A 54,950-nucleotide genomic window follows, 5' to 3' on the forward strand; every position below is an offset into this window, starting at 1 on the left:
GTGGCTGCGGAGACCGGCATCAGCCCGGCCGCCGCACGTCGCGCCGGTGCCGACGGGGTGCACGCCCTGCGCGCCACCCTGACCCTTCCCTTCCCAACTGACACGGACGGAGAATCCGCATGACCGCCTTTGACACCGCTCCCGAGGAATCCGCCGTGCTCACCCGGCTGCGCGGTAATCTCCTCACTCACGCACGCACCACCGGCACTCGCGAGGTGGCCTACTCCATCATCGACTCACCGCTGGGCCGCCTTCTGCTGGCCGCCACCCCCGAAGGGCTCGTGCGGGTGGCCTTCGAACGTGAGGACTTCGACACCGTCCTGGGCACCCTCGCCGAGAAGATCGGACCGCGCATCCTGCGCGATGCCGACCCGGTGGACCGCGCCGCTCACGAACTGGATGAGTACTTCGCCGGTGAACGTCGCAGTTTTGACCTCACCCTGGATCGCCGACTGACCACCCCGTTCCGCGGCGAGGTCCAGCGGTTCTTGCCGTCCATCGAGTTTGGGCACACGCTCAGCTATCGCGATGTGGCCGAGGCGCTGGGTCGGCCCCGGGCGATGCGAGCGGTGGGAACCGCCTGTGCTACCAACCCGCTGCCAATCGTGGTGCCCTGTCACCGGGTCCTGCGCACCGACGGGCAGCTGGGCGGCTACATCGGTGGGCTCGATGCCAAGCGCGCGCTGCTTGAGGCCGAGCGGACCAGCGCATGACCCAGGAAACAAACGCCAACGCCACCGCCCACGCCACCGACGCGATCAGCATCGACCTCATCATCGGCGAAGACGGACTCGCCCGCCCACCCTGGGCCGCCGGCGACCCGCTGCTGCGCGCGTACTACGACACCGAGTGGGGAATGCCGGTGCGGGATGAAGCCGGGATGTTTGAACGGATCAGCCTCGAGGCGTTCCAGTCCGGTCTGTCCTGGGCGACGATCCTGCGCAAGCGTCCGGCCTTCCGGGCTGCCTTTGCCGGATTTGATCCCGAGCGTGTGGCGTCGTTTGCCGATGCCGACATCGCACGCCTCCTGGGTGATGCGGGCATCGTCCGCAACCGACGCAAGATCGAGGCGACCATCCAGAACGCCCGGGCGACCCTGGCCCTACGCGACGGCGGCTCGGACCTGGCGGAGCTGGTGTGGTCCTTCCGGCCGGCCCAGACTCCGCGGCCGCTGCGAATCGCCGAAATTCCCGTGAAATCGGCCGAGTCCGAGGCCCTGGCAAAACGGCTGCGCGCGGAGGGCTTCACGTTTGTGGGGCCCACCACGATGTTTGCGCTGATGGAGGCGTGCGCGATCGTGGACACCCATCTGGTGGGCAGCCACCGCCGCGCGACCTCGGGGGTCTGGACCGCGTAGTTGGTGTCGCATTCCGACCCTAGATCCGCGGCGTGGAGAGGTGAATCCCCAGCCAAAAAACGGCATACTGAGTCCAGCGGTGGCATCCTCGGCCCTCCCCTGGCACTTTCGTGCGGGGCCGGCCCCGCGGAAGGACTGCGGATGATGACGACGCCGGTACCCCCGGATACACGCACGCGTATGACGCGTCTGGGTGCCGAGCTCCTGGGGTGGGGATCGGCGCTGCTGCTCACCGTGATCGCGCTGGCTCACCTGGTCAACACCGACCGTGCGTGGCTACTGTTCCACGACGGCGACTCGGTGTTCCCCCTGCTGGTGCACGCCTCGATCGCCTCGGGTGAGCCGCAGCACTGGGCGCTGTCCAGCGTGCTGTTCATCCCCGAACTCGGGCTCTATTTTGTGCTGGCCACCGTGTTCGGGTCGGGACCGGCGGCCCAGCTCGCGTTTGCCGTCTGTGCAATGCTCCTGATTTATGGGGCGCTGCGCTTCACCGCGGGTGCTATCCGGCGCGACCTGGCCCGTCCCGGCCAGCCCAATCGGGCGATCATCGCGGCCCTGGCCGGGTTTGCCGTGCTGGTGTTCCTCACCCTCACCGAGTCGAGTATCAATCGCGGGAGCTTTGAGCTCACCACCCTGGTGATGACCACCACCTACTATGCGGCCACCACCATCGCCCTGCTGTTTGGGGTGGCACTCTGCGCATGGGTCCTCGGTGCCGCCGGAGCGGGCACCCCCACCGCCTCACGTCCCCGCGTTATCGTCGCGGTCGTGATGCTGGGTGCCCTGGTGACCGTCTCCACCCTAAGCAATCCCCTGATCGCCGGCTGGCTGTGCGTCCCGGCGATCCTGGCCCTCGGGTTTGGCTGGCTGCTGCGACTCCCCCGATCCCCGCGCGTCCCGATTCTGCTCGCGCTCACCCTGACGCTGGGTACGGTCCTCGGGTATACCGCACGCGGTGCACTGGGCGATCTGATTGCCAAGTCCGCGGACACCTATATCCGCCCCGATGGTCTCTCGATCTCGCTGTCCGCCTACGGAAAGGCAGCGGCCGAGTATCTCTCGACCCCGGGCGGCATCATCGGTGCCCTGATTGTGTTGGTATGCGTGGGAACCGGCGTGTTTGTCATCGGGCGTTCGGTGCGCGAGCACCGCCCGGTCACCCTGTTTGTGGCCCTGATGGCGGTCGGTTCTCCGCTCGTGGTGGTGGGCGGCGGACTGCTGCTGGGGACGGATGCCCCACGCTATCTGACCCCGATCTTTTTTGCGCCGCTGCTCGCGGTGACCGCACTGTTTGCCGACCAGCGCGTGTGGCCAGCCTGGCTGGAACGCACGGCCGAACTCACCGCACATCGCTACTCGGTCGCGCAACGAGGTGCCTCGGTGGTGCTGATCGCCGCGGCGATGATCGTGATCACCGTGGCGGTCATGCCCGACCGCACCCGAGCGAATCAGTATGAGGCGGATATCGTTTGCACGGCGAACTGGCTGGCGAGCCATGACGGGATTGCCGTGGGATCCTTCTGGGATGCTCGCCCGGTCAACGGCCAGCTTGCTCAGCCGGGCAAGCTACTCCAGGTGGACTATGCGTTCAACCGCTACATCTGGCTGGACAACCGGGCTACCCCGACGCCGGAGAAAGCCGCGGTGGTGGTTCAGGGCCCCTGGGGTGCGGTGAACGTGCCCGAGCTGCCCGCGGGCACCCGCGCACCCGAGGTGATCCACTGTGGCCAGTACACGATCACAAACTTTGGTAGCCCGGTGATCCCGATCGGCCCGCCGCACGCCTAGCGTGTCGGTGCGGGGTGAGAGAATACCGGTATGCCCGATCCGTCGCCCTCGCCCTCGAACTGGCGCGACCGACTCATCCCGCTCGCGGCCACACCGCCTCGGGAGGAACCCAAGCTTGCACTGCGAGCCGAGCTGCGAGAGACGATCCCGCGTACGGCCGCACGCTGGAACGGTCCTACCTCCAAGGCGGCGACCACCGCAACCATCCTGAACCCTGCCCGGCACTCGCTGCTGCGCTTAGCCGTGCGTCCGGTGCTGCGCGGGGCACGCGGCTGGGTCACCACCGGAGTCGGCTGGACCACGATCGCCCATCAGCGTCACCGACTGGGGTTGGGGGCCGCCGAACAGCACTGGTTTGCGCAGTTCACGGCGCTGTATCGCTCGAGCGTTCCGGCCGAAACGGGCCAGGATCCCCAGTGGTACACCCTGGACAACTTCGACAATCCCCTGCTCTGGCCGCTGCTGTCACAGGCGGCGTCGCTCAACATTCCGCTGGTGGGATCGCGCACCACCCCCGAGGTGCGGATGGCCGCCTCCGCCCAGGTATCTCTTGACCTTGCACGGACCGATGACGGCGTTGTGGTGAGCCCCCGGGTCCTCATTGACGAGGCGTCCGTTTCCCCCACGCATACTCGGGCGCTGGGCACCCACGGGCTCTACTCACTCTCCGAAGCAGCCCCGCACACCCTCACCCTGGCCCCGCTGAGCGCCCCACTTCCCGCCGAGTATGCCGATCTCCTCAGCGGACCTGCGCTTCGCATTCCCCGGTCCGAGCGTGCCGAGTTTGAGCGCGACTTCCTGCCGGCCCTGGTTGAGCGACTGGCCGTCCACAGCGCCGATGCGAGCGTCCGGATTCCCGAGCCTCGCCCCACGACCCTGGTCCTGCACGTGCAGCACGAGCCGCGGCACGTCATGGCGCTCCGCTGGGAGTGGGAGCACGTGCGTGCGGGTATCGTTCCGGATCTCGCCGCGGTGCTTCCCGAGGGCACCCTGCCCGCCGACTGGAGCATCGACCCTGCCCCCGGTGGAATTTCCGGTACCGGCGGCGGCAGCCTTCCCGCCCCGCGTAAGCTGCGCGACTTCGATGCGGCAGAATTCTCCACCGAGCTGCTACCCACCCTGAGAAATCTGCCCGGGGTACGGGTCGAACAGCACGGGATGTCCCCCGAGTATCGCCACCTCACCGGCACCCCGATCATCAGTGTGCGCGCCGAACCGGGAACCCGTACCGATTGGTTCGACCTCGGGGTCACGGTCACCGTGGACGGCATTCAGATTCCGTTTGAACCGCTCTTCCGTGCCCTCGCTCGCAACGCGCGCCGACTCAAGCTGGTGGACGGCACCTACTTCTCCCTCAAGCATCCGGCGTTTGCCCCACTCGCCGAGCTGATCCACGCGGGCACCGACGCCCCCGAGTGGGAGACCGGGATCGGCGTGGGGCCCGCTCAGGCGGGTCTCTGGCGGGAACTGGCCGACCAGGCGGACCACGTCGAGACGGATCCGGCGTGGCAGTTGCTGGTGGATGCGCTGACCGCCGATACCCCCGCCGACGCCCCCGAACCCGAGGGGCTGGCGGCAACCCTGCGTCCCTATCAGCGCACCGGACTGGGCTGGCTGCGCTTCGGCTATGAGCACGGCCTGGGCGGCATCCTTGCCGACGACATGGGGCTCGGTAAGACCCTCCAGTGCCTCGCGCTCATCCGGCACGCGCGCACCCAGGCCCCCGAGACCGGACCGTTTGTGGTGGTGGCCCCCACCTCGGTGGTGGCCAACTGGGCGGCGGAGGCGGCCCGCTTCACCCCGGGCCTCGTGGTGCGCACCGTGCGCGGTACCCGCGCCTCGGGCGAGGACTCGATCGCGACCCTGGCCGAGGGCGCCGACATCCTGATCACCAGCTACACACTGCTGCGCCTGGATGCCGCCGAGTACAACAACCCCGCGCGCCCGTGGGCCGGGCTGATTCTGGACGAGGCTCAGGCGGTCAAAAACGCCACCTCACAAACCCACGCCCGCGTACGCGAGTTCCCGGCCGAGTGGAAGCTCGCCCTCACCGGGACGCCGCTGGAGAACTCACTCGCCGACCTCCACGCACTCTTCGCGATTGTGACCCGGGGATTGCTCCCCCCGGCCGCGCGCTTCACCCTCGAATACATTCGCCCGATCGAGTCCGAACCCGCAGGCATCTCCCGCGGTATCGGGGCCGGTCGGGGCCCGGCCGATCGCGCCGCACACCGGCAGGCCCTGTTTGCCCGGTTGCGCGAGCGCATTCGTCCGTTTGTGCTGCGACGCACCAAGGAGTCCGTGGCGCCCGAGCTGCCGGAGCGTCAGGAGCAGATCATCGAGGTGGACCTCGCTCCCGCGCATCGCGATCTCTACGATGTCTACCTGCAGCGCGAACGTCAGAAGGTACTGGACCTCCTGGACGACCTGGACCGGCAGCGCTTTATCGTGTTCCGCTCGCTCTCGCTGCTGCGCATGCTCGCCCTGGATCCGGCCCTGATCGACGCCGAGGAGCACGCGGATATCCCCGCCCGCAAGATCGACCTCCTGATCGAACACCTGCGTGAGGCCCACGCCGAGGGCCACCGGGCGCTGGTGTTCAGCCAGTACCCCTCGTTCCTGCGCCGCATCGGCGACCGGCTGGCCCAGGCGGGTCTAGCCTGGGAAATGCTGGATGGATCCACCACCAACCGGCAGGACGTCATCGACCGCTTCCAGAACGGCGACGCCCCGGTCTTCCTGCTGAGTCTGCGCGCGGGCGGGGTGGGCCTCAACCTCACCGCCGCCGACTACGTGTTCCTGCTTGATCCCTGGTGGAATCCAGCGGCCGAAAACCAGGCCATCGACCGGGCCCACCGGATCGGCCAGACCCGGCACGTGTTTGTCTATCGGATGATCGCCCGCGACACCATCGAGGAAAAGGTGCTTGCCCTGCAGCGCAAAAAGGCCGCCCTGTTTGACGCAATGTTTGCCGGGGACGACGCGGTAGGCGCCGCCCTCACCGCCGAGGATATCCGCGCACTCCTGAGCTAACGCGCGGCCCTCTCCGCGCCTAGGCCCAGCGCTTATTGGCCCAGCGGGCAAAGAGCCCGATCAGGGCATCGCTGAGCTTGCCGATGAAGGCCAGGAGCAGGATCGCCAGGAAGATCCGGTCGGTGCGTCCGTTGTTCTGCGAGTCGGAGAGCAGCCATCCCAACCCCATCGAGGCCGCCAGAAGCTCGGCCGCCACCAGGAACAGCCAGGCCTGAGCGAGGGCGAGGCGCAGGCCGGAAATGACCGAGGGCAGCACGGCGGGCAATTGCACGGTGCGGAACAGCGCGAAACCATTCAGCCCAAAGGCCCGTGCGGCCTCCACCAGGTTCTTGTCCACGTGTCGCAGCGCCGCGGAGACGGTGGTGTAGACCGGGAAGAATGCGCCGATGGCGATCAGGGTGACCTTGGACACCTCCCCGTACTTCAGCCAGATGATCAGCAGCGGAACCCAGGCCAGCGAGGGCACCGTGCGCAGCGCGCCGAGGGTGGGGGCAAGCAGGATGTCACCAAATCGGGAGAGCCCCACGATGGCCCCCAGGAAGAGGCCGGCCGCCGCACCAAACGCGAAGCCGAGGAACACCCGCTGCACCGAGATCCCAATATTGGGCAGCAGCAGCCCGCGCTGAGCGAGGTCCACGCCGGCATTCCACACCATCGCCGGGGAGGGCAGCTGCGAGGTCGGCATGATGCCCAGGGACGCGATGGTCTGCCAGGCGGCCAGCAGGATCAGCGGGAGGACCGCCCCGCCGAGCACCACGACGAGGGTGCGAGATCTGGGCGAGCCGGGACGGCGCGTGCGCCGGGCGGTGAGGGTGGGTGTTGAAGCGTTGGTCATGACTCTTCCAAGGGATCATGGGCCGACCGCGCAGCGCGGTCGACCCATGCGGTTAGGAGCGGTTGGTGGTTTTCGCGGCCTGGGCGAAGCTCGGCTCGAACAGGGTCTTCAGCGCGTCGTCCACCTGCGACTGACCCGCGACATCGCCGGTCTCCACAAAGACCGGGCCGATGACCTTCAGGACCTTCGCCTGGGCGTCGCCGGGCACCGGGTCCACGTCGAAGTTGGTCCGGTCGGTGATCACGCTGGTGGCCACCGCATCGTCCAGGCTCGCGGTCTTCGCCAGGATGGTTGCGGTTTCCTCGGGGTTCTTCAGCGCCCACGCGCGTGCATCCGCATACGCGTTCACCACGGTCTGGGCAATGTCCGGACGCTTCTGGATGAACGACTCGGTCGCGGCCACCACGTCATAGGAGCTGAAGTCCACGTTGCGGTAGAGGAACTTCGCCCCGTTTTCCAGCGCGCCACCCATAATCGGATCGAGACCCGCCCAGGCATCCACCGAGCCACCCTGAAGCGCCGACCAACCGTCGGCGTGCTGCAGGTTCTCGATGGTCACATCCTCGGGGCTGAGGCCTGCTTCGGCGAGGGACTGCAGCAGGAAGAAGTAGGGGTCGGTGCCCTTGGTGGCAGCGATCTTTTTACCCTTGAGCTCGGCCACGCTGGTGATGGTGGAGTCCTTGCCCACGATCAGGGCCGCCCACTCGGGCTTATTGGCAATCGTGATCGCCTTGATCTGCGAGCCGTTGGCGCGGTTGAGCAGTGCGGCCGCACCGGCAGTCGATCCCACATCCAGCGCACCCGCGCGCAGACCCTCGTTGGCCTTATTCGAGCCGGCCGACTGGATCCAGTTGACGCTGACACCCTGGGACTTCAGGTCCTCCTCGAGCCAGCCCTTGTCCTTGATGATCAACGAGAGCGGATTGTAGGTGGCAAAGTCGATGTTGAGGGTGCCACCCTTGGATCCGCCTTCGGCCGGGGCCGCGTCCTCCCCCGCGCAGGCCGACAGGCCCAGGGTTGTGATCGCGGCGAGCGCGATGGCGGCAAACAGGGTACGTGAACGGGTTTTCATGGGTTCCTCTGTGACGTGTGACGGAAATGGGGTGTCAGCCTGGGGAGGGCTAGTAGGGGAAGATGGGGATTCCGGCCTCGGTTTCGATGCCGCGGGCGCTGCCGTGACGATCAATGCCCAGCCCCGAGAGCAGCCGGCCACGCAGCTCGGCAAGCTCCGCCGAGCCACGGTCGCGGGGGCGCGTCCCGGGCACGGTGAGCTCCTCGATGATGGTGGCTCCGGGCACTCCGGCCTCATGACCCAGCAGGATCACGCGGTCGGCCAGTTGGAGCGCCTCATCCACATCGTGAGTCACCAGCAGGATGGTGGCGGGTTCCACCGCGTGGATCTGGAGCAGCAGGTCCTGCATCCGCATCCGGGTGAGGGCGTCCAGGGCTCCGAAGGGCTCATCCAGCAGTAACACACCGGGGGTACGGGCCAGGGCGCGGGCCAGCGAGGTGCGCTGGGCCATGCCGCCGGAGATTTCCCGGGGGCGGTGATCGGCGAACTCGCTCAGCCCGACCAGCTCGATCAGGCGGTCGACCCGGTCACGTCCGGCGGCGGCCGGGGTGCCGGCGGGCAGGCCGAGGGCGACGTTCTGGGTCACCGTCCGCCAGGGCAGCAGCCGAGGTTCCTGGAAGCCGATCGCGGTGCGCTCATCGATGCCGAGGATCGGATCGCCGTCGAGTGAGACCACCCCGGCGCTTGCGGAATCCAGGCCACCCACGATGCGCAGCAGGGTGGACTTTCCACATCCCGAGGTGCCCAGAATGGCGAGTACCTCACCGGGGGTCACATCCAAGCCGATATCGCGCAGCACACGCCGTTCGGCCTCGCCGCGAGTCGCCCCAGGAAAGGACTTCTCGACGCGATCAAAGCGAACACGGGCGGCAGCACTGGCGGACACAAAAACTCATCTCGATGCGGGAGGGCGGGGTTCTGCATTTAGCGGATTAGAGACCACGCTATCCACTCGGCCGGAGCGGTTTGTCATCGGGCGTCATGAATCGTCATCTTTTCCCATAACACCTGCACCGGTTATCCTCACGGGTGCGCCACTTTCGTCATTCCCCGCGGGCGGCGACTCCCCGGCCCTCGGAGATCAGCGCGAGCAGCACCCGGGCACGGGCCGATGGCTGGGTGCCCCGGGGCCACACCACGCTCAGGGGGCGGGTGATCCACAGTCCGCGCACCCGGACGGCCATCAGGGTGCCCGACGTCAGAGCCTCGGCCACGGCGAGCACGCTCAAGACAGCAGGTGCCTCCCCCGCCAGAGCGGTCGCTCGGACCATAGTTGTTGTGGGAAGGACCGCGTAGGGCAACGCCGGCGTCTCGACAACCCCGTGCGCGACCAGGGCGGTCTCGTATGCCCGACGCGTTCCGGAACCGACCTCCCGCATGATCAGCGGCGTGCGCGCCAACTCGGCCGCGGTGATGCCCGAGCGCCGACGTGCCCATGCGTGTCCGGGCGCCACCACAACCACCAGCTCGTCGGTGGCGATGCGCGTGGCTTCCAGTTCGGCGGGGATCTCGGGGGTTTCCACAAACCCCAGCTCCACGGCCCCCGCGGAAACAAGGTCCATCACGCCCGCACTGTTGAGTGCCCGCAGTTCGGCGCGCTTTTCACCCGTGGCACGCAGTTCGCGCAGCCATCCGGGAACCAGGTACTCGGCAATCGTCAGGCTTGCGGCAATGCGCAGCGGGGTGGCCGATACCGCAGTCAGGCTCGTCACCGACTCGGCAAAACGATCGGCTTCGGCGAGCACCTCGGCGGCCCAGCCCGCGATCACCGTGCCCTCCGCGGTCATCGCGGACCCGCGGGGTGAACGTCGCACCAGCGCGGTGCCGATCCGCGCCTCAAGACTACGCATGCGCGCGGAGACTGCCTGCTGGGTGATCCCCAGCCGTGCCGCGGCCGCCGAGAAGCTCCCGGTTTCGGCCACCGCGGCCAACACCCGGAGGGCGGCAATTTCAATGTCCGACATCGGCCCCGTCACAATCATCGCTTGTATCTTCCCAACCATATCCGACTACCCGGATCTCCGCCCGGAGAGAAGGATGAAAACATGAGCACCCGCACACCACGCAGCCTGACCGTGTCACTCCTCACCCCCAACTGGTTTGCCACGGTCATGGGCACCGGCATCGTCGCAACCGCCGCCGCGACCCTCCCCCAGGGCGCTCCCTGGCTACGCGATGCGGCGCGAGGTGTGTGGGTGCTCGCGGCCGCGCTCCTGGTGCTCCTCCTGGCCGGCTTCCTCCGTCACCACCGGCGCTATCCCCAGACCGCCCGCGGCCATCACCGCCATCCTGTCTTCGCCCACTTCTACGGGGCACTCCCGATGGCGATCCTCACCGTGGGGTCCGGGGCCCTGCTCCTCGGCACCCCGATCCTGGGGGCTGCGACCGTCCCGATCGCGTGGACCTGCTGGGTCCTCGGCACCATCCTGGGTCTTGTCTGCGCGGTTGCCATTCCGATGCTGAGCTTCACGACTCTCGGGCTGCGGGGCCGCGACGCATTCGGCGGCTGGCTGATGCCCGTGGTTCCCCCGATGGTCTCGACAACCGGGGGCGCGCTGCTGATCCCCACCCTCGGGACGCCGGAGCAGCGCACCACACTCATGGTCGTGTGTGGCGCCCTGTTCGGGATGAGTCTCATCGCCTCGCTGATGATCATCGGGTTTATCTGGATGCGCCTGGTTCGCCACGGCGTGGGCACCGCGGCGGCGGTCCCCACCTACTGGATTGTCCTGGGACCGCTGGGTCAGTCCGTGACGGCCGCGTGCGCCCTGGCAACGGCGACACACGGAACCCTCTCCCCCGCCCACGCAGAGATCGCCGGACTGCTTGCGATCGCCTACGGAGTGCCGGTCCTGGGGTTTGCCCTGCTGTGGGCCCTCATCGCCACCATCATCACCATCCGTACCCTGCGCACGGGCATGCCGTTTTCACTCACCTGGTGGTCCTTCACCTTCCCGGTGGGCACCTGTGTCACCGGCCTCAGCGGCCTCACCGCCCACACCGGGCTTGCACTGCTATCGGCTCTCGCCGTGGGAGGCTATCTGATCCTGACGGCCCTGTGGATCCTAGTGGCCGCCCGCACACTCTGGGGCACCCTGATCCTGAAAAACCTGCTGGTGTCCGATACCACGCGATAACAAAAATACCCCGTCCGAAGACGGGGTATTTTCGTGCCTAGTGCACATGGGTGGATCTGAGGGGACTCGAACCCCTGACCCCCTGCATGCCATGCAGGTGCGCTACCAGCTGCGCCACAGACCCAGATTGTTATTCACTCGGCCGTGGCCTCGTGTTCAACATGTTTAGATTACAACACGAGGACACGGCGAGGAAAATCGGACACGCCGCGCGGGCGAGTCGCCCGCGCGAATGCGGCCTACTGCGTGATGGAGACGGGCTCCGGCAGGGTGATCTCGATCTGCGGGCAGTCCTTCCACAGACGCTCGAGGTCGTAGTAGGAACGCTCCTCATCGTGGAAGACGTGAACCACTACCGAACCGAAGTCCAGCAGCACCCAGCGTCCGCCGGCACGACCCTCGCGACGCTTGGTCTTCACGCCGGCCTCGTTGAGCTTGTCCTCAACCTCGCCGGCGATGGCGATCACGTTACGTTCGTTTCGGCCGGTGACGATCAGGAATGCGTCAACAAAGGGCAGCGGCTGGGAAACGTCCAGCGCGATCAGCTCGGATCCGCCCTTTGCGTCCGCCGCCTGTGCGGCGATCTGGATCGCCTCGGTGACGGAGAGTTCGGAAGTCATAAATACCTTTCGGTGGTGTGTGGGGTGGGTCAAATGGACCCGGAAACGATGGCGATAATCACGACGGCCACCAGGGCCACCGCGAGGACTCCGGCCGTCACCGACAGGGTCATCAGCAGTCGATTGTTCTTGACGGGGGCGGGCGGCGCAATCACGTCGCGGGTCGCGGTGTGCGAGCTCACGGCGCGGCTGGCCGAGACGGGGTTGCCCGCGGTTACCGGCTGCGGGTCCTCATCGTGGTCAAACATGGTGTCCAGATCGCCCTTTTCCAGGCGGTTCTGGTTGGTATTGGAGAGGCTGCCGGGCAGGTCGATGGTGCCGGTCACAATGACCTCACCCGAACCGAGCACGGGACCGCTCAGCGGCCCGCTACCGGGAACCGAGGGCAGGATCAGCGCGTTGGTGGTGGTGGAGCTGCCGCCGGTGGTGTCCACACCGCGAGCGATGATGTCATCGAACCCGGTGGACTTCCCACGACCGGCGCCGTTCAACCCGAAGGCGTCGCCCAGGTGCGGCATCGCCTGGGTTTCGTCGATGTTCCCGGGCAGCACCCCGAAGGACGCCCCGGGAAGCTGCACATCGGGGGTCGCGGCGGGGGCGGCCTGGGCACGCGCCGCGCGCTCACGCTCGGCCTCGGCCCGCTCGGCAGCAGCCCGCTCATCGGCGACACGCTTCTCATCGGCAACACGGCGAGCCTCGGCTTCGGCGGCAGCCTCGGCCGCGGCCTTCTCGGCCTCATCCTTGCGCGAGGCCTTCTTCAGCGCGCGCTTGCTGCGTGCACTGAGCTGCTCGTTGTTGGCCCGCTCGGCCTCGGCCTTTTCGGCCGCCGTCCGCTCGGCGGCAGCACGTTCAGCAGCCTCACGCTCGGTACGCTCACGCTCGGCCTTTTCGGCGGCAACCCGCTCAACCTCGGCCCGCACGGCGGCGGCACTGGCCTCGGCTTCCGCGGCACGATCACGCGCCGGAGCCAGGAAGGCGTCGGACAGGGTCGGGGTCTGCGGCGCGCTCGCGGGGGCGGGACGCTCGGTGGTGACACCACGGGCGGCGTCGGCGGCGGTTCCGGTGCCGCGTGCACGCTCCAGATCCCGCATCTGCCGGCGGGTCAGCGTCGCGCCGCTGCGCTCGGCCTCGATCAACGCACGAATTGCACCGGCATCCAGCGGTGCGGTGGTGTGTGTGTCCGGTGCGTCGGTGCCGCTCGCCGGGTTTGCCGGAGCTGCCGGAGCTGCCGGACGCGCCTCTGCGGGCGGAGTCTGCGGCGCAACGACGGGGACCTGCGCCGTCTGGCCCGCCTGCGTGCGCTCACGCAGCTGGCGACGCGACAGCGGCTTATCGTCGGATGATGTACTCATGCATTACTCCGATACAGGTGGTGTTTGCTGATGTACTGAACGACACCGTCCGGTACGAGATACCAAACCGGCGATCCGTCTTTCACACGGGCTCGGCAGTCGGTGGAGGAAATTGCCATCGCGGGAACCTCGAGCACGGCCACATCCTTATTGGGAAGCGCCTCCTCGGTGAGCACATGGCCCGGCCGGGTGACAGCGACGAACTTGGCCAGCGACCACAGCTCATCCACGTCTTTCCAGCCCAGGATCTGCTGGACCGCATCGGCACCCGAGATGAAGTACAGCTCGGCATCGGGACGCTGCCGCTGCAGGTCTCGCAGGGTGTCGATCGTGAAGGTGGGACCCTCACGGTCAAGATCCACCCGGCTCACGGTAAACCGCGGATTGGAGGCGGTCGCGATGACCGTCATCAGATAGCGGTGCTCCCCCTCGGTCACGCGGCTCTTCTGCCACGGACGACCGGTGGGGACAAACACCACCTCATCCAGGTCGTACGACTGGGCTACCTCGCTCGCGGCCACCAGGTGACCGTGATGAATCGGGTCAAAGGTTCCACCCATGACCCCGATCCGCGGGCGCCGTGTACCGGCCTGCATCCTGACGAACCTACCTTAGTGGTGGCTACCGGCACCCGGCTGTGCGGCCGGCTTCTGGCTGTGACGGTTGGCCACGTCGCGGTAGGTGAAGGTGGTGACACCGAGGATCGCCAGCGCTACCAGCGCAACCACGCCGTACATGAAGGGGGGCATGGGCAGCTCGGTGTGCGCCGCCTCAGCAGCGGAAACGAGGATGGTCGAGATCGACATCAGTTCTCCAATTCACAGTTCGGGCAAGAATCGCCTCGGACCAGTCTACCGGTTAGATTCGGGCCTGACCCGCGCCACGCACGATCCACTTGGTGCTGGTCAGCTCGGACAGACCCATCGGACCGCGGGCGTGCAGCTTCTGGGTCGAGATGCCCACCTCGGCTCCGAAGCCGAATTCGCCGCCATCGGTAAAGCGAGTGGAGGCGTTGACCATGACCACCGCGGAGTCGACCTCGGCCAGGAATCGCTCGGCAGAGCGAACATCCTCGGTGATGATCGACTCGGTGTGTCCGGTCGAGAACTCACGGATATGTGCGAGGGCACCGTCGAGATCGTCAACGATTTTGACGCCCAGGGTCAGGTTCATGTGCTCGGTGGCCCAGGTCTCGGCGGTGGCGATTTCCACGTTCGGGTAGAGCTCGCGAGTGCGCTCATCCGCGAGCAGACGCACACCCGAGCGGGACACCGCGTCCAGCACCGCGGGCAGGACCCGCTCGGCGGCACCGCGGTGCACCAGCACGGTGTCTACCGCGTTGCACACGCTGGGACGCTGCACCTTGGCGTTGTGGACGATATCCACCGCCCAGTCCAGGCGCGCGGACTCATCCAGGTAGATGTGAACCACGCCGGCACCGGTTTCGATCACCGGAACCTTGGCGGTGTTGAGCACCGCCTGAATCAGCGAGGCACTGCCACGCGGAATCAGGACGTCGACCAGGCCGCGGGCGGCCATCAGCGCGTTGGCCCCGTCGCGGCCGAAGTCGTCGACGCTCACGATGGCGTCGGGGTTCAGCCCGTTGGCGGCGAGCCCGTCCCGCAGGATTCGCACCAGGACCAGGTTGGAGTTTTCGGCGGCGGTTCCCCCGCGCAGCGCGATCGCGTTACCGCTCTTAATGGCCAGCGCGGCAATGTCGATGGTGACGTTGGGTCGGGCCTCGTAGATCGCCCCGATCACGCCGAAGGGAACCCGCACCTGATCGAGCTTGATGCCGTTGGGCAGGGTGCTGCCGCGCACGGTCTGACCCAGGGGGTCGGGCAGTGCGGCGATCTCACGCACGGCGCGAGCCAGCGCGGCGATGCGCGGTGCGTCCAGGCGCAACCGATCCAGCAGGCCGGCACCAATGTTGGCGCGCTCCCCCGCCTCGAGGTCCAGGGCGTTGGCGGCGATAATCGCCTCGGTGTGCTCCTCGATCCCGGCGGCGATGGATTCCAGCACCGCGTTGCGCAGGTTTCCATTGGCGATGGCCAGCCCGCGGGCGGCCTCGCGGGTGCCCCGCAGGCGCTCAAATACGACGGTCTCTACCTGCTGGGCATCGCGTTCACTCATGCCGTTAGTGTAGCGAGTTCACACCGACACGCGTCACTTCTGTGACAAACCCGAGAAACGGTGCAGATGGGCGTGTCCCCAGTTGTGGGGCGTCGTGCATTCGCGGGCGTTTCCCGGTCAGCCCGGAGCGGCGCGGCGGTCTCCGCTTGCGGGCAGTTCCCGGGGAGACCCCCACCGGCGCGGCGGCTTAGGCCTGCGGGCGCGGCTCGAACCAGGTACCCAGGTCTTCCCCGTCCAGGGCGCGGGCAACGTTCGGGGTCGAGGTGATCAGCACCGCGGTCCCGCTGTCGGCGGCCAGGCGCGCGGCGGAGGCCTTGGTGGCCGCTCCCCCGGTGCCCACACCGGCCTTGCCGGGCTCGCCGAACTCCACACCCTCCAGCTCGGCGCCAAACGGCACCAGCGGAATGGGTTCGGCACCGGGCTCGCTCGGCGGACGCGTGTAGAGGCACTCAATGTCCGAGAGCAGCACCAGGGCATCCGCCCCAATCAGCCGCGCCACCATCGAGGCCAGGTGATCGTTGTCACCAAAGCGGATCTCGTGGGTGGCCACGGTGTCGTTTTCGTTGACGATCGGGAGGATGCGCAGACCCAGCAGCCGGGACATGGCCCGCTGCGCGTTGACGCGGTGAGCATCCAGCGCCAGGTCGTTGGCGGAAAGCAGCACCTGTCCGGCGATGATGCCGTGACGGTCTAGCTCCTCCTGATAGCGGTGAATCAGCTGATTCTGCCCGACCGCGGCCGCCGCCTGCTGGGTAGCAAGGTCGGTCGGCCGACGGTCGAGATTCAGGAATGGCAGACCCGTGGCGATGGCACCCGAAGACACCAGGACGATCTCGGTCCCGCGCCCGTAGGCCGCCGCCAGGGCGTCCACGAGCGGGGTGATCTGGGCGACGTTATCGCCGCTGATCGAGGAGGATCCCACCTTCACAACCACGCGGCGGGCGCCACGCAGTTCGGCACGGTTCTGCAGGGTCACGCGGTTTTACTCGCTTTCACCGCGAAGCTGAATAACCTCAACCCCGTGGTCGTCATCGAAATCGGCATCCTCATCGTCATAGTCCACGGTGCCATCGGCGAGGATCGCATCCTCGGCGATTTCCGCGTCCACGTCCCAGAATCCGGTCTCGCCCTCGCGGCGGAGCTCCTGACGGGCCTCCTCCTTGGCGTCCATGCGGTCCAGGTAGTCGGCACGACGCTGCTTGGCAGTCGGACGGGTGAGCTGATCGAGGCGCGGGTCAGTTCCACGCGGGGTCGCGATCTCGGCGGAGGAGCTCATGGTGGGCTCCCAGTCGAAGACCACGCCGTCACCGGTACCGATGACCACGGTGGATCCGGCCACGGCACCGGCCTTGAACAGGCCGTCTTCCACGCCGAGCTTGTGCAGGCGGTCGGCCAGGTAACCCACGGCCTCGTCGTTGTTGAAGTCGGTCTGCTGGACCCAGCGCCACGGCTTTTCGCCGAGCACACGGAACAGGTTTCCGTAGGATCCACCCTCGACGCGGATCTGGAAGCCCGAGCGATCCACGGCCTTGGGCCGCAGCACGATGCGCGGCGAGGCCTCGATCGCGGCCACAACCTCGGCACGGGACTCCTCCACCAGCTCGCCCAGGGCGTAGTTCAGCTGGGTCAGACCCTCGCGGCTCACGGCGGAGATCAGGAACACGCGATAGCCGCGCTCCTCCAGGTCTGCCTTCACGAACTCGGCGAGTTCGCGCGCCTCGGGGACGTCGATCTTGTTCAGGGCGATCAGCTGCGGACGCTCGGTCAGCGGCTTCTGGCCCTCGGGGACCGGGTAGGCCTCCAGCTCACCGAGGATGATGTCGAGGTCGCTGATCGGGTCGCGACCGGGCTCCAGGGTGCCACAGTCAAGCACGTGCAGCAGGGCCGCACAGCGCTCGACGTGGCGCAGGAACTCCAGTCCAAGACCGCGGCCCTCGCTGGCACCCTCGATCAGTCCGGGGACATCGGCGATGGTGTAGCGGGTGTTGCCCGAGTCGACCACACCGAGGTTCGGGTGCAGGGTCGTGAAGGGGTAGTCGGCAATCTTCGGCTTGGCCGCGGACATGGCCGCGATCAGGCTCGACTTCCCGGCCGACGGGTAGCCCACGAGCGCCACATCGGCGACGGTCTTGAGCTCAAGAATGAGGTCGCGCTCCACACCCGGAGTACCCAGCAGGGCGAATCCGGGGGCCTTGCGCTTGGAGTTGGCGAGGCCGTTGTTACCGAGACCACCGTGGCCACCCTCGGCCGCGACAAAGCGGTCGCCGGCCTGGGTCAGGTCCACCAGGACCTCGCCCTCGGGGGTCTTCACAACGGTTCCCAGCGGAACCGGCAGCACCAGTTCCTCACCGTTGGTGCCACCGCGGTAGTCACCCATACCCGGGCCACCGTTGTCCGAGCGACGGTGCGGGGAACGGTGATAAGCCAGCAGGGTGGTGGTGTTGGGGTCGGCCACGAGAACGATGTCACCACCGCTACCGCCGGGGCCACCATCGGGCCCGCCCAGCGGCTTAAACTTCTCGCGCTTTACCGAGACGCAACCATCGCCGCCGTTACCGGCGTTGAGGTGGAGAGTGATCTGATCGACAAACGTGGTCACGGTCTGTACCCCTTGTAGAAAATGCGCGGGATCTCGCGCGAAAGCAGGTTCTCCGAAGGTTCCCGGAAAACACGTGAGGGGTAAGCCGAAGCTCACCCCTCACATAATGTAGCGGAAACGCGACTTAGGCGTCGACCGCCACGATGTTGACAACCTTGCGGCCGCCCTTTGCACCGAACTCAACCGAGCCGGCTGCCAGAGCGAACAGAGTGTCATCGCCACCACGGCCCACGTTCACACCGGGGTGGAAGTGGGTTCCGCGCTGACGCACGATGATCTCGCCTGCGTTGACGGTCTGGCCGCCGAAACGCTTTACACCGAGACGCTGAGCGTTCGAGTCACGACCGTTGCGAGTGGAGCTCGCACCCTTCTTATGTGCCATTAGAGGATCTCCTTAGCGTCTCTACTTGATGCCGGTGATCTTGAGGCGGGTGAGCTCCTGACGGTGGCCCTGACGCTTCTTGTAACCGGTCTTGTTCTTGAACTTCTGGATGACGATCTTCGGGCCGCGGAGGTCGTTCAGGACCTCGGCGGTCACGGCGACCTTCTCAAGCGACTTGGCGTCGGAGGTGATCTTGTCACCATCTACGAGGAGAACGGCAGCAAGCTGCACGTTCCCGTCCTTGTCGCCCGCGATGCGGTTGGTGGTGATGATCGAGCCGACCTCAACCTTTTCCTGCCGGCCACCGGCGCGTACTACTGCGTAAACCACTGTAGATACCTATTCTCTGGGGAGCTGAGCTCCGATTACGTGCATATCTGAGTGTCACTGCCCTGCCGGAACCCAGTGGGATCAGAGTAACGGCTGTCAGAAAACTTTGGTTTTACGTGTGGGATAAGCACACGCGTTCCAAGGTTCAAGGTTAGCCGATTAACGCCCGCTTACCAAATACCCTCGGGCTCGTGTCGTCGCCCGGCGTGTTTTCGGTGACAACCGGGAATGAAACGGAGCGTCATCTGCTTAGACTCTGTGACATGACAATCCTGATTGATGACCCGATGTGGCCCAACCACGGCACCCTCTGGTCGCACCTGGTCAGCGATGAGTCCCTCGACGAGCTGCACTCCTTCGCCGCCGAGAATGAGATTCCGCGCCGTGGGTTCGACCTGGATCACTACGATGTTCCGGCCCGGGTCTACCAGAGCCTGATCGCCGCCGGCGCCACCCCGGTTTCCCCCAAAACCCTGACCCGACGCCTGATCGCCAGCGGCCTGCGGATCACCGAGCGCGAGCGCCGCCTGGCCCGAGCTTCCTCGCACACCCTCACCGCACGCTAGCGATAACGCCAAGCGGGGCGGCATCCACGCCGGATGCCGCCCCGCTTGGCGTCTGAAGCCTAGGCGCTCGCCTGCTCCACGGCGTCGACCAGGCCCTGAGCCTGCTCGGGCGTGATCGCGCCGAATGCCACCATCTGAGACATCGGCATCTGCTCGGCCATCTTGCGCAGGTGCGGATCGTTGAGCATGCCACCCACGGCGGGGGTCGCCGCGAGCACCTGGGCGAAGGCCGCGTTGAGAATCGGCGCACCCACCGGGTGGGCGAACCACTCGCCAAGGGTCGAGTTCACACTCAGCGGGATCGGCGACGGGTCGCCCTCAATCTGAATGTCCAGTCGAGCGCGGATGTCACGGGAGGAGGCCGCAATCTCGATCACATAGGTCCCACCCTCGACGCTCCACACGTCGGCGGCGGTCGAGAAGTACGCCAGGTCGGATACCGGGAAGCTCAGCTCCACCTCGCGCGTCTTACCCGCGGGGATCGCCACCGAGGTGAACGCGCGCAGCTCATGCACCGGACGCGAAACCTCAGCACCGGGCAGGGCGCTGTACACCTGGACCACCTCACGCCCATCGCGGGTGCCGGTGTTGGTGACCTGAACGCTCACACGCACGGTGTCACCCTCCACCCGAACCACCTCGTGGGAGTAGCCAAACGTGGTGTAGGACAGCCCGAATCCAAACGGATAGGTCACCGCGGCCTCGCGGGTGTCATAGTGCCGGTAGCCCACATAGAGTCCCTCGGCGTAGCGCACCGAACCGTGCTCCCCGGGGAAGCTGGTGTAGGCGGGCACGTCCTGCAGACGCTCGGGGATCGACTCGGTGAGCCGGCCCGACGGGTTGACGACACCGTAGAGCACGTCGGCGATCGCACCGCCACCGGCCTGGCCGAGCAGCCAACCCTCGATCAGCGCGGGCACCCGCTCGTTCCAGTCCGAGACGCGCACCACGGCACCGTTGCTCAGAACGACAACGATCCGCGAGTTCGCCTCGATCAGACGCTCCAGCAGCGCCACCTGGTCGGCGGGCAGCTCGATATCCTCACGGTCAAAGCCCTCGGACTCGGCACTCGAGGGCAGCCCGGCAAAGTACAGTACGGTCTCGGCCGAGGCGGCCAGGCGCACGGCCTCGTCGGCGAGGACCGGATCCGACTCCCCCTCCAGCACAAAGCCCGGGGCGAACGGCACATCCTCCCCCGCGGCCGCGCGGATCGCGTCCAGCGCATTGTCGAGGCGGGTGGGCACAATCTGCGAGCTACCGGCCCCCTGATAGCGCGGGGTGCGGGCAAACTCGCCGATCACGGCCACCGGCCCGGCACCCGGGGTCAGCGGCAGGATCGCATCCTCGTTGCGCAGCAGAACGATGCTGCGACCGGCCACCTCGCGGGCGATCGCATGCTGCCCGTCCACGTCGAGCTCGGCATCCGGCCACAGTCCCTCATGGCCCTTCAGCGCGAGCTCGATCAGGCGACGCACAGCGGTGTCCACCACGGCGATCTCTAGCGAACCGTTCTGCACCGCGGCCACCACATCGGCGTCGGTGCGACCATTGGTCGAGGGCATCTCCAGGTCGAGACCCGCGGCCAGCGAGGGCACCCGATCGCGCACGGCACCCCAGTCCGAGACCACCACACCCTCAAAACCCCACTCGTCGCGGAGCACGGTGTTGAGCAGCCAGTTGTGCTCGGACGCGAAGACCCCGTTGACCTTGTTATAGGAGCACATGACCGTCCACGGCTGGGTTTCGGTTACCACGCGGCGGAAGGCCGGGAGGTAGAGCTCGCGCAGGGTGCGGGTGTCGATCTCGGCGCTCACTCGGAGACGGTCGGTCTCCTGGTTGTTCGCCGCATAGTGCTTGAGCGAGGTGCCGACCCCCTGGGACTGCACACCGCGCACAAACGCGCTGCCCAGCACACCCGCGTGCAGCGGGTCCTCGGAGAGGTATTCGAAGTTGCGCCCACAGCGCGGGTCTCGCTTGATGTTGATGCCCGGGCCCAGCAGCACGCTCACTCGCTTGGCCTGCGCCTCGCGGCCGAGAGCTTCACCGACGCGCTCGACGAGTTCGGGATCCCAACTGGAGCCCAGGCCCACCGCGGGCGGGAAGCAGGTTGCGGGCTCACCATCGAGCAGGCCCAGGTGATCACCACCGGTGGATTGGCGGCGCACGCCGTGGGGGCCGTCGGAGACGATAATCGAGGGAATACCGGCCTCCTCGATCCCCTCGGTCTCCCAGAAGGTCGCGCCGCTGAGCAGCGACGCCTTCTGTTCGAGGGTGAGTCCGGCAAGGATCGTTTCGGTCTGCGGGTGTACTGACATGATGACCTTTCTAGGGGTGGAACTAGCTAGCGAACGGATCGGACGGGAATCACGGCGAGTCCGCCCAGGATAACCAGGACGATGCCGATGGGAAAGAGAAGTGCGTAGCCGAAACTCAGCGCGATGATCCCGGCGAGGGCCGGCGCGAGGGTTTGCGGGAGGGTGGCGGCGATATTGATCACGCCGAGGTCCTTGGCGAAGTCCTCCTTGCTGGGCAGCACCTCGCTGATCAGCGCGGTATCCACCGACTGGAAGATCCCGAAGCCAAAGCCGGACACCAGGGAGAACAGTGCCATGCCGCCCTCATTGGGCATCAGCAGCGGGATCAGTAGGGCCAGGGCAAGGATCCCGGCCGAGACCATGACAAACACGCGACGGCGACGCAGCTTGTCCGAGAGCGGCCCGGCCACCAGCGTGGAGACCAGCAGGGCCGCCATGCTCAGCAGCGCAAACTGCGGGGTGAGCTCGATTGCGCGCTCCTTACTGACCCCGATGTACTCCTGCAGGATGAAAATCATGTAGGTGCTGACCATCAGGTATCCGGCGTTGAGCAACAGCCGGCCGGTGAAGGCCCAGAAGAAGTCGGGATGCTTGACCGGGTTGACCCAGAACCCACTCAAAAAGACCCGGAGGTTAAACGGCTCACGGGGGCGCTCGCGGTTATCCTTATCCGGGTTGAGGACCACAAACAGCGTCAGCACCACCAGCGCGATTCCGGCGAAGAACACGTAACCCACGGGGATATTCCGGGCGAACTGGGACCCCACCATCTGGCCGCCAACCATGCCGAGCATGAGCCCCAGGCCGATGATCGCCGAGAAGGTTCCGCGGAGTGGGCTGGGGACCCGGTCGGGCATGACCGCGCTCAGCGGACCCTGGGCGAAGTTATAGGCGATCTGCACGGCGATCCAGGCGATCATGATCTGCCAGACCGAGGTGCCGAGCCCCATACCCACCAGCGCGAGGCCACCCACCAGGGCTCCGCCCACGATCCAAGGGGCGCGGGGCCCGAATCGGCTGCGGGTACGGTCGGACACCAGGCCAGCCAGGGGCTGCGCGATCATCGCGCAAAACGCGCCCACGGTCAGGACCAGGGAGAGGTTGGTCTCCTTATTTTTCGGGTCAATCTCCTGAATCTGCAGCGAAAGCAGCAGCGAGGCGGTGGCACCCCAGACCATAAACATCGCGATATTGGCGGGAAGCAGGGTGCCCAGCAGAACCCCGAGTTTGCGGTTAAATCTTGCGGGTTCGGCCCCCTGGGCGGGGGCGTCGGTGGGAAGTGGTGAGTGTGTCACGGTGCTCCTTCTGGTCGACGCTGACAAGAAAAGCATACAGTGCACGGTTTTGCCGCTGAGGGGCGTGGCTGATATACGATGGGCCAATGTCTGATCGCTCCCCCCTCTCCCCCAAAGGCACCCGGCAGCGCGAAAAGATTCTCACCGTCGCCCTGGAGGTCTTCGCCGACGAGGGCTATCGCGGCACCTCGCTGCGCACGGTCGCCGCACGCTGCGAGCTGAGCCTGGCCGGCGTAATGCACTACTTTGAGTCCCGCGAGGATCTGCTGGTGCAGATCCTGCAGCGCCGCGACGAGGTTGACGCGGCCGCCATCTCCGCCGAACACCCGATCCGGGACTTTATCGCGGTACTGGAGGCCAACACGTCACGGCCGGGCCTGGTGGAACTGTTTGTGACCATGTCCGCGGCGGCGAGCTCCCCCGATCATCCGGCCGCCGCCTATTTCCGCGATCGTTATGCACGCATCGTTGATGAGCTGTGTGAGTTCCTGGACCAGCGCGGGGACACCCGACCGCTCACCGACCGTGCACGCGACGCTCGCGCTTTGATCGCCCTAGCCGATGGGCTCCAGCAGCAGTGGGTCACCAACCGCACCCTCAGCATCGCCGATGAGTTTGCCTATGCGCTGGCCACCCATTCCAACGGGTTCCTGCGCGCGGACTAATCTCCGAACATACGGCAATCGCCGCCCCGAAACCGGGACGGCGATTGCTGTTTTTGCGCTTATTCGGCGGTGGGCTGAGCCTCACCGTCGTGACGCACCGGGGTACCGGTGAGCGCCTGGGTGCTGACCCGACGGTTACGGTTGCGTCCCTTGCCCGGCTGTTTGGGCTCAGGCAGGGCATCCAGCACGGACCCCAGCAGGTCCTCGGCCACCTTGACGTCCACCTTGTGGTTCTTGCGAACCGCTTCCAGCGGAATGTCCAGCAGCGGCAGGTTTTCGTGTCCGCCGCGACGGCTCGCACGACCGCGGCCTCCGCGGGCCGGACGCTCGGTGCGCTCGGCGGGGGCATCCTCGGATGCCGGTGCGGACGTACTCTCCGTTGCGGTCGGGACGTCCGACACGACCGGGGCCGCCGGGGCGGGCTCGGTCACGGGCTGCAGCAGGGCTGCCAGCTCGGCAGCCGGCGACTCGGTCTGCTCCAGGAGCAGCTGCGAGTCACGGTTCTTTCCGCCGCGACGACGCTTCTTGCGCACCTCGGCCACCGGGGTCTCGGTCGGTGCCTCGGCGGCACCCTCGTGCTCGTGGGTTCCGGCGATCGTGCTGGCGGCAATCTGCGCCAGCATGTTCTTGGCATCATCGGTGATCGCGTGGGTCGCGGCCTTGGCGGCGGGCTGCTGCTGCTGAGCGGCACCGTTGTTGTGGCCACCGTTCTGCTGCTGAGTGTTCTGCTGCTGACCGGCACCACCCTTGCCACGACGACGCTGCTCGGGCTGCGGGGTCTGCTTGTGCTTCACAACGGGGTCGTGGTGCACGATGACACCGCGGCCGGCGCAGGTCTCACAGGGCTCGCTGAAGGATTCCAGCAGACCCAGACCCAGCTTCTTCCGGGTCATCTGAACCAGACCCAGCGAGGTGACCTCGGCCACCTGGTGCTTGGTGCGGTCGCGGCTCAGGCACTCGATTACGCGGCGCAGCACCAGGTCACGGTTGGATTCCAGGACCATGTCGATGAAGTCAACCACGATGATGCCGCCGATGTCGCGCAGACGCAGCTGACGAACGATCTCCTCAGCCGCTTCCAGGTTGTTCTTGGTGACGGTCTCCTCAAGGTTTCCGCCGGAGCCCACGAACTTACCGGTGTTGACGTCGATCACCGTCATGGCCTCGGTGCGGTCGATGACCAGCGAACCACCCGAGGGCAGCCAGACCTTGCGGTCCAGGGCCTTCTCGATCTGCTCGGTGATGCGGTACTCGTCGAAGACGTCCTTGCTACCCTCGTAGCGCTCGACGCGGTCAACGAGGTCCGGGGCCACCTGCTGGAGGTAGCTGGTGATGATCTCGCGGGCGTCATCTCCGGCGATGACCATCGACTGGAAGTCCTCGTTGAAGACGTCGCGGACGATCTTGACCAGCAGGTCGGGCTCGCTGTGCAGCAGGGCCGGGGCGTTGGCCTTCTTGACCTGCTCGGAGATGTGTGCCCACTGCGAGGTGAGGCGGTTGACGTCCAGGGTCAGCTGCTCCTCGGTGGCACCCTCGGCCGCGGTGCGAACGATCACGCCAGTGTTTTCGGGGAGAACGGCCTTGAGGATCTTCTTCAGACGGGCACGCTCGGTGTCCGGCAGCTTGCGGGAGATACCCGACATCGAGCCGTTGGGCACGTACACCAGGTAGCGACCGGGCAGGGAGACCTGGCTGGTCAGGCGGGCACCCTTGTGGCCCACCGGGTCCTTGGTGACCTGGACGAGGATCTTGTCGCCGGGCTTGAGCGCGAGCTCGATCCGGCGGGGCTGGTTACCGGTGGTGCCGGCGGCCTCCCAGTCGACCTCACCGGAGTAGAGCACGGCGTTGCGTCCGCGCCCGATGTCCACAAACGCGGCCTCCATGCTGGGCAGCACGTTCTGCACGCGACCGAGGTACACGTTGCCGATCAGCGAGGCTTCCTCGTTGCGGGCAACGTAGTGCTCAACCAGAACCTTGTCTTCGAGCACGCCGATCTGAATCTTCTGGTTCTTCTCCCGCACCACCATGGTGCGATCCACGGCCTCGCGACGGGCGAGGAACTCGGCCTCGGTGACCACGGCACGGCGACGACCGGCATCGCGACCGTCACGGCGGCGCTGCTTCTTGGCCTCCAGGCGGGTCGAGCCCTTGATCTTCTGCGGCTCGGTGATCAGTACGGCCTCGCGCGGCTCGCGAGCCGGGCGGGTGTTCTCACGACGATCGCCGTCACGGTAGTTATCCCGGGTGTTTTCACGGTAGCCATCGCGGCCACCGTCACGGGGGTTGTCGCGAACGTTATCGCGGGCGCTCGGGCGCTCGTCCCGAGCGTTGTCCCGGTCACCGCCACGACGACGCGAGCGGCGACGGGTGGACGAGTACTCCTCGTCCTCCTCCGGCTCAAACTCGGCGCGCGCGGGACGGGCGGGCAGCGGAGGCAGGTCCGGCGCCAGGAAGATCAGGGCGGTGGACGGTGCCGACACAAACGGCACCGGCAGCGGGCTGACAATCTTGGGGGCCGCGGGGGCCTCAGCGACGGCTTCGGTGATGGCTTCGCCGGCGGCCGGGGCATCGGCGGTCGACTCAGCGAGATCGGTCGCCCGGGTTCCGGCAGCCTGGGCACCGGTGCTGTCAGTTCCGGTTGCCGCGGGAGCGGCGGAACTCGCAGGGGTAGACTCCGCGGGCACAGACTCCGCGGACACAGACTCGGCGGGCGACTCCGAACCGGTCACCGATCCGGCGGCATTCTGAGATCCGGCGGCATTCTGAGATCCGGCAGCGTCCTGAGATCCGGCAGCGTCCTGAGATCCGGCAGCGTCCTGCGATCCGGCAGCGTCCTGCGACCCGGCGGCCTGACGTGCCGCAGCCTCGGCGGCCTCGGCTCGGGCAAGCTGTTCGGCCTTGGTCGGGCGACCCCGACGACGCTGACGCGGTGCCGCAGCCTCGGCGGTTTCTGTGACCGGTGCCGCGCCCGCGGGTTCTGCGCCGGTGGCCTCGTCAACCGGGCTCTGCGTGGCGGGTGCCGACGGAGCCGCAGACGCTGCGGGCGTCTCGGGCTCTGCACTCGAAGATGCCTCGGTGGTAACCACGGCGTCACTCGGCGCGGTCGCCGCACCGGCCGAGGCACTGACCCGGCGCGATCCGCGGGTTCGGCGCGGGGCACGCGACGGGGCTTCCTCGGTTACCGGGGTGCTCGTCTCCGAGACCCCTTCGGTTGTGGCGTCGTTATTGTCGGCAGGTACTGCCTCGTTTTTGTTTTTATTCACCATTACTGGTGCACTCCTCATCCGATTAGTAGCCGCGCTACCATCCGGGAATCTTGGGCGAATCTCTACGCCTGGGCGTTCAACTCACCAAATCCTATGCACTACAGCGATCGGCCCCGTGGCTCGGATCGCTTTGCGGGGGCGTTTCCCAACGCTCACTCGCGCATCAGGCGCGCTCGGCACCTGACAAGCCTTCGTTCATCCAGGTTTCGCGCGGCGAAACCTGCACAGCTCTCATTATCGCACGCGGGAGGCGTCAACATGCGAATGACCTTCGCATTTTTCCCAAATCGCTATGTCATAATTCGAGCATGACCAGCACCGAAACGACGCGTCAACCACGCCTGCTCGCCATCTTCCTGATTGTGGCCGGCCTCGTGGGATGGTTTGCCGCCTTTGAACTCACCGTCGAAAAATTCCACGCCCTCACCAACCCCGGCCAAGCTCTGGGGTGTGACGTCAGCGTGCTGGTTCAGTGCTCGGCAAACCTGAACTCCTGGCAAGGTGCGGTCTTTGGCTTCCCGAACCCGATCATCGGCCTCGGTGCCTGGATCGCACCGATCGTGGTCGGCGTGGCAATCCTCGCCGGTGCCCGGTTCCCGCGCTGGTTCTGGGTGGTCTTCAACGTGGGCATGCTCGCCGGTATCGTATTCGTGATCTGGCTGATCACCCAGTCCATTTTCGTCCTGGGCACCCTGTGCCCCTGGTGCATGCTCACCTGGTCGGTCATGATCCCCTCGTTCCTGTCGGTCACCCTCTACAACCTGCGCGAGGGCAATATCCCCGCCGGCGCAGGCGTGCGCCGTGTGGCCGGTGCCCTGCTCTCCTGGATCATCCCGTTGACCCTGGCCATCTACATCATCGTCGCCGTCATCGCCCAGCTGCGTCTGGATGTTCTCGGCAGCCTCTAACCTCCGGGCGTGTCGCTCGGCACACCAAAACACCGTGTCCCCCAGTAGGGGTGACACGGTGTTTTTATATGGTGACGCTAGTCCGCCTGCGGCAGCGCCGATTCCGCTGTGGGTGCCGTCGCATCGAGCTCAACCGCCGAGGTACGTGCGGGATGATCAACCGGGATTGCACAGCCATCGGGTCCGCAGGCCTCGGCGGCGGGGTCGCCGATCAGCGTAAAGGGGCCGCTCATGCGCCGCGCTCCGCGCTGACCTGGGTGAGGACCTGCTCAAAGGCCTGCGCCTCCTGAGCGCCGGACACCCCATACTTGCCGTCGATCACAAAGAACGGGACGCCCTGGATTCCATACCCCTGGGCCTGCGCCTGGTCGGCACGGACATCCGCCAGATAACGGTCGGATTCCAAGGCGGCGGTCAATTCCGCCGCGTCCAGTCCCACGCTGGCACCGAGCTCGGCCAGGTCGGCGATCTTCCCCACGTGCTTCCCCTCGGTGAAGTAGGCACGGAAGAGTACCTCGGCGAGCTCGCGCTGCTTGCCGTGCGCCTTGGCAAAGTGCAGCGCCTGGTGGGCAAGCACCGTGTTGGTGTGACGCAGCTTGTCGAAGTTAAACTCCAGGCCGGTCTGGGCGGCAATCCCGGTCACACGTCCCAGCATCTCGGTGATCTGCTCGGCGGGCATGCCCTTGTGATTCACCAGGAAGTCCAGCTCGCTGCCCTCGAAGTCAACCGGGGTGTCCGGTGCCAGCTCGAAGGAGTGGTACTCCACCTCGACCGGAGTATCGGAACCGGCGGCGAAGGCGGCCACTCCCGCCTCAAACTTGCGCTTGCCGATGAAGCACCACGGGCACGCGATGTCGGACCAGATGTCTACCTTGATGGGTTCAGTCATACCCAGGCCAACCCGGCACCCGGACAAAACATTCCCAAAAGAAATTCTTCGGCCCACTGGTCCATTAGTCGACTAATGGACTAGAGTAGTGGTGTGTTCACAGGTACCACTCCCCTCTTCCAGCAGCTCGCCACGCGGCTCGCCGATGACATTGTCTCCGAAACCTACCCGGAGGAATCGGCGGTGCCGTCGGCGACCGACCTGGCCGTGTTTTTTGATCTGAACCCGGCCACCGCCTCCAAGGGCGTCAACCTCCTGGTGGAACAGGGCGCCCTCTATAAAAAACGCGGAATCGGCATCTTTGTTGCCCCCGGCGCTCGGGAGCTCCTGCTCGCTCAGCGTCGAGAACGACTACGCGCCGACTTCGTTGAACCGCTGGTTCGCGAAGCAAACCTGCTCGGGCTGGACCCCGCCGAGATTGAGCGCCTCATCCGCGACACCATCGCAAAGGAACCCTCATGACCAACCATCTTGTCCTCGACGGCGTCACCCGACGCTTCGGCTCCCACACCGCGCTCGACGGCGTGTCCTTCACACTGCCCACCGGCAGCATCTGCGGTCTCCTGGGGCGCAACGGCGCGGGCAAAACGACGCTGCTCTCGCTGATCGCCGGCCAGGATCTGCCCAGCGCGGGCACCGTGCACATAAACGGACACTCCCCGTTTGAACACGCCCCCACGCTGGCCGAGATCAACCTGGTGCGGGACAATCAGCGATACCCGGATGATTTCACCGTGCGCAACGTGCTCACCATCGCCCCGCGCTTCCTGCCGCACTGGGATGCGCGGTTCGCCCGGCAACTCGCGGCGGGCTTCCGGGTACCGCTGGATCAGTCGGTGAAGAAGTTCTCCCGCGGCCAGCTCTCCGCGGTGGCCATCGTGCTGGGACTGGCGTCTCGCGCGCCGCTCACGCTGATGGACGAGCCCTATCTCGGGCTCGACGTCAACGCACGGCGCTACTTCCACGAGGCCCTGGTCCGAGATGTGGCCGAGCACCCGCGCACCGTGATCCTCTCCACCCACCACGTGGAGGAGTCCGAGTCGCTGTTTGACCGGGTGCTGATCGTGGATTCGGGACGAATCCTGCTGGACGCGGATATCGAGGAAATCCCCGACCTTGCCTTCACCGTGAGCGGACGCGACGACGCGATCCGCGAGCTGACTGTTGGCATGGAGGTCCTACGCCTCCAGACTGTCCCCGGCCTCGCCTCGGCGACCATTCGCGGCACCGCCGACGACGCGTTTCTGGCCCGAGCAGATGCCGTGGGTGCGCGCATCCAGGGGGTCAGCGTGGCCGATCTGGTGACGGCGCTTGGTAGCGATTCCGCAGCCGAGGCGGTGGCCGCATGACCGTTCTCGATGCCTCCGCGCAGGCCCGCACCCCCGGTGCTGCCTCCACCTCTACCTCCACCTCCACGAAGGGACCCGCCATGAACCCGGTACTCGCGGTTACTCGACTGCATCTCACGCGAAAGCGGATGACGTTCGGGGTGCCGGTGCTCTATGTGGGGATCGTCGCGGTACTCTCGATTCTCATTTCGCTGATCTTCTGGCGGGCGGGCAGCCAGCCGGGCACCGCCGGCTGGATCGACAGTTCCCGATCCAACCCCGGGCTGGTCTGGGCACTCGGTGGGTTCCTGGGCTACATGGGGGTGTCCTCGACCGCGACCACATTCCGTTTCGCGATCACCCTGGGGGCCACCCGGCGTGCCTTCACCCTGGGCACACTGCTGTGGAACCTGGTAATCGCCGCCTACTTGGCCGCCGTGCTGACGGCTCTGGCGGCGCTGGAGCTGGCGACCAACCACTGGTTTGTGGGTTTCTACATCTTCGACATCGCCATCCTGGGCAACGGCAACCTCCCGGTGACGTTTGCGATCGTCCTCCTGGGCGTGCTGTCAATCCTGACCGTCGCCGGGGTTTTCGGGGCGGCGTGGATCCGTTTCAATAACCGTGGACCAATCCTGCTGGGCATCGGCATCGGCTTGGTGGTCGTCGTGGCCGTGCTGATCCTGGTACCGCAGGCCGCCCAGATTATCGCCGCATTTGAACCCTGGTGGCTGGCCATCGCCGCGGGCGTCGCCATTATTGCGGCGAGCCTCGGATCCTGGCGTCTGCTGCGCCGGGCGATCATCCGATAGTTTGCGTCCGCCACGCTGCCCGCCCGGGAGACCGGGCGGGCAGCGTGTTTAGCAAGCAGCGTGTTTAGCGGGCAGGCGGTTAGCAAGCAGGGCGTTTAGCAGGCCAGGGCATTCAGGAGCTCATCACGCAGCGCCGGTGTTGCCACCAGCACCGAGGCGGAGTTCGGGATCCACGATTCACCGGCTGCGTCGGTGACGGATGCGCCGGCCTCGCGGGCGATCAGGACGGCACCCAGCAGGTTGGAGCGGTCATCACCGAACTCCCAAAAGGCGTCCAGCCGTCCGGCCGCCACATCGGCGATCTGCCAGGAGGTAGGACCCAGATTGCGCACCGCACCGGCGACGCCGAGCACCCGCGCGAGGGAGTCGCCCGCCCGGTGCACGGCCGAGGGATCCTGGGCGGCGAAGGGCGGCTGGCTGGTGGACACCAGTGCCACGGCGATGTCGCGAGTTTCCGAGGGCAGAATTCGCTCGCCATTGCGCCACGCCCCCTCCCCACTTACGGCCGAGTAGGTTTCACCCAGAACCGGATTGTGGAGTACCGCAAGCACCGGCTCTCCGTCTTCGAGCAGCGTCGCGGTCAGGCACCACTGGGGAAGCCCGCGCATGTACTGCACCGCACCATCCACCGAATCCACCAACCAGGCCGCGCCTCGGGGAAGGTCGGCAGAGTCGAGCTCGTCGATCCAGGCGGCATCCGGTCGCAGCGCCATCAGGGCCGGCCGCAGAATCGCCATCACGTCGGCTTCCAGGGCCTCGAATGCCGCTCGGAAGGCCCGCATGTCGGGCAGGGCGGCAACCTGCGGACGGGTCAGGAGCTGTGAGCCGGCCTCGCGCAGGGCGGATTCGAGAGACGGGAGAAGGGACGGGGTCGATGTCGTGAGTGTGCTCATGTCTTGAGCCTGGACCCGACGGGCCAGATCGGCCCTTTTTCCACCTAGATTTGAGCGATACCTACAAGTAGGATCATCAACATGAGCGATTTAGCACTGAGTCTCGCGGATCAACGCATCATTGCCGCCCTCCAGTGCGACCCGCGCGTCTCCCTCGAGCGCCTTGCCTCCGTCCTGGACCTCGGGGTGCGCCCCGCCGGGCGGCGGCTCAATACGCTGCTGGACTCGGGCGACCTTCGCATCATCGCCCGCACTCCCCCGCCCACCCGCACGGCGCTCATGCTGCGGATCCACATTCTGAGCGGCAAGCTTGACCAGCTCGGACGAGCCCTGGCCCGGCGTGAGGACATCCCCTATATCGACGCATCCATCGGGGGCGATGAACTGGCGGCGGTCTTGATTGCCGAGTCCGACGTGGCCGGACAGCTGGTGGCGCGCCAGCTCCCCGCATCCGGCGCGATCACCGCGGTCGCGGCCCACCCGATTCTGCACGTGTTCTCCGAGGCGAGGAATTGGCGCCTCGATGTGCTGAGCAGCGCGGAGCGTCGGGCTTTCACCCCACCCGAGACGTATCCGCATCCGCCGACCGCCGAGGACCTGAGCGCCCGCGACGCGGCAATCATCGCGGCTCTCGGTGCGCAGCCGCGCGCCAGCGCCGCGCAGATCGCCGCCCGCATCGACGCCCCGGAATCCACCGTGCGTCGCCGCCTCACGGCCCTGCGCGCCTCCGGCCAGGTCCAGTTTGAAACGGTGGTGAACCCGGCGCGCGTGGGCCTGCCTATCGACGTGAACTTCTGGATGCGGGTTTCTCCGCGCCATCTGGATACCGTGGGGCGCACGCTCGCGCAGCATCCTGCCGTCCACGGCACCCTGGCGATTGCCGGTGCTTTCAGCCTCAACGTGGCGGCGTGGTTTGCCAGCCTGGAACACCTCTATCAATTCACCACCGAAGTCCTGGCGGAATTGCCGATCGAGAGCGCCGAACCGGTCGTGGTGGGCGCGGCAATCAAGCGTCCGGGGGTTCCGGTTTAGGGCCGCGCATCGGTCACGGTCTCACCCCGAGAGACGCGGCACAACGCGCTCTCCCCCAACAAAAAACGGCACCCCGCGGGGTGCCGTTTTTTGGATGCCTCCTAGTCGAACCAGAGACCCAGCTCACGCTGTGCGGACTCGACGCTGTCGGATCCGTGGACCAGGTTCTGCTGCACGGCCAGGCCCCAGTCACGGCCGAAGTCACCGCGGATGGTGCCGGGAGCGGCAAGGGTCGGGTCGGTGGTACCGGCGAGGACGCGGAAGCCCTCGATCACGCGGTCACCGGCGACGCGAATGGCCACCACCGGGCCCTCCAGCATGAACGCAACCAGGGGCTCGTAGAATGGCTTGCCCTGGTGTTCGGCGTAGTGCTGCTCAAGACGCGAACGCTCCGGCTGGACCATACGCAGGTCAACAACCGAGTAGCCCTTGGCTTCGATCCGGCGGATGATCTCGCCACTGAGCTTGCGGGCAACACCGTCCGGCTTAACAAGGACGAGGGTTTCTTCAACGGCCATGGGGACCTCCTAGGTCTGGGAAAGGGGAGGGCAAAAGCCCACACACACGATAACAAGCCAGCAGTTCCAACGGGGAACCGCGGCGGCGCGGCGGACGAACATCTGACGTTCACATCCGTCCCGGACCCCCTCGAACTGGGGTGCACACCGGGGTCGAGGACGCTGTTGCCGAGCTGAGACATGACGCTACATTCGCAGTAGCGGGGTGCCGGGGCCACGCCGAAACACGGCACTGCACGAGCTGCGGCGAGGTGCGAGATTGAACGCAAAGGGGAAAAGCATGACGGAATCGGTACGGGCATCTAACGCGTGGACCCGGTTTTGGGAGCGCGGCGGGTGGTGGCGCGCGATCATACTGGCAATCGCGTACCTCGCGCTGTACAACCTGTTTTCACTGGCCTTCCTCCCCCTCGCCGCCCACGTCGCCGAGGGATCGGCATCGGCGGTTGTGGTTGACTATATTCTCCCGCTGGTCATCGGCGGCCTGCTGCTGATCGGATTTGCCCTCTCACTGGGCTGGTTCGGTTCACTCTTTGCTCGGCAAACCATCACCGGCCGCGGGTGGATGTGGATCGCCGTGGTTGCGGTGCTGGGATTCAACGTGCTGAGGCTGTTCACCATCGACTATGCGGCCGTTGACTTCGGTGTGGTCGCCACCTGGCTGCTCGCCGGCCTGTTCATCGGGTTCGCCGAGGAGCTACTCACCCGGGGCCTGGTGATCCGGCTACTCCGCAACGCCGGCTACCGCGAGATCACGGTGGCCCTGGTCTCCGCGGCGGTGTTTGCCGGGCTGCACGCGAGCAACCTGCTGACCGGGCAGACGCTGGCCGCCACCGCGTTTCAGCTGGTCTACACCTTCGCCTTTGGGCTGTGCATGTACCTCGCACTGCGGGTCACCGGCAACCTGATCTGGCCGATCCTGCTGCATGCCTCAACCGACCCCACGATCTTCCTGTCCACCGCGCACGCGGTGGACTCCCCGCTGAGCGCGATTGCCGGCCTGGGCAACATCGCGGTGATCGTGGCAGGATTCGGGCTGGTGTGGTTTATCCGGGATGACCGAGCAGGATCCCCGAGTCGTCCCGTGGGTGTTCGTTAGGCTCGCTCCGCGCAGCAACGACCTGCTCGATGTGCACCACCGTCACGTGGATGCTCGCCGCACCCTCGCCCCGGGCTCGCAGTGCCACCCCCACCGCATCGTGCGCGCGACGGGCGGTTTCGGTGGCCCCGAATGCGGAGTCCACGCCGATTGCGACGCTGACCCGAACCGTATCGGATTCCCGCTCCAGCAGCACAAGCGTGGCCGCCCCATCGCGCAGCCCCAGCAGGCGAGCGCCCACCTCGACCACCCGCGCGACCGTGAGTCCGGCCTGAAACACCCCTGTCACGCCCGGCAGTGCGCGCACGGTCGCCTCAATCTCGGCGGCCAGTTCAAAATCTTCGACGGTGCTCATCGGTTTTCCTCCGGCTCAGTTGCCTGCGTTGGGCCACCCTGAATGGTGGTCTCCGGTGCTGCCACATCACGCACCGCGACATCAATCCCGTTGATTTTCAACCCGGTGTGGGTGTGCAGGCGTGCGGCGATTTCGGCGCGTAGCAGTGCGACGGCCGCGGGAATCGGGGTGCCAAAGGTCACGCCGACCTCCAGTCGGATTCCGACCGGAGCACCAAACTCCTCCACCTCGCCGTCGAGGTGACAGCGTCCCACCAGCACGCCCGGGACCGCGGTTTCGGCAGCCCGGATGAGTCCACGAAGCGCACCCTCGGTGATGCCCAGATCCACCCCGGGCACCTCTTCGGTCAGCGGAATGCGTCGTCCGGCACGGGCATCCAGGGCGATCCCCGCGAGGATCCCCTGCACCCAGCCCTCATCGGTGGCCGGTTCCGCCGCCACATCCGCGGCGAGCAGTTCGGGAGTCAGCGCGCGCACGCGCTCCAGGGCATCCAGTGCGAGCCTGCACCCCGCAGACTCCTCGATCGCCGGATTGGCGGGTGTGCGCCCGGCATCCAGGTAGTCGGTTAGGTCCTCGAGGGTAAACCCGTCGAGTTCCTCCGGCTCCACGCCGAGGGTTTTCAGGTCATAGTCTGGTTCACCGGTCATCGCCACTGCTCCATCCGTACGATGATGTATTTTCGGGCGCGGGCCAGCAGGCCTCGGACAGTCGAGAGCGGCAGATCCAGCTCCTCGGCAATCTCGTCATACCCGTAATCGCCGAGCTCACGCAGGACCCAGCACTCACGCTGCGCGTCCGGCAATTCTTTCAGTGCGGCGCTCAGCGCCGCAACACTCGCCAGCGCCTCGGCTCGGCGCGGTGGGGTGGCGGCGGGTGATGCCATGGGCTCCACCAGATCGATATCCGCATGCGGTTTACTACTGCGCAGCCGGTCCACGGCCTTGCGACTGGTGATCCGCATCAGCCAGCTCTTCACCCGCTCGAGGTTTTCCAGCTCGGGCAGCTGAGCCCACGCGGTAATAAAGGTGTCCTGCACCACATCATCCACCTCGGCGCTGCCGGGCAGGATGCGGCGTGCATAGGCCCGCATCATGGGTGTATACCTGCGAACCAAGACCGCGAAGGCCACGGTGTCACCGTCGGCCGCTCGCCCGGCAACGATCCGGTCATCCGCGTTTTCCAGCGCACTAGAGAATCGTTCACCGCTCATACCCCGTCCCCCTCAGTCGATGAGTATTCGCCGGCGGCAGCGACGGGGAAACCCCGGTTGTGCCGCGCCCGTACCCTCATCTTCTCCCGCCGCGTCTGCCGAAACAAGAGTGATTTGTACATATGTTATTTATCGTCACGCGAACGGGGGCGAACCCTGCGGTTCGCCCCCAAATCGACTACTTCGTGAACGCGTCCTTGACGTCCTCGACGGTGTCCTTCACGTCACCCTTCACCTGATCGGCCTTGCCCTCGGCAACCAGCTTCTCGTTATCGGTGACGTTACCGATGACCTCCTTGGCCTTTCCGACGACGATGTCTGCGGCGGCCTTGATACGGTTTTCTGCACTCATGATGTGACTCCTCTGTTTCGTGATGATCTAGTTGCCGACGAGAGACTTGCGGGTCTTCTCAAGGGACTTCTGAGCGTTCTTGGCGAGCTTCTTACGCGCCCTCTTGGCATCCGGGCTCGTCCAGAGCCGTTCAACCTGGTGGCGCAGATCCTCATAGTTCTTGCCGCGGTTTTTTGCCGACTGCACGCCCACAAAATACGCCGCCACCACGAGGATTGCGATGATTAAGAGATTCTTTGGCATCCGTACCACTCCTTTTGTTGAGATTGACGATTGTTGAGATTGACGACCTAGCGCACCCGCGTTGCCGAGCGCCACCGGTCCAGCCATCCCCGACCCTGCAGGTGCAGGATCACGGGAATTGTTGTGCCCGCCAGGGCGTCCCAGTCACGCACCGCCTGCTCGACCTCCTCGAGCACGCGCGGCACCCGGGCACCTCGGCGCAGGGTGATGCCGAGCCGGATCGCCGGTGCGCGACGCACCCGATAGACACTCGTGCTGGCCGAGAGTACGTCGGTGCTCTCGCGCAGGCGGGCGGCGATCAGGGTGTCGGCCAGATTCGCATCCAGCGCGGTCTCCCCCTGCTCGCCCGAGGCGCGCAGGACGGTGGCGGTTTTCCCCCCTCCCCGGGTGGAAAGGAAGATGATCAGCAAGACCAGGAGAATGATGATCTTGGCGATGGCCAGCACGGCCGCCCCGGAGAGGGCGATCCCGCCGGGGAGCTCAAACCAGAACGATCCCAGCCAGTCGCCGATCCCGGAGAGCCAGCCGGCCACGGTATCCAGTGCTCCATCGGCCCAGGCGGGCAGACGCCCGCTGGCCAGCGCAAGGAATGCGCCGACGACAGCGAGTGCGAGACCGGTGACCAGCAGCAGGGCACGATTCACGATGCGATTGGTTGCATTCATGAGACCACTCCCCGTTCGGCGATTCGTACCCGAACCTCGCTGACAAAGCCGGCCGCGGTGAGGGTCTCCCGGGCGACCTCACGCACGGATTCGGGATTGAGCGCCACACCGCTGGTGGGGGTGACGTGCACACTCGCCCGAGTGCGACCCACAACCACCGAGACGTTGCTGCGGTCCAGGCCCTCGGCTTCGGCGACCCGATCGGCCACCGTATCGGCGAGGACCCCGTTATCCACGAGGATCGCCAGCCGGTCGGTGCTGCGCGATCGACGATCGCGTCGACCCGGTGCGAGCGCCAGCCAGATCAGCAGGATGGCCAGGAGCAGCAGAATGATTCCGCCGCCCAGTGCCACGCCCCCCACATCGAATGCGACGTGACGCCCGGAGAGGAACTCGGCCACCCCCGTGGCCACCCGTTCATCGATGATCATCCAGATGCCGAGCACCAGCAGGGCACCCAGCAGGAGGGCCAACAGGCTCGCTGTCACCACCGCCGGAGCGGTGCGTGAATCGTGACTCTCGCGTCGGAGGACGCGGGTGTACACGTGTGTGTCGATACTCATAGAACCCTCCTCTCGCGGACTTCACGGACACCCGAATAGCGAATGTCCACCACCGAGACGGTGCGTCCGGCAAGCGACTCCAACCCACGGATCACCGCTTCACGAAGCGCCTCGGCCCGGGTGATCAGGGTGTCCCCCGGACGCTGGCCGAGGGCAACCGGAACGGTCACCGTGGCCTTCAACGCGCCGGCCTCATCCGAAAAGGAAACCGATACGTCCTGGGCGGTCACCCGTGCGGCATCGCGCACCAGCCCCACCGCGAGATGCTGAAGCGCCCGGCCCGTGACGGTGGTCCGTCCGATGAGATTGCGCTCACCGGTGTCGGCTCGGACGTCCCCGGTCATGACGAGGAACGCCGTCCACGGAACACGTCCGCCAGGGCGCGCACATCCAGTCGGCCATCAACAATCCGCCCGATCCCCGCTCCCACCAGCATCGCCACGGCCACGAGCACAAAGGCCCAGAAGCCGAGCACGATCCAGGTCAGGGCGAGGACCGCACCGATTGCGGCCCCCACTCCCGACTTACTCACTGGACTCGAGCCTCCTGCGGAGCCTTCTGCTCCTCGTGGTCATCCTCGGAGGGGATGTGGACGTCGTTGACGGTCACGTTGACCTCGGTCACGTCGAGACCCACGAGGTCCTCGATTGCACGATAGATCGCCGCACGAACGTCATCGGCCACCTTCTGCAGGGATACCGGGTACTCGGCCACGATGGTCACGTCGGCGGCGGCCTGCTTCTCGCCCACCTCGACGCTGATGCCCTGGGTGAGATCGGTGGTGTTCAGCGCATCGCGGATCGCGCCGACCACACGGGCGGCACCTCCGCCGAGGGCGTAGACGCCGGGAACCTCACGGGCGGCGATACCGGCGATCTTGGCGACAACTCCGTCATCAATCGTGGTCTTGCCACCAAGGCTTCCGGCGGCCACGCCTGCCGGGTCGATCTTCGTCTGGGGGTTGGTTCCGGTTACGTTAGCCATGATGTTCTCCTTCACAAACCTGTCCGCACTCGGTGGTGCGGATCGCCTGAAGCGGCGACACAACTAGGACGTTTCCGGCACGAGATTCGTCACAAAACAGTTGGCATGTTTTTGGGACGGTGGCGAAAAGACCCGGATTTCCGGGGGTTCTTCGTAGATATCTGGCGAATCCAACGTTAGACTCAAACGTAGGAAGCGGAGGAATGATGTCGATCAAGCAGCAGCGCACCGCCGACGCCGCCCTCGTACACGAGGCCGTGCGCGCGGTGACCGGTGCCGATGCCACCCCGGCCGAGGTGGCCGACCTGCTGGATCGGGTGCGCGCCCGGACCGCGGTGAGTGAACTCTCCGGCGTCCTCGCCCGCACGGCTCAGGCCCCGCACCCGGCCCTGGCCCGCGGTGCCCAGGCGGGGGAAAACGCGATCCGGGCGATTGATACCGAGTTTGGCCTGCTCACCAGCGCCGAGGTGGCCAAGATCCTCGGATCCTCCTCCACCCCGAGCGCCATTCGTGCGCTGGCCAGTGATATGCGTGGGCGCGGCGAGCTGCTGGCCCTCAAACGGCTCAACCGGTTTGTCTATCCGGGGTTCCAGTTTGACCGGGGACGGGGACGGGTCAAACCGTTTGTGAAACCGCTGGTGGCGCTCACCCAGGCCAGCAACTGGGACGAGGTTGATGCGGTGCTCTGGCTCTGCACCCCGAGCACCTACTTTGACGATGCGTCACGCCCGGTCGACCACCTCGATACCGAACCCGAGCGGGTTATGGAGATTGCCCGGCGCGCATGGAACCCCGGCTGGTAGTCCCGGCACCGCCGGAACCGTTCGATCCCGAGACGATCGAGCTCCCCGCGGGCCTTGTGCTGTTTCGGGTGCATGCGGCTGAGCGCCTAGCGACCACCTTCAACCCGGGTTTTGGGGCCCCCACCCGCTTTGCCTTCTTCGGCGAGCCGATGGTTCCGGTGCTCTACGCGGCCGAAACCGAGCAGGCGGCGATCGCCGAAACCCTGCTCCACGACACCCCGCTGAGCGGCGGCACGCTCCTGCCCTCCGCCTATCGCGGCCGCCGTCTCTCGCGGATCACCACGGCCCGCCCGCTCCGCTTCGCCTCGCTGCTGGGCCTCGGCCTCCGCCGGCTCGGGGTGAGCGCCGACCAGGTCACCGCGACCCCCGCCGCCCACTATGAACACACCGTGCACTGGGCACGCGCCGCCCACGAAGCGGGGTTCGACGGCATCGCCTATATGAGCCGCCAGTGCAACTCCGATCGAGCATTCGTGCTGTTCGGAGACCGCGTACCCCAGGCCCTCGCCCCCGAATCCGAACTCCACTGGGACTTCGATGACCCCGCGGCCGGACTCCCTCGCCTGATCACCTTCTGCACCGCCCTGGGCGTGGAGGTGGTGGCGCGGTAGCCCAGACCCTACGCCTGCAGTCACACACAAGCCGCGGCGCGGATCTCGAAGGACCCGCGCCGCGGCGTTTGTTGAGGTGGCAGGGAAACGGTGGCTATTCGCCGGTCGCTTCCTGGTGCCGGCGGAAGGCGGCGTTGCGCTCATCAAGCTGTGTGCCCTTGTAGACGCCGTAGATCCAGAGTGCCAGGAACAGCGCGGCGGCCACCCAGATCTCGCCCACCAGGAAGCCCGCGGCCACCAGGCATGCCTGCACCACCCAGCCGAGGATCTCGCCCAGCGGGCTCTTCAGCGTGGCCAGGGCGACCAGCATAATCACGATGACCACACCGCCACCCACCAGCGCGTACCAGGGCTCGCCCGGTGCGGCCTTCAGCCCGAACACGGTCAGGGAGGCCAGGCCGATGATGATGAGTTCAAAACCCAGGATGATCGACAGCAGCATCTCCTTGACGCCGCGCTGGCGCCGCACCCGTCCCGCCACGACTACGCCTTCCACTCGCGGTCGGCGGCGATCTCGATCGCCTCACCGCCCAGCACGATCGATCCGGTCACCACAACCATGCGACGCGGTGCCTCATCGGCCCACTCGCGGGCTGCCAGCAGCGCGTCCACCAGCTCCTCATACGGGGCAACCAGGGTGTCGGGCAGCTCGCTCAGGGCGATCTGCGCGAGCGCATCCACGTCGGTGGAACGCTCCGAGCTGGAGCGGGTCACCAGGGCGGTGGTCACGATCGGGGCCAGCTCGCGGAAGATTCCGGCGGCGTCCTTATCGCTGAGGATGCCGGCGACCAGGGCCACCTCATCCACGTCGAAGTAGCGCTCGATTGCCGCGCGCAGCGAACGCGCACCGTGCGGGTTGTGGGCCGCATCCACCAGGATGGTCGGGTCGGTGCCGATCAGCTGCAGGCGTCCCGGGCTGGTGGCCAGGGCCAGGCCCTCGGTCAGCGGCTCCTCGCCCAGCGGACGCTCGCCGTCGCCGAGGAACGCCTCGACCGCGGTGATTGCCACGGCCGCGTTCTGTGCCTGGTGATCCCCGTAGAAGGGCAGGTACAGCTCCGCGTAGGTGGCCGCGCGACCGCGCACGGTGATCTGCTGGCCACCCACGGCCACGATGTCCTCGGTGAGTTCAAAGTCGCGATCCTGCAGGACCACGGTCGCCCCCACCTCGGCCGCACGGGCGTTGATCTGCTCCAGCGCCTCGGGCTTCTGCGCGGCCGACACCACGATCGCACCGGGCTTGATGATGCCCGCCTTGGTCGCGGCGATCTCGGCGATGTTGCGGCCGAGCTTGCCCACGTGATCCAGGTCGACCGGGGTCAGCACGGCGATCTGAGCGTTGGCAACGTTAGTGGAATCCCACGTGCCGCCCATGCCCACCTCAACCACGGCCACATCGACCGGGGCGTCGGCGAAGCAGGCGAATCCGAGGATGGTCAGCGCTTCAAAGAAGGTGATCTTCGGCTTGCCGGCGGCCACCAGCTCGGCGTCCACGATCTCCAGGAACGGCTCGATGTCGTCCCAGTTATCGGCCACCGCCGCGTGGGCGATCGGCTTACCGTCGATGCAGATGCGCTCGGTGAAGTGCACCAGGTGCGGGCTGGTGAACAGCCCGGTGCGCAGCCCGTGGGCGCGCAGCAGCGACTCGATCATCCGCGAGGTGCTGGTCTTGCCGTTGGTGCCGGTGATCTGAATTACCGGGACCTGGTGCTGCGGGTCACCCAGCAGCTCCAGCACGCGGGCGGTGGCATCCAGGCGCGGCTCGGGGGCCACCTCGCCGGTGCGCTGCATCAGCTTGGCAAACACGACCGCCGCACGGTCGGTGTCGAATTCGCTGTTGAGGATTTCCTCATCCACGTCGGTTTCGGCGTCCTCCCCCACATCCGACGGATCGGAGACGGGAAGACCCAGCGGCCCCGAAAGCGCGGCGAGTTCCGCCGCGTCCTCGGCCGCCGCGTCGGCGGGAAGTTCGGGTTCGTTGGAGGAGTGAGTCATGAGAGCCGATCCCTTCGATATGCGATCCGGGCCGCGGGGACGAACCCGGATCGCACTACTGAGTGTGAAATAAGGTGGGAATTAGTTGTCGGTGGAGGCATCGAGGCGGGAAACCGCCACGATGAAGCGACCGGCGTTGGCGAACTTGCCCGCGGCGATCGACTGCGCAAACTCGGGACGCTCATCGAGCACCTCAGCCAGCCAATCGGTGCCCTCGGCCGCCGCGTGCGCGGACCCCTCGGGCAGACCGATCAGGCCAAACTCGGTGGCGAGGGTCTCCCCGGCGATGTCCACCAGCTCAGTGGCCACGGTCACGGCCTCGGCGTCGGCGGCGTCGGCGAAGACCAGGTCCAGGCGGATCCGGTCGGACACCTCAAAACCGGCGGCCTTGCGGGTGTCCTGCACGGCGCGGATCACGTCGCGGGCCAGGCCCTCGGCCTCCAGCTCCGGGGTGGTCACGGTGTTCAGCAGCACAAATCCGCCACCGGCCAGCAGGGCCAGCGCGTTGTCGGCCGAACCGCCATCGCCCACCTCGAGGGTCAGCTCGTACTCGTGCGGCTCGAGGGCGATGCCACCAGCGGTGACCACGTCACCCTCCTGGCTCCAGTCGCCGGCGCGGGCCGCCTTGATCACGGTCTGCACCTCCTTACCCAGGCGCGGACCCGCTGCACGGGCGTTCACGGCGAGCTTCGAGGTGATGCCGTAGCGTGCGGCGCTGTCCTCGGCGAGCTCCACGAACTCGACGGACTTGACGTTGAGCTCATCGCGCAGGGTCGACTCGAAGGCCGCGAGGCCCGCGGTATCGGTGGCCACAACGGTGAGGGTCGCCAGCGGCAGACGCACGCGCAGCCCGGCCTTCTTGCGCAGGGCCAGCGAGGTCGAGGCGATCTGACGGACCTGGTCCATTGCGGCAACCAGCGCGTCATCGGCGGGCAGCTCATCGGCGCTCGGGTAGTCGGTCAGGTGCACCGAACGGCCACCGGTCAGACCCTTCCAGATCTGCTCGGTCACCAGCGGCAGGAACGGCGCGGCCACCCGGGTGAGGGTTTCCAGCACGGTGTAGAGGGTGTCAAACGCCTCGCTGCCGTTGCCGTCCGCGTCCACGCCCGCCCAGAAGCGGTCGCGCGAGCGACGCACGTACCAGTTGGTGAGCACGTCGGCGAAGTCGCGCAGTGCGGCCGCAGCCAGCGGGGTGTCGAAGTGCTCCAGGTGGTCGGTGACCTCGATGACCAGCTGACGGGTCTTGGCCAGGATGTAGCGGTCCAGCACATCGGTCGAGTCGGTGCGTCGCTTGGCGTCGTAGCCGCCCTCGGTGGCGAGGTTGGCGTACATCGAGAAGAAGTACCAGGAGTTCCACATCGGCAACAGGACCGAGCGCACACCCTCGCGGATGCCCTCCTCGGTGACCACCAGGTTGCCGCCGCGGATGACCGAGCTGGAGAGCAGGAACCAGCGCATCGCATCGGATCCGTCGCGGTCAAAGACCTCGTTCACATCCGGGTAGTTGCGCAGCGACTTGCTCATCTTCTGGCCGTCGTTACCCAGCACGATGCCGTGGCTGATGACGTTCTTGAACGCCGGACGGTCGAACAGAGCGGTGGACAGGGTGTGCAGCATGTAGAACCAGCCGCGGGTCTGCCCGATGTACTCAACGATGAAGTCGGCCGGGTTGTGGCTCTCGAACCACTCCTGGTTTTCGAACGGGTAGTGCACCTGGGCGAAGGGCATCGAGCCCGAGTCGAACCAGACGTCCAGCACGTCGGTGATCCGGCGCATGGTGGACTGACCGGTGGGGTCGTCCGGGTTCGGACGGGTCAGCTCGTCGATGTAGGGACGGTGCAGGTCGGTCGGGCGCACACCGAAGTCGGCCTCAAGCTCATCCAGCGATCCGTAGACATCGATGCGCGGGTACTCGGGGTTGTCGCTCTTCCACACCGGGATCGGCGAACCCCAGTAGCGGTTGCGGCTGATCGACCAGTCACGGGCACCGGCCACCCACTTACCAAACTGGCCATCCTTGACGTTCTCCGGAACCCAGTTGATCTCCTGGTTGAGCTCGCCCATGCGGCCCTTGAACTCGGGAACCTTCACGAACCAGCTCGACACGGCCTTGTAGATCAGCGGGTTACGGCAGCGCCAGCAGTGCGGGTAGGAGTGCACGTAGCTGGCCTGACGCAGCAGGCGGCCCTTCTCCTTGAGCAGATTGGTCAGCGGCTTATTGGCCTCGAACCACAGCTCGCCGGCCACGTCGGTCACCTCGGGGAGGAAGCGTCCACCCTCGTCCACCGAGAGCACCACGGGGATGCCGGCGGCCTGACAGATGCGCTGGTCGTCCTCACCATAGGCCGGGGCCTGGTGGACGATACCGGTACCGTCGGTGGTGCTGACATAGTCGTCGGAGAGGATCTGCCAGGCGTTGGACATATCCAGGTCATCGGTGGTCTGGTAGTAGTCAAACACCGGGGTGTAGCGGGTGCCCACCAGCTCTTCGCCAACCAGGGTGCGGGTGATCGCGGCGGTGGCCGCGGCGGCGTCCTCGTACCCCAGGTCCTTGGCGTAGCTGCCCACCAGGTCGGTGGCCAGCAGGTACTGCGAGGCGGCGTCGCCCCCGTCGTGGGCACCGTTCGGACCCGCGGGCAGCACGGCGTAGCTGATGGCCGGGCCCACAACCAGGGCAACGTTGGTGGGCAGGGTCCACGGGGTCGTGGTCCAAGCCAGGGCCTTCACGCCGGTGAGGTCCAGGGCGTCGGCGCGTTCGCCGGCGAAGGGGAAGGTCACGGTGACGGTCTGGTCCTGACGGTCCTTATAGACGTCGTCATCCATCCGCAGCTCGTGGTTGGACAGCGGGGTCTGGTCGCGCCAGCAGTAGGGCAGCACCCGGTAGCCCTCGTAGGCGAGGTCCTTGGAGTGCAGCTGCTTGAACGCCCAGATGACGCTCTCCATGAAGTCGATGTCGAGGGTCTTATAGTCGTTTTCGAAGTCAACCCAGCGCGCCTGGCGGGTCACATAACGCTCCCACTCGCGGGTGTACTTCAGCACACCCTCACGCGCGGCGTTGTTGAATGCGGCCAGACCCATCTCCTCGATCTGGCTCTTATCGGTGATGCCCAGCTCACGCTCGGCCTCAAGCTCGGCGGGCAGACCGTGGGTGTCCCAGCCGAAGCGGCGGTGGACCTGCTTGCCGCGCATGGTCTGGAAGCGCGGGAACAGGTCCTTGGCGTAACCGGTCAGCAGGTGACCGTAGTGCGGGAGGCCGTTGGCGAAGGGAGGGCCGTCGTAGAAGGTCCACTCGGGGGCACCCTCGCGGTTGTCAATCGAGGCCTGGAACGTCCCATCGGTACGCCAAAACTCGAGGATCTGCTCCTCGATCTCGGGGAAACGCGGCGAGGCCTGGATACCGAACGCGGCACCGGGCTGGGAGTCCTGGGACTTCGGATACGACATGTGCAACTCCTGGCAGTGAGATTTTCTCCTGCGAGGACGACATGAGCCGCGGTACCACCTCGCTTATTCGCTGATCCCCGGGCAGGGGGCGAATCGCTTCATTGGGCTGTGACGGGCCTGACCCGTTCGGTTCTACCCGCGGCCGCAGCCGCGCTCTTCCGAAAACTCCCCGGTGATGGCCGGATCGATGTTGGTATCCACCAGTGTACCGGCAATTGCGGGGTGCGGCGAGCGCGCCGGGGCGCGTAGCGCGAACGTTCAGTGAAGCTCGGGAGAATAGAGTGTTCCCCGCGCGAAAGGCACCCCCATTCCTCTGCACTTGATGAACCTCACCCCCGCCTCCTGGAGCGACATCCTCGATGCGTTCCTGGGGCGAACCGCCCCGGTGACCCTGGAGCCACTGATCCTCGGATCGATCATCCTGGCCGCGATTCTGCTGAGCGTGCCGCGGGTGACCTGGCGCTGGTTTGGGATGTTCACCACCCTGGTCCACGAGCTGGGCCACGCGTTCTCGGCCGGGCTGCTGGGTCGCCGGGTGCGCGCGATCCGGGTGGGGGCCAATCACGGCGGCTCGACGATCAGCTCGGGTGGATCCTTCACCGCGGTCATCTCGGGCTTCCTGGGCTACCCGGCCCCGGCGATCGTGGGCGCCGCCCTGATCCTCACCGCGACCGCCGGTTATACCCGGGCGGCGATCTTCGGCGGTGCGATCCTGGTGATGCTCTCGCTGATCTTCCTACGTGGGTGGGGCGCGATCCTGATCGCCCTGGCCACCCTCGCCGGCGGTGCGGCGCTGTGGTTCTATGCCGATTCGGTGATGCAGACCTATGCGCTGATCACCGTGGGCCTGGCCCTGCTGGTGGGATCGCTTCGAGGCCTGGGCAACGTGTTTGCCGCGCACGGCCGAAAGCACCGCAACCTGGAATCCTCCGACGCCTATATCCTCGCCCGACAGACCCACATTCCGTCGGTCTTCTGGCTGCTGGGTTTTAGCGTGGCGATTGCCGCCTGTGTGTGGGCGAGCGTGGTGGCGCTGGTCGGGACGGTTTAGGACGCCCCTGGCGGCGCGGAGGTCTTCCGGACTCACTGCGGTTTCCCAGCCTCCTGCGTATGGCACGGAGGAGAATCAAACCGTCGCACTCGTGGTTCGGGATCCCCCGTCCACGGCAGCCCTGGTTGCCGACGAACCTCGACCGTGCGCATCTCCCCCTTCACCGCAACTGACGAATCGCTCGTCTTTGATGAAAGGGATCACATGTCCATTCCCACCGCACTCTCCACCGTCTTCACCACCAAGAAGAGCATCGGGGCGATAGCCCTGACCGCGACGCTGGCGATTTTGCCGGCCGCGCTCCCCGCCCAGGGGTCGACCGCACACGCGACGACCAGCCAGTCGACCGGCCAGGCCCAGGCCACAACCGAACCGGCCTCGACCGCGCAGACCGCTCCGCGCGCAACCACCTTCGACGACCGCGACGTGGTCGATCTGCTGGCGTTTGGTCGCGGACCTATTGCCGAGCAACATCCCGAACTCGTCCGCCAGTTGGGCCACGCAGCAGCCTCGGAAGCCCCGGCCGAACTCACCGATACCCTGCTCGCCGACCTGCGGGAGGTTGATCCGGACTTCACCGCGCGGGTTACCCGCAGCGCACAGGCGAAGGATCCGTACCGCGCCGAGGCGGCACTCCAGGCATTCAGCGACGATGTCACGCGGGTAGCGGCGAAGTACTCCGCCGACAACGCCGCCCCGGGCGTCGCATCGGACGCGGCCGTTTCCTCCCCGCGCCCGGCCTCCCCCTATAACGGTAAGGTCATCGGATTCACCAACGTGTTTGTGAGCACCCAGGTGGTGATTGCGGCCGCGGTTGCCGCGAGCGTCGCCGCCGTCGTAGGTGCCCTGGCAGTGATCGTCTACCAGAGCTCCGGCGGCGACTCCGATTTGATCCGGGAGGGTTTTGCGGCCTCGCTCTCCGAGCTCTAGACCACAATGACCTCGCATCACCGTAAGCTCTCTCCACCCCAGCCACGACAACCAACCCGGCTCTTTTTCCTCACGCTGGGCCTCATCGCCGTATTCTTCGGGGTCACCGTTGGTGCGTCGTGGACAAATAATGTCCTCACCAGATCACCGAAAACGTCGGTTTCCGCGGATATTCAGGCCCTGTTCCCGCAGGGTTGGGCGTTTTTCACCAAGAGTCCACGCGAACCCGCCGCGGTCCCCTACCTCCAGACCGCGGCGGGCGACTGGGTTCGGGCCGACTCCCTGCCGCAGGCCGGCGCCAACAACCTCTTTGGACTCAGCCGCAACCAGCGAGCACAGGGCACCGAGTTGGCGATCATCGCGCACCTGCTCCCCGGATTCGAGAAGTGCGCCGACTATGTGTCCAACTGCCTGGAAACCGCCGCACCCCCACGCACGGTCCTCGCCAGCCCCACGCGAGCGCAGCGGTTCTGCGGTGACCTGACAATAGTCATGCAGGAACCCGTCAAGTTCGGGTACCGAGATCGTGTGCCCTCGCAAACCCGCGCGGTCTCCCTTGCAAGGGTGGCAATCACGTGCTGACGACACACGCACCGCGAGCCCTGTCCCCGACGCGCGACCTTGGTGGCCCGCTGCGCGGGCTCGCGGCAAACATCTCTCGCTACCCTCAGCCGGGGATCCGGGTGCAACTCGGGCGCAGCATCATCGCGCTCGGCCAGCTCGTGACCCTTGCCCTTACCTCGTGGCAGAACCTGACCACCGAGGTGCTGAGTATCGAACCGGCTACGTACTGCGCGGGTGTGAGGCGAACCTCGCTGTTCTGTCTGGGTTCGGAAACCCCACAGGAGTTCGGCCGCTGGATCGGGATCGTCATCGCGACGCTGGTCATCGCCGGGGTGTTCCCCCGCATCCTGGCCGTCGCGCACCTCTGGCTCGCCCTCTCCATGAATATCTCGCTTTCACTACCCGACGGCGGCGAAAGCGTGGCCGTCTTCGCCACCGCCTTTCTGGTGCTGATCGAGCTCACCGAGCGCCGCAGGTGGGGATGGCACCACGCGCAGGCGGGGCCCGTTAGTCTCCCCCGGAGTGGGCTGCGGGCGATCAGTTATGCGGGATCTCTCGCGCTGTGCATCCAATTAGCAGGCATCTACTTCGAGAGCGGACTGGCCAAACTCGCCGTACCCGAATGGGTCGACGGGAGCGCGATGTTTTACATCACCCGTGACCCGATGTTTGGAACCGTCGGGTGGGTCGGTGACATCCTCCAGGCCGCCACCATGTTGCCCGTCGGGACTGCCCTACTCACGTGGGGCACGATCGCGATGGAGTGCACAATTGCCGTATTTCTCCTCCTGCCGTCCCGCTATAAACGTTATGCACTCCTCGGGGTGATTCTGTTGCACGTGGGCATCGGCGTGGCCATGGGACTGTGGTCGTTCGCCGCGACGATGATTGGCACGGCACTCATCGCGGCCTACTCACTCGCCGACCCCACTCACGTCGATACCGAAGGCAGGAAATGAGCGTCAAGATTCGATTTACCTGGGCCGCCCTCTTTACCCTGCTGCCGCTCATCTGGCTGCTGGTGGCCGCGCAGGATCAGCCCGTCGTCGAGCGAGCAATCGCGACCCACTGGACCCTCGCCGGGGTTCCCGACGGCTATGACAACCAGAACGGGCTTCTCTGGGCGGCCCTGATTCCCCTGATCGCCTGCACGCTGATCGCCGGGGCGCTGGTGATCGCACTGGATCAGAGCGTGGGCCGATGGTCGGCCGCAAGCGGATTTGGGACGCTTGCGCTGGTGAGCGCGGGAGCCGTACTGATGCGCGGCGCGATGCTCGCCACGGCACTGCAACCCGAACTCGGCGATCGCCTGGGATCGCCGTTTCTTACCCTGCTATGGGCCATCCCGTGGGGAGCCATCGCCTTTTGGATAGCATCCGCCCGACGGCCGATCATGCCCGAGCCTCAGGAGGTGCTCCCCGAGTCCGCGGACTAGTGGCCGCCCTCGCCATCCTCATCGTGGTCGTGATCGGGATCCTCGGGCTCGCCGCAGGCGTGGCCCATCATGCGGAAACCGTGCAGGACCGGGCTGGTCTCGGTCTGGCCGAACGCGTTGGTACGGGTGATCGTATAGTCCACCTCGGCGCCGAAGGGGTGCGAGGTGAAGGACTGCCCGGGCTCGCCGATGAAGGTGCAGGATCCAGCGTCGGAGGCACCACCCGCCGCCTGAGCAGAATCCCATCCAAGCTGCGCGGTCACCCAGGCGGCGTCCTGGCCGAGTGCCGTCTGCACCCGCAGTCGGCGGTCCTCGGGAATCGGAATCTTGGTGCACTGCTGACCGTCGGCCGCACCCTTGCACACCTCACCATTGGTTGCGGTGCACTCGGTCTGCCCCGCCTGGATTTCGCATCCGGCAAGCACGTAGGAGGCGTCGGCGTGGGCATTATTCTGCTGGACAATCCGCAGGGTCGCCGTGCTCCCCACCCCCTGACTGAGCGCAAACAGGGTGCCACCACCGGCGAGAACCAGGACCGCGAGCACGCTCAGGGTGATGATCAGCCCGCGGCGGCGACGCTTCGGCGGCTCGATGGGTTCAAATACGGGTGCGGGCCAGGCCTCGGTCATCGGGTCCCCTTCGCGAGATCGGTGAATCCGGTCAGCGCCGGGTGCAGGGCATCGGCCACGTAGGTTTCCAGGCGTTCGCGGCGCACGCCCGCGGCAATCCAGGCGGCCACCCCGGCGGCAATCGCGCCCACCGCAACCGACCCGATGGTGCGAGCGATGAACTCGGGTTCCTCGGGGGCCACAAACGCCTGGATCGCCTCGGCGAGCGCCAGCAGGCGTGCCGGGGCCGAGGCTTCGAGATCCGTCCGGGTCCCCATCAGCTCGGCCTGGCTAAATGCCCAGGGGACGCGGGCGGCCGGATGCTCGGCGGCCACCGCAAGAATGAGTGCTGAGAGCTGCTCCAGCCGGGTCCCCTCCTCTCCGGAGGTGGGCGACCCGAGCGCGGTAACCAGTGCGGTGATGGACTGATCCAGGTCGATCCACAGCAGGTCCGCCTTGGCCCCAAAGTAGTTAAAGAACGTGTTTCGACTCACCCCGGCGCGCTGGGTGATCTGCTCGATCGAGGTGGCCGGATACCCCTGTTCCAGGAACAGCTCGGCCGCGGCATCCTCAAGCATCTGACGGGAGGACCGGCGCGGGCGGCCCACACGGGCGGCGGGAGGAACTTCGGTCACCGGGGGTGTCCTTTCATCAGATTTTCCCCCAGCCTAGCGGGCGTCCGTCACACGTTTTACATCCACGCCGCACTCGCGCTAGGCTGGGTTCTTGCACCCGATCCAAAAACCCGGATCGGCAGGAAGGTTCCCGTGAATACCCATCGTCGCCTGCGTCGGTTCGCCGCGCCCGCGCTGCTTCTTGGTTCGGCCCTCGCGCTCTCGGCCTGCTCGGCCGTGGCCCCGACCGATCCCGTCTCCACCGACAAGACCCTGGTCTATGCCAGCGGAGACGCCGAACCCACCTGCCTGGACCCGCACGTGGGTGGCAACTACCCGCAGTCGCTCCTCGCGGCCCAGTTCCTCGAGCAGCTGGTGGCCGAAAACAAGGATGGCGAATTCACGCCGTGGCTGGCGAAGTCCTGGACCACCTCCCCGGACGGCCTCACCTGGACCTTCACCCTGGCCGATAACGTGAAGTTCAGCGACGGGACCCCGCTGGATGCCGCCGCCGTGGTGCGCAACATCGAGCACGTCCAGGATCCCGAGACCAAGTCCTCGACCGGCTATCTGGCCCTCGCCAAGGTCAGCAAGGCCACCGCAACCGATGCCCACACGGTAACCCTGAACCTCAGCCAGCCCGACAGTGCACTGCTGGAATCCCTCAGCCAGCCCTGGCTCGCAATCGAGTCCCCCGCCGGGCTCGCCCGCAGCCAGGATGAAAACTGCCAGGCCCCGATCGGAACCGGCGCGTTTGTGGTCGACTCCTGGAAGCGTCAGGACAGCGTGACCCTCAGCCGCAACCCGCACTACACCACCGGAAAGGGCGAGCCCGCGCTGGCAAAGATCACCTGGCGCTTCATCCCCGACTCGGCAACCCGTATCGCCGCGCTGCGCTCGGGCGACGTACAGATGATCGACAACGCCCAGCCCGACACCATCGCCGCCAGCGCCGCCTCCGATGAGATCAAGCACCTCGACGCCCCGCGTCCGGGGTCGGTCAACCGGATCGAATTCAACTCCTCCCGCGGTCCGCTTGCCGACGAGCGGGTACGCGAGGCACTGGTGCGCGGCGTGGACGTTAACGCCGGTATCAAGACCCTGTTCTTCGGAACCGCCACGCGCTCCTACTCGCCGCTGTCCAGCGTGGAAAAGCTCGGATTCTCCGAGCCGAAGCTGTTTGACACCGACGTGGCCGCCGCGAAGAAGCTCCTGGATGAGGCGGGCTGGGTGCCCGGCGCCGACGGCATCCGCGAGAAGGATGGGCAAAAGCTCAGCCTCAAGTTCCCGGTCAGCACCAACCAGTCCATCCCCGCCGAACAGTCCCTGTTTGAGCAGATTCAGGAGCAGGCGAAGGGGCTGGGGATCGCGATCACCATCACCCCGCTGGACCTCTCCTCCTGGTACGAGGCACTGGGCAAAAACGACTACGACCTGGTCAGCGCTCCGTACACCAAGGTGGGTCCGGATGTGCTGCGCATCCTCTACGACTCCTCCGGTATCACCCCGGCCCCCAGTGGCTACTTTGCCAACCACGCGCAGGTCAACCTGCCCGCACTGGATGACCTGCTGACCCGCGCCGCCGAGACCGGCGATCAGACCGAGCGGGCCAGCCTGTACGAGCAGGCCCAGAAGACCATCCTCGAGGGCTACTACATCCTGCCGCTCTACGACCAGCAGAACCACTTCCTCTACTCCGGCAAGCTGACCGGCGTGGGCGAGGTCAACTCGGTGGGCAACCCGCTGCTGCGCGGGGTTTCGTTTGCCGGCTAGCTCCACTCGGCCCGGCGCCGCCTCGCCCGCCCGCACCGCTTCGGTGTGGGCGGGCGCTCGTGGTTCCCGCGGGATCATCGCCGCGGTCGCGTTGCGCATCGGCGGCGCGATCCTGGTGCTCTGGGCCGCGGCCACTGCAACGTTTTTTGCGGTCCGGCTGATTCCCGGTGATCCCGCCCAGGCGTTCCTCGGCGGTCCCGGATCCCAGGCCTCCGCCGAGGCTCTGGCCCGAGTGCGCGCCGAGAACGGCTTTGATCTGCCGCTCTGGCAGCAGTATCTCGACTACCTGGGCCGCCTCCTCCGAGGCGAGCTGGGCACCTCGTACTCGCTCCATGCGCCGGTGTCCGAGGTGGTCGGGGAACAACTCGCCGGCACCTTGGAACTCGCGCTCTGGTCGCTGGTGATCGCCTGGATCATCGCGCTGGGACTCGCGCTCTGGTCGGTGGCCGGAGGTCCGGTGGCCGCGCGCATCGCCGCCGGAATCGAGATGACCGCCGCGGTCCTCCCCCACTTTTGGCTGGGCAGCGTCCTGATCCTACTGTTTGCAACCGGTCTGGGCTGGCTGCCCGCGATCGCCACCCCGGATGCGCGCGGGATCATCCTGCCGGCGCTGACCCTGGCGATCCCCCTGGCCGGTTTCCTCGCCCAGCTGCTGCGCGAGGCCCTACAGGAGGCCGCCGCACAGCCCTTTGTGCTCACCGCGCAGGCCCGGGGAGAATCCGCGGTCTCGGTGTTTGCCCGGCACACGCTGCGGCACGCGGCCGGGCCGGCCATCGGGCTGACCGGCTGGGCGTTCGGATCGCTGATGAGTGGTGCCGTGGTGGTCGAGACGATCTTCGCCCGGCCGGGCCTCGGGCGCACCCTGGTGTCGGCCGTGCAGGTGCGCGATGTCCCGCTGGTGATCGGGCTGACCCTGGTGGCCGCGGCCGCGTATCTGGTGGTCAGTGTACTCTCCGATCTGGCCGAGCGCGCGCTGAACCCGGCGCTGCGCATTCGCTCCGAAGCGGAGGCGGGCGCATGAGCGAAATCACGCGGCCGGCGAGCCCCGACCGCGACGCGCGGTCCCCACGGTCCCCTGACGAGACCCACCCTCGGCGCGCGCCCGAGTCACGCGGTTTCCGCCTGCGCGCCCGCGACATCCCCCAGCTCATCGCCGCCCTGATCCTGCTGTTCCTGGTGATCGCCGCGATCTTCCCCGCGCTGTTTGCCCCCGGCGATCCGCTGGCCATCGATCCCGCCGCGGGATTCCAGCCACCCGGCGGTGCCCATCCGTTCGGGACCGACGGTTCGGGCCGCGACCTCTATACCCGGGTGATTCACGGCGCCGGCCCCTCCCTGCTGATCGGCCTCGGCGCAACCGCGCTGGGCATCGGCCTGGCCACGGTTCTCGGGTTCCTGGCCGGTCTCGGCCCGCGCTGGCTGGACTTTGGCACCTCCCGACTGATCGAGGTGCTGCTGGCGTTCCCCGGCCTGGTGCTCGCGCTGCTGGTCATGGTGATCTCCGGACCCGGCGCATTTGGTGCCACCGTGGCCGTGGGGCTCGCCACCGCTCCCGGCTACGCCCGTATCATCCGTGGACGGGTGCGCGAGATTGCCGGATCCGGCTATGTCGAGGCTGCCCGGGTGCAGGGACGCGGGCGGGTGCGCATCCTGACCCGGCACATCCTCCCCGGCACCGCACGCTCGCTCGCCTCCCTGGCGACCCTGGGGCTTGGTCAGGCGATCGTCTGGGTATGCGCGCTGAGCTTCCTGGGCCTCGGCGTCGCACCGCCCGCCGCCGAGTGGGGTGCGCTGCTGAATGAGGGACGTCAGTTCATCGCGACCTTCTGGTGGCTCACGTTCTTCCCCGGCCTCTTCATCGTCCTCACTGCCGTCTCGGCGACGGTCCTGGGCCGCGGGCTCGCCCGCACCGATCGGAGCGCATCATGAGCACCCTTCTCCCCACCCCGCTGCTGGAGATGCGCGGGCTGCGCATCCGGTTTGGTACCACCGAGGTGGTTGCGGGGATCGACCTGAGCGTCGTGCCGGGTGAGTGCGTGGCGCTCGTCGGCGAATCCGGTTCGGGTAAGAGCGTGAGCGCCCGCTCGATCCTCGGTCTGGCCGGAACCGGCGCCCGGGTGGATGCCGAGTTTCTGCGCGTGGGCGACACCGACGTGCTCGGCCTCTCCGAGCGTGCCCTGCGAAAGCTTCGCGGCGGACGGGTGGGGCTCATTCCCCAGGATGCGCTGGGTGCCCTGGATCCGCTGCGTCCGATCGGCCACGAGATTGATCGCACCCTCCAGCTCCACACCCGACTCGGGGCCTCCGCCCGGCATGCGCGGGCGCTCGAACTGCTGCGCGCGGTGGGGATGCCCGAGCCGGAGGCGCGCATCCGGCAGCGTCCCGGCCAGCTCTCCGGCGGGCTGCGTCAACGCGCACTGATCGCCAGCGTCCTGGCCGGGGAACCCGAGCTGCTGATCGCCGACGAGCCCACCACCGCCCTGGATGCGCGGGTGCGCCGCGGGATCCTCGACCTGCTCGGATCGCTAC

Annotated in this window: 60 protein-coding genes and 1 tRNA gene (2 of these 61 running past the window's edge); 25 read left to right on the forward strand and 36 right to left on the reverse strand. The window is 66.7% G+C overall.

What is annotated here, in order from left to right; all coding sequences use genetic code 11:
• The 5 genes from D9V34_RS10760 to D9V34_RS10780 all read left to right on the forward strand — a co-directional run.
• A protein-coding gene (locus D9V34_RS10760; protein WP_121688805.1) for an RNA polymerase sigma factor crosses the window boundary here: on the forward strand, window positions 1–123 show its final stretch. The gene continues 387 nt to the left of window position 1, outside the view; only the last 123 of its 510 coding nucleotides appear in the window; the start codon falls outside the window, past its left edge; its stop codon occupies window positions 121–123.
• A complete protein-coding gene (locus D9V34_RS10765; RefSeq protein WP_121688806.1) occupies window positions 120–713 on the forward strand; it encodes a methylated-DNA--[protein]-cysteine S-methyltransferase in 594 nt (197 codons plus the stop codon). The genes D9V34_RS10760 and D9V34_RS10765 overlap by 4 nt, the downstream gene beginning before the upstream one ends.
• A complete protein-coding gene (locus D9V34_RS10770; protein WP_121688807.1) occupies window positions 710–1,357 on the forward strand; it encodes a DNA-3-methyladenine glycosylase I in 648 nt (215 codons plus the stop codon). The genes D9V34_RS10765 and D9V34_RS10770 overlap by 4 nt, the downstream gene beginning before the upstream one ends.
• A gap of 180 nt (window positions 1,358–1,537) precedes the next feature.
• A complete protein-coding gene (locus D9V34_RS10775; RefSeq protein ID WP_121688808.1) occupies window positions 1,538–3,145 on the forward strand; it encodes a hypothetical protein in 1,608 nt (535 codons plus the stop codon).
• Window positions 3,146–3,175: 30 nt separating this feature from the next.
• The gene (locus tag D9V34_RS10780; protein ID WP_121688809.1) at window positions 3,176–6,178 is read left to right on the forward strand and encodes a DEAD/DEAH box helicase; all 3,003 of its coding nucleotides are present in this window, start codon (window positions 3,176–3,178) and stop codon (window positions 6,176–6,178) included.
• 19 nt (window positions 6,179–6,197) lie between these two features.
• On the opposite strand, the gene D9V34_RS10785 is transcribed toward D9V34_RS10780, so the two are convergent.
• From D9V34_RS10785 to D9V34_RS10800, 4 genes are all read right to left on the reverse strand, one after another.
• Complete coding sequence (locus D9V34_RS10785; RefSeq protein ID WP_121688810.1) at window positions 6,198–7,013, reverse strand: ABC transporter permease; 816 nt, start codon at window positions 7,011–7,013, stop codon at window positions 6,198–6,200.
• 52 nt (window positions 7,014–7,065) lie between these two features.
• Window positions 7,066–8,085, reverse strand: a complete 1,020-nt coding sequence (locus D9V34_RS10790; protein WP_121688811.1) for an aliphatic sulfonate ABC transporter substrate-binding protein — start codon at window positions 8,083–8,085, stop codon at window positions 7,066–7,068.
• A 49-nt stretch (window positions 8,086–8,134) separates the two neighbouring features.
• Entirely contained in the window at window positions 8,135–8,971 is an 837-nt protein-coding gene (locus D9V34_RS10795) for an ABC transporter ATP-binding protein (RefSeq protein ID WP_220700581.1), read from the reverse strand.
• Window positions 8,972–9,128: 157 nt separating this feature from the next.
• Window positions 9,129–10,049, reverse strand: a complete 921-nt coding sequence (locus D9V34_RS10800; RefSeq protein ID WP_121688983.1) for a LysR family transcriptional regulator — start codon at window positions 10,047–10,049, stop codon at window positions 9,129–9,131.
• A gap of 81 nt (window positions 10,050–10,130) precedes the next feature.
• Between D9V34_RS10800 and D9V34_RS10805 the strand changes: the two genes are divergently transcribed.
• Window positions 10,131–11,222 carry a TDT family transporter gene (locus D9V34_RS10805; RefSeq protein WP_121688812.1) on the forward strand — a complete coding sequence of 364 codons (1,092 nt, stop codon included), beginning with the start codon at window positions 10,131–10,133 and terminating at the stop codon, window positions 11,220–11,222.
• Window positions 11,223–11,273: 51 nt separating this feature from the next.
• On the opposite strand, the gene D9V34_RS10810 is transcribed toward D9V34_RS10805, so the two are convergent.
• From D9V34_RS10810 to rplU, 10 genes are all read right to left on the reverse strand, one after another.
• A tRNA-Ala gene (locus tag D9V34_RS10810) sits at window positions 11,274–11,346 on the reverse strand.
• A 115-nt stretch (window positions 11,347–11,461) separates the two neighbouring features.
• Window positions 11,462–11,842, reverse strand: a complete 381-nt coding sequence (gene rsfS, locus D9V34_RS10815) for a ribosome silencing factor (RefSeq protein WP_121688813.1) — start codon at window positions 11,840–11,842, stop codon at window positions 11,462–11,464.
• A 29-nt stretch (window positions 11,843–11,871) separates the two neighbouring features.
• Entirely contained in the window at window positions 11,872–13,194 is a 1,323-nt protein-coding gene (locus D9V34_RS10820; protein ID WP_121688814.1) for a hypothetical protein, read from the reverse strand.
• Window positions 13,191–13,790, reverse strand: a complete 600-nt coding sequence (gene nadD, locus D9V34_RS10825; RefSeq protein ID WP_030143777.1) for a nicotinate-nucleotide adenylyltransferase — start codon at window positions 13,788–13,790, stop codon at window positions 13,191–13,193. Before nadD ends, D9V34_RS10820 begins: the two co-directional genes overlap by 4 nt.
• 15 nt (window positions 13,791–13,805) lie before the next feature.
• Window positions 13,806–14,000, reverse strand: a complete 195-nt coding sequence (locus D9V34_RS10830) for a hypothetical protein (protein ID WP_043321966.1) — start codon at window positions 13,998–14,000, stop codon at window positions 13,806–13,808.
• Between the two features lie 52 nt (window positions 14,001–14,052).
• The gene (locus tag D9V34_RS10835; RefSeq protein WP_121688815.1) at window positions 14,053–15,327 is read right to left on the reverse strand and encodes a glutamate-5-semialdehyde dehydrogenase; all 1,275 of its coding nucleotides are present in this window, start codon (window positions 15,325–15,327) and stop codon (window positions 14,053–14,055) included.
• Between the two features lie 187 nt (window positions 15,328–15,514).
• The gene (gene proB, locus D9V34_RS10840) at window positions 15,515–16,303 is read right to left on the reverse strand and encodes a glutamate 5-kinase (RefSeq protein ID WP_121688816.1); all 789 of its coding nucleotides are present in this window, start codon (window positions 16,301–16,303) and stop codon (window positions 15,515–15,517) included.
• A gap of 6 nt (window positions 16,304–16,309) precedes the next feature.
• Window positions 16,310–17,926, reverse strand: a complete 1,617-nt coding sequence (gene obgE / locus D9V34_RS10845) for a GTPase ObgE (RefSeq protein ID WP_121688817.1) — start codon at window positions 17,924–17,926, stop codon at window positions 16,310–16,312.
• 124 nt (window positions 17,927–18,050) lie between these two features.
• Window positions 18,051–18,308, reverse strand: coding sequence for a 50S ribosomal protein L27 (gene rpmA / locus D9V34_RS10850; RefSeq protein ID WP_030143781.1), 258 nt, complete (start codon window positions 18,306–18,308; stop codon window positions 18,051–18,053).
• Between the two features lie 21 nt (window positions 18,309–18,329).
• Window positions 18,330–18,638 (reverse strand): 50S ribosomal protein L21, encoded by a 309-nt coding sequence (gene rplU / locus D9V34_RS10855; protein WP_030143782.1) that lies wholly within the window; start codon window positions 18,636–18,638, stop codon window positions 18,330–18,332.
• A 263-nt stretch (window positions 18,639–18,901) separates the two neighbouring features.
• Between rplU and D9V34_RS10860 the strand changes: the two genes are divergently transcribed.
• Window positions 18,902–19,204: a DUF4031 domain-containing protein gene (locus D9V34_RS10860; RefSeq protein ID WP_121688818.1), complete on the forward strand. Its 303-nt coding sequence runs from the start codon at window positions 18,902–18,904 to the stop codon at window positions 19,202–19,204.
• 59 nt (window positions 19,205–19,263) lie between these two features.
• Here the strand turns inward: D9V34_RS10860 and D9V34_RS10865 are convergent, their stop codons facing one another.
• Window positions 19,264–21,519, reverse strand: coding sequence for a glycoside hydrolase family 3 C-terminal domain-containing protein (locus D9V34_RS10865; RefSeq protein WP_121688819.1), 2,256 nt, complete (start codon window positions 21,517–21,519; stop codon window positions 19,264–19,266).
• Between the two features lie 26 nt (window positions 21,520–21,545).
• A complete protein-coding gene (locus D9V34_RS10870; protein WP_183091950.1) occupies window positions 21,546–22,814 on the reverse strand; it encodes an MFS transporter in 1,269 nt (422 codons plus the stop codon).
• Window positions 22,815–22,900: 86 nt separating this feature from the next.
• Between D9V34_RS10870 and D9V34_RS10875 the strand changes: the two genes are divergently transcribed.
• A complete protein-coding gene (locus D9V34_RS10875; protein WP_121688821.1) occupies window positions 22,901–23,479 on the forward strand; it encodes a TetR/AcrR family transcriptional regulator in 579 nt (192 codons plus the stop codon).
• Window positions 23,480–23,538: 59 nt separating this feature from the next.
• On the opposite strand, the gene D9V34_RS10880 is transcribed toward D9V34_RS10875, so the two are convergent.
• Window positions 23,539–26,745 carry an Rne/Rng family ribonuclease gene (locus D9V34_RS10880; protein ID WP_121688822.1) on the reverse strand — a complete coding sequence of 1,069 codons (3,207 nt, stop codon included), beginning with the start codon at window positions 26,743–26,745 and terminating at the stop codon, window positions 23,539–23,541.
• Window positions 26,746–27,053: 308 nt separating this feature from the next.
• Here D9V34_RS10880 and D9V34_RS10885 point away from each other — a divergent pair, with 308 nt between their 5' ends.
• Window positions 27,054–27,653, forward strand: coding sequence for a vitamin K epoxide reductase family protein (locus tag D9V34_RS10885; RefSeq protein ID WP_121688823.1), 600 nt, complete (start codon window positions 27,054–27,056; stop codon window positions 27,651–27,653).
• 77 nt (window positions 27,654–27,730) lie between these two features.
• Here the strand turns inward: D9V34_RS10885 and D9V34_RS17815 are convergent, their stop codons facing one another.
• Together D9V34_RS17815 and D9V34_RS10890 are read right to left on the reverse strand one after the other, a co-directional pair.
• Entirely contained in the window at window positions 27,731–27,886 is a 156-nt protein-coding gene (locus D9V34_RS17815; protein WP_183091951.1) for a hypothetical protein, read from the reverse strand.
• Window positions 27,883–28,542 carry a DsbA family oxidoreductase gene (locus D9V34_RS10890; protein WP_121688824.1) on the reverse strand — a complete coding sequence of 220 codons (660 nt, stop codon included), beginning with the start codon at window positions 28,540–28,542 and terminating at the stop codon, window positions 27,883–27,885. Before D9V34_RS10890 ends, D9V34_RS17815 begins: the two co-directional genes overlap by 4 nt.
• Before the next feature lie 93 nt (window positions 28,543–28,635).
• Here D9V34_RS10890 and D9V34_RS10895 point away from each other — a divergent pair, with 93 nt between their 5' ends.
• Genes D9V34_RS10895 through D9V34_RS10905 form a run of 3 tightly spaced genes read left to right on the forward strand, consistent with a single transcriptional unit; the run spans window position 28,636 to window position 30,682 of the window.
• Complete coding sequence (locus D9V34_RS10895) at window positions 28,636–29,004, forward strand: GntR family transcriptional regulator (protein ID WP_121688825.1); 369 nt, start codon at window positions 28,636–28,638, stop codon at window positions 29,002–29,004.
• Window positions 29,001–29,891: an ABC transporter ATP-binding protein gene (locus D9V34_RS10900; protein ID WP_121688826.1), complete on the forward strand. Its 891-nt coding sequence runs from the start codon at window positions 29,001–29,003 to the stop codon at window positions 29,889–29,891. Before D9V34_RS10895 ends, D9V34_RS10900 begins: the two co-directional genes overlap by 4 nt.
• Window positions 29,888–30,682: a hypothetical protein gene (locus D9V34_RS10905; protein ID WP_245992002.1), complete on the forward strand. Its 795-nt coding sequence runs from the start codon at window positions 29,888–29,890 to the stop codon at window positions 30,680–30,682. Before D9V34_RS10900 ends, D9V34_RS10905 begins: the two co-directional genes overlap by 4 nt.
• A gap of 95 nt (window positions 30,683–30,777) precedes the next feature.
• Here D9V34_RS10905 and D9V34_RS10910 read toward each other — a convergent pair whose 3' ends face one another.
• Window positions 30,778–31,575 carry an inositol monophosphatase family protein gene (locus tag D9V34_RS10910; RefSeq protein WP_121688827.1) on the reverse strand — a complete coding sequence of 266 codons (798 nt, stop codon included), beginning with the start codon at window positions 31,573–31,575 and terminating at the stop codon, window positions 30,778–30,780.
• Between the two features lie 81 nt (window positions 31,576–31,656).
• Here D9V34_RS10910 and D9V34_RS10915 point away from each other — a divergent pair, with 81 nt between their 5' ends.
• Entirely contained in the window at window positions 31,657–32,607 is a 951-nt protein-coding gene (locus D9V34_RS10915; protein ID WP_121688828.1) for a winged helix-turn-helix transcriptional regulator, read from the forward strand.
• Window positions 32,608–32,708: 101 nt separating this feature from the next.
• Here D9V34_RS10915 and ndk read toward each other — a convergent pair whose 3' ends face one another.
• Window positions 32,709–33,125, reverse strand: a complete 417-nt coding sequence (ndk, locus tag D9V34_RS10920) for a nucleoside-diphosphate kinase (RefSeq protein WP_030143793.1) — start codon at window positions 33,123–33,125, stop codon at window positions 32,709–32,711.
• A 280-nt stretch (window positions 33,126–33,405) separates the two neighbouring features.
• On the opposite strand from ndk, the gene D9V34_RS10925 reads away from it, so the two are divergent.
• Entirely contained in the window at window positions 33,406–34,224 is an 819-nt protein-coding gene (locus tag D9V34_RS10925; protein WP_121688829.1) for a CPBP family intramembrane glutamic endopeptidase, read from the forward strand.
• Here the strand turns inward: D9V34_RS10925 and D9V34_RS10930 are convergent.
• The 10 genes from D9V34_RS10930 to D9V34_RS10975 form a co-directional block, all read right to left on the reverse strand.
• Window positions 34,172–34,579, reverse strand: coding sequence for a hypothetical protein (locus D9V34_RS10930; RefSeq protein WP_121688830.1), 408 nt, complete (start codon window positions 34,577–34,579; stop codon window positions 34,172–34,174). The two genes, D9V34_RS10925 and D9V34_RS10930, sit on opposite strands and share 53 nt — an antisense overlap.
• Window positions 34,576–35,226: an Asp23/Gls24 family envelope stress response protein gene (locus D9V34_RS10935; RefSeq protein WP_183091952.1), complete on the reverse strand. Its 651-nt coding sequence runs from the start codon at window positions 35,224–35,226 to the stop codon at window positions 34,576–34,578. The genes D9V34_RS10930 and D9V34_RS10935 overlap by 4 nt, the downstream gene beginning before the upstream one ends.
• Window positions 35,223–35,789, reverse strand: a complete 567-nt coding sequence (locus D9V34_RS10940) for an RNA polymerase sigma factor (RefSeq protein ID WP_121688831.1) — start codon at window positions 35,787–35,789, stop codon at window positions 35,223–35,225. Before D9V34_RS10940 ends, D9V34_RS10935 begins: the two co-directional genes overlap by 4 nt.
• A 178-nt stretch (window positions 35,790–35,967) precedes the next feature.
• Window positions 35,968–36,141: a CsbD family protein gene (locus D9V34_RS10945; protein ID WP_121688832.1), complete on the reverse strand. Its 174-nt coding sequence runs from the start codon at window positions 36,139–36,141 to the stop codon at window positions 35,968–35,970.
• A gap of 27 nt (window positions 36,142–36,168) precedes the next feature.
• On the reverse strand, window positions 36,169–36,384 hold the full coding sequence (locus D9V34_RS10950) for a hypothetical protein (protein ID WP_121688833.1): 216 nt from the start codon (window positions 36,382–36,384) through the stop codon (window positions 36,169–36,171).
• A 47-nt stretch (window positions 36,385–36,431) separates the two neighbouring features.
• On the reverse strand, window positions 36,432–37,049 hold the full coding sequence (locus tag D9V34_RS10955; protein ID WP_121688834.1) for a hypothetical protein: 618 nt from the start codon (window positions 37,047–37,049) through the stop codon (window positions 36,432–36,434).
• Entirely contained in the window at window positions 37,046–37,612 is a 567-nt protein-coding gene (locus D9V34_RS10960; RefSeq protein ID WP_121688835.1) for a DUF6286 domain-containing protein, read from the reverse strand. Before D9V34_RS10960 ends, D9V34_RS10955 begins: the two co-directional genes overlap by 4 nt.
• Entirely contained in the window at window positions 37,609–37,956 is a 348-nt protein-coding gene (locus D9V34_RS10965) for a hypothetical protein (protein WP_121688836.1), read from the reverse strand. The genes D9V34_RS10960 and D9V34_RS10965 overlap by 4 nt, the downstream gene beginning before the upstream one ends.
• A complete protein-coding gene (locus tag D9V34_RS10970) occupies window positions 37,953–38,144 on the reverse strand; it encodes a DUF2273 domain-containing protein (protein WP_121688837.1) in 192 nt (63 codons plus the stop codon). The genes D9V34_RS10965 and D9V34_RS10970 overlap by 4 nt, the downstream gene beginning before the upstream one ends.
• On the reverse strand, window positions 38,141–38,596 hold the full coding sequence (locus tag D9V34_RS10975; protein WP_121688838.1) for an Asp23/Gls24 family envelope stress response protein: 456 nt from the start codon (window positions 38,594–38,596) through the stop codon (window positions 38,141–38,143). The genes D9V34_RS10970 and D9V34_RS10975 overlap by 4 nt, the downstream gene beginning before the upstream one ends.
• A 203-nt stretch (window positions 38,597–38,799) precedes the next feature.
• Here D9V34_RS10975 and D9V34_RS10980 point away from each other — a divergent pair, with 203 nt between their 5' ends.
• Window positions 38,800–39,399, forward strand: coding sequence for a hypothetical protein (locus tag D9V34_RS10980; protein ID WP_121688839.1), 600 nt, complete (start codon window positions 38,800–38,802; stop codon window positions 39,397–39,399).
• The gene (locus tag D9V34_RS10985; RefSeq protein WP_121688840.1) at window positions 39,381–40,010 is read left to right on the forward strand and encodes an RES family NAD+ phosphorylase; all 630 of its coding nucleotides are present in this window, start codon (window positions 39,381–39,383) and stop codon (window positions 40,008–40,010) included. The genes D9V34_RS10980 and D9V34_RS10985 overlap by 19 nt, the downstream gene beginning before the upstream one ends.
• Before the next feature lie 94 nt (window positions 40,011–40,104).
• On the opposite strand, the gene D9V34_RS10990 is transcribed toward D9V34_RS10985, so the two are convergent.
• From D9V34_RS10990 to ileS, 3 genes are all read right to left on the reverse strand, one after another.
• Entirely contained in the window at window positions 40,105–40,491 is a 387-nt protein-coding gene (locus D9V34_RS10990) for a DUF4233 domain-containing protein (RefSeq protein ID WP_051701821.1), read from the reverse strand.
• Between the two features lie 2 nt (window positions 40,492–40,493).
• On the reverse strand, window positions 40,494–41,798 hold the full coding sequence (locus tag D9V34_RS10995; RefSeq protein WP_245992012.1) for a bifunctional folylpolyglutamate synthase/dihydrofolate synthase: 1,305 nt from the start codon (window positions 41,796–41,798) through the stop codon (window positions 40,494–40,496).
• 285 nt (window positions 41,799–42,083) lie between these two features.
• On the reverse strand, window positions 42,084–45,446 hold the full coding sequence (gene ileS, locus D9V34_RS11000; protein WP_121688842.1) for an isoleucine--tRNA ligase: 3,363 nt from the start codon (window positions 45,444–45,446) through the stop codon (window positions 42,084–42,086).
• Between the two features lie 322 nt (window positions 45,447–45,768).
• On the opposite strand from ileS, the gene D9V34_RS11005 reads away from it, so the two are divergent.
• From D9V34_RS11005 to D9V34_RS11025, 5 genes are all read left to right on the forward strand, one after another.
• Complete coding sequence (locus D9V34_RS11005; RefSeq protein ID WP_121688843.1) at window positions 45,769–46,497, forward strand: M50 family metallopeptidase; 729 nt, start codon at window positions 45,769–45,771, stop codon at window positions 46,495–46,497.
• Between the two features lie 204 nt (window positions 46,498–46,701).
• Window positions 46,702–47,427, forward strand: a complete 726-nt coding sequence (locus D9V34_RS11010; RefSeq protein WP_147441685.1) for a sporulation delaying protein family toxin — start codon at window positions 46,702–46,704, stop codon at window positions 47,425–47,427.
• Between the two features lie 6 nt (window positions 47,428–47,433).
• A complete protein-coding gene (locus D9V34_RS11015) occupies window positions 47,434–48,009 on the forward strand; it encodes an SdpA family antimicrobial peptide system protein (protein WP_121688845.1) in 576 nt (191 codons plus the stop codon).
• A gap of 101 nt (window positions 48,010–48,110) precedes the next feature.
• Window positions 48,111–48,950, forward strand: coding sequence for a sporulation-delaying protein SdpB family protein (locus tag D9V34_RS11020; protein ID WP_183091953.1), 840 nt, complete (start codon window positions 48,111–48,113; stop codon window positions 48,948–48,950).
• Complete coding sequence (locus tag D9V34_RS11025; RefSeq protein WP_121688847.1) at window positions 48,947–49,426, forward strand: hypothetical protein; 480 nt, start codon at window positions 48,947–48,949, stop codon at window positions 49,424–49,426. The genes D9V34_RS11020 and D9V34_RS11025 overlap by 4 nt, the downstream gene beginning before the upstream one ends.
• Here D9V34_RS11025 and D9V34_RS11030 read toward each other — a convergent pair.
• On the reverse strand, window positions 49,423–50,055 hold the full coding sequence (locus tag D9V34_RS11030; RefSeq protein WP_121688848.1) for a hypothetical protein: 633 nt from the start codon (window positions 50,053–50,055) through the stop codon (window positions 49,423–49,425). The two genes, D9V34_RS11025 and D9V34_RS11030, sit on opposite strands and share 4 nt — an antisense overlap.
• Window positions 50,052–50,669: a TetR/AcrR family transcriptional regulator gene (locus D9V34_RS11035; protein WP_183091954.1), complete on the reverse strand. Its 618-nt coding sequence runs from the start codon at window positions 50,667–50,669 to the stop codon at window positions 50,052–50,054. The genes D9V34_RS11030 and D9V34_RS11035 overlap by 4 nt, the downstream gene beginning before the upstream one ends.
• A 132-nt stretch (window positions 50,670–50,801) precedes the next feature.
• On the opposite strand from D9V34_RS11035, the gene D9V34_RS11040 reads away from it, so the two are divergent.
• The 4 genes in view from D9V34_RS11040 to D9V34_RS11055 are tightly spaced (each overlapping or abutting the next) and all read left to right on the forward strand, a layout consistent with a single transcriptional unit that may run on beyond the window.
• Complete coding sequence (locus D9V34_RS11040; RefSeq protein ID WP_121688849.1) at window positions 50,802–52,421, forward strand: ABC transporter substrate-binding protein; 1,620 nt, start codon at window positions 50,802–50,804, stop codon at window positions 52,419–52,421.
• Window positions 52,411–53,442, forward strand: coding sequence for an ABC transporter permease (locus D9V34_RS11045; protein ID WP_342773002.1), 1,032 nt, complete (start codon window positions 52,411–52,413; stop codon window positions 53,440–53,442). The genes D9V34_RS11040 and D9V34_RS11045 overlap by 11 nt, the downstream gene beginning before the upstream one ends.
• Window positions 53,439–54,350: an ABC transporter permease gene (locus D9V34_RS11050; protein ID WP_121688850.1), complete on the forward strand. Its 912-nt coding sequence runs from the start codon at window positions 53,439–53,441 to the stop codon at window positions 54,348–54,350. The genes D9V34_RS11045 and D9V34_RS11050 overlap by 4 nt, the downstream gene beginning before the upstream one ends.
• Window positions 54,347–54,950: the 5' end (the start) of an ATP-binding cassette domain-containing protein gene (locus tag D9V34_RS11055; RefSeq protein WP_121688851.1), read on the forward strand. It continues 1,055 nt past the right edge of the window; 604 of the gene's 1,659 nt are visible here — the first part of the coding sequence; its start codon is at window positions 54,347–54,349; the stop codon falls past the right edge of the window. The genes D9V34_RS11050 and D9V34_RS11055 overlap by 4 nt, the downstream gene beginning before the upstream one ends.

Origin of the sequence: Mycetocola lacteus (assembly GCF_003667575.1) — a bacterium.
GTDB lineage: Bacteria > Actinomycetota > Actinomycetes > Actinomycetales > Microbacteriaceae > Mycetocola > Mycetocola lacteus.

Excerpts from the sequence above, each read along its gene's own strand:
- D9V34_RS10765 (WP_121688806.1), top strand. The coding sequence starts at position 120 with ATGACCGCCTTTGACACCGCTCCCGAGGAATCCGCCGTGCTCACCCGG.
- D9V34_RS10770 (WP_121688807.1), top strand. The coding sequence starts at position 710 with ATGACCCAGGAAACAAACGCCAACGCCACCGCCCACGCCACCGACGCG.
- D9V34_RS10775 (WP_121688808.1), top strand. The coding sequence starts at position 1,538 with ATGACGCGTCTGGGTGCCGAGCTCCTGGGGTGGGGATCGGCGCTGCTG.
- D9V34_RS10780 (WP_121688809.1), top strand. The coding sequence starts at position 3,176 with ATGCCCGATCCGTCGCCCTCGCCCTCGAACTGGCGCGACCGACTCATC.
- D9V34_RS10785 (WP_121688810.1), bottom strand. The coding sequence starts at position 7,013 with ATGACCAACGCTTCAACACCCACCCTCACCGCCCGGCGCACGCGCCGT.
- D9V34_RS10790 (WP_121688811.1), bottom strand. The coding sequence starts at position 8,085 with ATGAAAACCCGTTCACGTACCCTGTTTGCCGCCATCGCGCTCGCCGCG.
- D9V34_RS10800 (WP_121688983.1), bottom strand. The coding sequence starts at position 10,049 with ATGTCGGACATTGAAATTGCCGCCCTCCGGGTGTTGGCCGCGGTGGCC.
- D9V34_RS10805 (WP_121688812.1), top strand. The coding sequence starts at position 10,131 with ATGAGCACCCGCACACCACGCAGCCTGACCGTGTCACTCCTCACCCCC.
- rsfS (WP_121688813.1), bottom strand. The coding sequence starts at position 11,842 with ATGACTTCCGAACTCTCCGTCACCGAGGCGATCCAGATCGCCGCACAG.
- D9V34_RS10820 (WP_121688814.1), bottom strand. The coding sequence starts at position 13,194 with ATGAGTACATCATCCGACGATAAGCCGCTGTCGCGTCGCCAGCTGCGT.
- nadD (WP_030143777.1), bottom strand. The coding sequence starts at position 13,790 with ATGCAGGCCGGTACACGGCGCCCGCGGATCGGGGTCATGGGTGGAACC.
- D9V34_RS10830 (WP_043321966.1), bottom strand. The coding sequence starts at position 14,000 with ATGTCGATCTCGACCATCCTCGTTTCCGCTGCTGAGGCGGCGCACACC.
- D9V34_RS10835 (WP_121688815.1), bottom strand. The coding sequence starts at position 15,327 with ATGAGTGAACGCGATGCCCAGCAGGTAGAGACCGTCGTATTTGAGCGC.
- rpmA (WP_030143781.1), bottom strand. The coding sequence starts at position 18,308 with ATGGCACATAAGAAGGGTGCGAGCTCCACTCGCAACGGTCGTGACTCG.
- D9V34_RS10860 (WP_121688818.1), top strand. The coding sequence starts at position 18,902 with ATGACAATCCTGATTGATGACCCGATGTGGCCCAACCACGGCACCCTC.
- D9V34_RS10865 (WP_121688819.1), bottom strand. The coding sequence starts at position 21,519 with ATGTCAGTACACCCGCAGACCGAAACGATCCTTGCCGGACTCACCCTC.
- D9V34_RS10875 (WP_121688821.1), top strand. The coding sequence starts at position 22,901 with ATGTCTGATCGCTCCCCCCTCTCCCCCAAAGGCACCCGGCAGCGCGAA.
- D9V34_RS10880 (WP_121688822.1), bottom strand. The coding sequence starts at position 26,745 with ATGGTGAATAAAAACAAAAACGAGGCAGTACCTGCCGACAATAACGAC.
- D9V34_RS10885 (WP_121688823.1), top strand. The coding sequence starts at position 27,054 with ATGACCAGCACCGAAACGACGCGTCAACCACGCCTGCTCGCCATCTTC.
- D9V34_RS17815 (WP_183091951.1), bottom strand. The coding sequence starts at position 27,886 with ATGAGCGGCCCCTTTACGCTGATCGGCGACCCCGCCGCCGAGGCCTGC.
- D9V34_RS10890 (WP_121688824.1), bottom strand. The coding sequence starts at position 28,542 with ATGACTGAACCCATCAAGGTAGACATCTGGTCCGACATCGCGTGCCCG.
- D9V34_RS10900 (WP_121688826.1), top strand. The coding sequence starts at position 29,001 with ATGACCAACCATCTTGTCCTCGACGGCGTCACCCGACGCTTCGGCTCC.
- D9V34_RS10905 (WP_245992002.1), top strand. The coding sequence starts at position 29,888 with ATGACCGTTCTCGATGCCTCCGCGCAGGCCCGCACCCCCGGTGCTGCC.
- D9V34_RS10910 (WP_121688827.1), bottom strand. The coding sequence starts at position 31,575 with ATGAGCACACTCACGACATCGACCCCGTCCCTTCTCCCGTCTCTCGAA.
- D9V34_RS10915 (WP_121688828.1), top strand. The coding sequence starts at position 31,657 with ATGAGCGATTTAGCACTGAGTCTCGCGGATCAACGCATCATTGCCGCC.
- ndk (WP_030143793.1), bottom strand. The coding sequence starts at position 33,125 with ATGGCCGTTGAAGAAACCCTCGTCCTTGTTAAGCCGGACGGTGTTGCC.
- D9V34_RS10925 (WP_121688829.1), top strand. The coding sequence starts at position 33,406 with ATGACGGAATCGGTACGGGCATCTAACGCGTGGACCCGGTTTTGGGAG.
- D9V34_RS10930 (WP_121688830.1), bottom strand. The coding sequence starts at position 34,579 with ATGAGCACCGTCGAAGATTTTGAACTGGCCGCCGAGATTGAGGCGACC.
- D9V34_RS10935 (WP_183091952.1), bottom strand. The coding sequence starts at position 35,226 with ATGACCGGTGAACCAGACTATGACCTGAAAACCCTCGGCGTGGAGCCG.
- D9V34_RS10940 (WP_121688831.1), bottom strand. The coding sequence starts at position 35,789 with ATGAGCGGTGAACGATTCTCTAGTGCGCTGGAAAACGCGGATGACCGG.
- D9V34_RS10945 (WP_121688832.1), bottom strand. The coding sequence starts at position 36,141 with ATGAGTGCAGAAAACCGTATCAAGGCCGCCGCAGACATCGTCGTCGGA.
- D9V34_RS10950 (WP_121688833.1), bottom strand. The coding sequence starts at position 36,384 with ATGCCAAAGAATCTCTTAATCATCGCAATCCTCGTGGTGGCGGCGTAT.
- D9V34_RS10955 (WP_121688834.1), bottom strand. The coding sequence starts at position 37,049 with ATGAATGCAACCAATCGCATCGTGAATCGTGCCCTGCTGCTGGTCACC.
- D9V34_RS10960 (WP_121688835.1), bottom strand. The coding sequence starts at position 37,612 with ATGAGTATCGACACACACGTGTACACCCGCGTCCTCCGACGCGAGAGT.
- D9V34_RS10965 (WP_121688836.1), bottom strand. The coding sequence starts at position 37,956 with ATGACCGGGGACGTCCGAGCCGACACCGGTGAGCGCAATCTCATCGGA.
- D9V34_RS10975 (WP_121688838.1), bottom strand. The coding sequence starts at position 38,596 with ATGGCTAACGTAACCGGAACCAACCCCCAGACGAAGATCGACCCGGCA.
- D9V34_RS10980 (WP_121688839.1), top strand. The coding sequence starts at position 38,800 with ATGATGTCGATCAAGCAGCAGCGCACCGCCGACGCCGCCCTCGTACAC.
- D9V34_RS10985 (WP_121688840.1), top strand. The coding sequence starts at position 39,381 with ATGGAACCCCGGCTGGTAGTCCCGGCACCGCCGGAACCGTTCGATCCC.
- D9V34_RS10995 (WP_245992012.1), bottom strand. The coding sequence starts at position 41,798 with ATGCAGCGCACCGGCGAGGTGGCCCCCGAGCCGCGCCTGGATGCCACC.
- ileS (WP_121688842.1), bottom strand. The coding sequence starts at position 45,446 with ATGTCGTATCCGAAGTCCCAGGACTCCCAGCCCGGTGCCGCGTTCGGT.
- D9V34_RS11005 (WP_121688843.1), top strand. The coding sequence starts at position 45,769 with ATGAACCTCACCCCCGCCTCCTGGAGCGACATCCTCGATGCGTTCCTG.
- D9V34_RS11010 (WP_147441685.1), top strand. The coding sequence starts at position 46,702 with ATGTCCATTCCCACCGCACTCTCCACCGTCTTCACCACCAAGAAGAGC.
- D9V34_RS11015 (WP_121688845.1), top strand. The coding sequence starts at position 47,434 with ATGACCTCGCATCACCGTAAGCTCTCTCCACCCCAGCCACGACAACCA.
- D9V34_RS11025 (WP_121688847.1), top strand. The coding sequence starts at position 48,947 with ATGAGCGTCAAGATTCGATTTACCTGGGCCGCCCTCTTTACCCTGCTG.
- D9V34_RS11030 (WP_121688848.1), bottom strand. The coding sequence starts at position 50,055 with ATGACCGAGGCCTGGCCCGCACCCGTATTTGAACCCATCGAGCCGCCG.
- D9V34_RS11050 (WP_121688850.1), top strand. The coding sequence starts at position 53,439 with ATGAGCGAAATCACGCGGCCGGCGAGCCCCGACCGCGACGCGCGGTCC.